Below are 57,671 nucleotides of genomic sequence, written 5' to 3'. Positions count from 1 at the left end.
GCGCGACGTCGTCGGCGGCTGGGCCGCCCTGCTCGCCCGGAACGGGCTCTCGAAAGCGTCACGTCTCGGCTATTCCATCGGCATCGGCTACCCGCCCGACTGGGGAGAGCGCACCGTGAGCATCCGCGACGACGACGACACCGTGCTCGAGGCCGGCATGTGCTTCCACGTCATCGCCGGCATGTGGATGCGCGACTACGGCTGCGAGCTCAGCGAGTCCATCGCGATCACGGGCGACGGCATCGAGATCTTCACGGATGCGCCGCGAAAGCTGATTGTGAAGGCGGCACCCTGATGAACAACGAGACAGGCGGGAACCCGCAGGTCGACGCCGTGATGGCGCTGATCGACGATGCGACGATCGTCGCCGACACCGCCTCGCTCATCGTCGCGGCGAGCGAGAACCCCGGCGGCACCGAGATCCAGGCGGTGCGGATGCTCGAGGGCATCGCTTCACGGCTCGGAATGCGCACGAGACACACCGAGGTCGCGCCCGGCCGCTCGAATCTCTCGATCACCATCGGCCCCGACGAACCGGGAATCCTCTTTCTCGGTCACTCCGATGTCGTGCCGGGCGGCGACGGGTGGAGCGGCTACCCGTTCACTCCGCGAATCGCGGACGGCAGGATCATCGGCCGGGGCGCAGCCGACATGAAGGGCGGCCTCGCCTGCGTGCTGCAGGCGATGGGGGCGGTCGCATCCGTGAGGCCCGACCTCCCCGTCGAGCTGATCGTCACCGTCGACGAAGAGGACCTCGCGACCGGAATCCTCGCCTACCTCGAGAGCGCAGCGCCGCAACCGTACTGGGCCTGCGTCGTCGCCGAGCCGACCGACCTTGCCGTCGTCGTCGCCTGTCGCGGTGCCGCCAACTTCGAGATCGAGATCCGCGGGCGGGCGGCCCACGCCGGGCGGCCCGAAGACGGGGTGAGCGCCATCGCGATCGCAGCCCGCCTGGTCGAACGGATCGGCGACGACCACCGGCGCATGCGCGCATCCGCCGCGGGTCGCCTCGGATCGGGCACCTGGAACGTGGGCCGGATCGAGGGCGGGCACGGCACGTCGATCGTGCCCGACCAGTGCACCCTGCTCGTGGATCGGCGGCTGATGCCCGGTGAGCGGGCGGCCGACGCCCACCTCCTGCTCGAGCAGCTGGCAGCGGAGGCATCCGTCGACGGCTCGACCGTGGTGGTGCGCACTCTTATGGAGATGCCCGGATTCGAGACGGCAGTGGAGCACCCACTCGTCGCCAGTGTCGTGGCGTCTCTGACGAGCGAACGGCGCGATTCAGGCATCGAGGCGTGGACCGCTGCCTGCGAGGGCGGCTTCATGCATGCGCACCATGGCGTGCCGACCGTCATCATGGGCCCCGGGGATGTCGCGGGGCAGGCGCACCAGCCAGATGAATCCGTGGCGATCCACGACCTCGGCACCGCGGCCCGCGCCTATGCGCGCCTGATGCTCTCGCTCGCCGACGACCGCATCTCCCCGGTGTTCCCCACGCACGCATCGACGAGCAAGGAGACCGAATGACCGACCACAGCGCTTCACCCAGCGAGCACGCCGATCCGCCACCCATCACCCGCCAGATCGATCTCACCCCCATCCAGCAGAAGACGGTGAAGAAGGCCGTCCTGGGGGCGATGGCCGGCAACGCCATCGAATGGTTCGACTACGGGATCTACGGCTACCTCACGGGGTACCTGAGCAGCCAGATCTTCGGCGACACCGAGAACGCTCTGCTCTGGACCCTCTTCGGCTTCGCGGTGTCCTTCCTCGTGCGGCCCATCGGCGGTGCGGTGCTCGGCCCGCTGGGCGACCGGATCGGACGGCAGAAGGTGCTCGTATTCACCATCTCGCTCATCTCGATCTCGACCGCGTGCATCGGCCTGCTGCCGACGTTCGACGTGATCGGCTGGTGGGCGCCCGTCCTGCTCTTCACGCTTCGCATCATCCAGGGCTTCTCGGCAGGCGGCGAGTATGCGGGCGCGGCCGTCTACATGGCCGAGCACGCGCCGGACAACCGACGCGGATTCTGGGGGTCGTTCCTCGAGTTCGGCACGCTGCTCGGGTTCTCAGCGGCGGCGATCCTCGTCACGGTGATGCAGTTCACGCTCGGCGAGGAGTTCATGGCGGACTGGGGATGGCGCATCCCGTTCCTCATCTGTCTCCCCCTCGGCGCCATCGCGTTGTACATGCGCTCGTCGCTGCGCGAGTCGGAGACGTTCGAGGAGGCGCACCGGAAGGACACGAGCACGAGCGCGTGGCAGACCCTCGTCAACCTGCTGCGCACCCAGCCGAAGCAACTGCTGAAGATCATGGGCCTCGTCGTGCTCATCAACGTCGCGTTCTACACGGTGCTCACGTACATGCCGACCTACCTGACCAACTCGCTCGATATGGATGCCACGACCTCGGGGCTCATGCTGGTCGCCGTGCAACTCGCGATGATGGCCGTGATCGTGCCGTTCGGGGCGCTCACCGACCGCATCGGCCGGCGACCGTTGCTGCTCGTGGCCTCTGCCGGCTTCATCCTGCTGTCGATCCCGGCCGTGGTGCTGCTCGACACCGGAAACCTCGGGCTGCAGTTCGTCGGCATCTCGATCTTCGGGCTGTTCCTCGTGATGCTGCTCTGCAACATCTCGGCGACACTTCCCGCGTTGTTCCCGACGCCCGTGCGCTTCGCCGGATTCGCGCTCGGTTACAACATCGCGACGTCGATCCTCGGCGGCACAGCCGGCCTCGCCAACCAGGCCCTCATCGATGCGACCGGCTCGAACCTCGTACCGGGCGTCTACCTGACCGTCGCGGGCATCATCGGGTTCCTCGCGGTGCTGACGTTCAACGAGACCGCCGGCCGCTCGCTTCGCGGTGGTGTGGTTCCCGGTGATGACGACCAGGCGCGCATCGCGCGCGGAGAGGTGCTCGTCGGCAAGGTGCACGCCTAGGAATACACGCTCACGGTCACCCGTTCGAATCGGCCGTCTGCCCCGAGCGTTCGTGCGCGCCCACCCTGAGGGCTGAGTCCGGCCTGAGGGCTGAGTCCGGCCTGAGGGCTGAGTCCGCCTGAGGGCTGAGTCCGCCTGAGGGCTGAGTCCGGCTGAACCCGTCGGCTCGACGCTGCGTCGCGCGTGCCCGACGCCGCGCGCGGCGGGGATCAGCTCGGGGCGGCCCAGCTCCAGATGTCGTCGCCGCGGATCGAGGCGTCGGCACCGCCGTCGATATAGATCGTCTGGCCGGTCACGTGCGTGTTCTCCTCACTCGTGAGCCACGCGAGCAATCGGGCGATCACGACAGCGTCGGAGTGCCCGTTGAGCGGCATCGGCACGGCGCCGTCGACCATCGCCCTGCCCTCCTCCGTCGCGAGGAGCGACGCCGTCATCGGTGTCACGACGGTGCCCGGAGCGACGGCGTTCACCGGGATCCCGGCTCGCGCGTAGCGCGGCGCGATCGACTCGCGGCGCACCCAACGACTGAGCGCACGCTTCGACGAGGGGTAGTTGAGGTAGCCGGCCTCGGGCCCCTGCGCGGCGAGTGCTGCGCCGATCTCGAGCGCCTTCGCCTCATCGCCCGCGAGCAACGCGTCGACGAGCTCGGGCGAGTTCGGCTGCAAGCTCGCCATCGAGCTGACCACCGCGATGCGCGGCGCGTCGGCGTTCGCGAGCGTCGGCGCGAGCGCGTCGAGGAACCCGGTGACGCCGAAGAAGTTGACGGCCACGGTCAGCGGAATCGGCGCGGAGATGCCGGCCGCTGCGATGACCGCATCGATCTGCCCGCCGGATGCCTCGACGACCGCCGCCGCGGCATCCGCCCTGCCCTCGGGCTTCGAGAGGTCGGCAGTGATGTCGGCCCCCTTCAGGTCGACGCCGATCACGCGGTGGCCGCGCTCGGTGAGGAGGGCGGCCGCGGCCGCCCCGATGCCGGATCCTGCTCCGGTGATGACGTAGGTTCTTTTGCTCATGTCTTCGACGCTACGCCTGGTCTGACACCGCCCGCTTGAAGAGCAGATCGACCTGATTCCAGGCTGTGAAGTCCGCGCTGCTTCGCGACGTCGCGACTTCGCGCGGTTCCCAGGCCTGCGGTGGGTGTCGCCGCTCGACTGACGACCGCGCCGAGACTCATGCACCTTCGGCCTCCGCAAAGGAGGACGCGTCTCGAGACCCGCTTGCTCGTTCGCGGGGGTTCGAGACGGCCGCAAGCGGCCGCCTCAACCCGCAGGGGTCGACCAGCCGGGATCGCGCTCAAGCGCCGACGTACTCCCGCAGGTGTGTGCCCGTGAGCGTCGCGGCGTCGGTGGCCGCGGCCTCGACGAGCGCCCGGGGCGTGCCCTCGAAGACGATGCGCCCACCATCGCGCCCGGCACCGGGGCCGAGGTCGATGATCCAGTCGGCGTGCGCCATGACGGCCTGGTGGTGCTCGATGACGATGACCGAATTGCCGTCGTCGACGAGGCGATCGAGCAGCGCGAGCAGGCGGTCGACGTCGGCCAGGTGCAAGCCCGTCGTCGGCTCGTCGAGCACGTAGACCGTGCCCGACTTCGCCATGCTGATCGCGAGCTTCAAACGCTGACGTTCGCCGCCCGACAGGGTGTTGAGCGCCTGCCCGAGGCCGAGATAGCCGAGCCCGACGTCGGAGAGTCGCTGCAGGATCGCCCGCGCGGACCTCTCGGTGAGGTACTCGAGCGCCGCGTCGACCGAGAGCGCGAGCACCTCGGCGATGTTCAGGCCGTTGAGGCGATACTCGAGCACCTCGGCGGTGAACCGCTTGCCGCCGCATTCTTCACACACACTCGAGACGGTCGACATCGGGCCGAGTTCGACGAACACGAGCCCGATGCCCTTGCAGTTGGGGCAAGCGCCCTCGGAGTTCGCGCTGAAGAGCGCGGGCTTGACGCCGTTCTCTTTCGCGAAGGCCTTGCGGATCGTGTCGAGCAGCCCCGTGTAGGTGGCCGGGTTCGAGCGGATCGAGCCGCGGATCGGCGACTGGTCGACGACGACGACCTGGTCGCGCCTCGGCACGTTGCCGTGGATGAGCGACGACTTGCCCGACCCTGCCACGCCCGTGACGACCGTGAGCACCCCGAGCGGCACGTCGACGTCGACCCCGGTGAGGTTGTGCTGGCGGGCGCCCCGGATCTCGAGTGCGCCGGATGCCGCCCGCACCTCGTCACGGAGCTTCGCCCGATGGTCGAGGTGCCGGCCGGTGAGCGTGTAGGAGGCGCGCAGCCCCGCGAGGTCGCCCTCGAAGCAGATCTGCCCGCCCATGGATCCGGCGCCCGGGCCGAGGTCGACGATGTGGTCGGCGATCTCGATGACCTCGGGCTTGTGTTCGACGACGAGCACGGTGTTGCCCTTGTCGCGCAGCTGCAGCAGCAGCCGGTTCATGCGCTGGATGTCGTGGGGGTGCAGCCCGACCGTGGGCTCGTCGAACACGTAGGTGACGTCGGTGAGCGCCGACCCGATGTGCCGGATCATCTTGACGCGCTGCGCCTCGCCGCCGGAGAGGGTGCCGGAAGGTCGATCGAGGCTCAGGTAGCCGAGGCCGATCTCGACGAACGAGTCGACGTTCTGCCGCAGGTTCGCGATGAGCGGCGCCACGCTCGGGTCGTCGATGTCGGCGATCCACGCGGCGAGATCCGAGATCTGCATCGACGAGGCATCCGCGATGTTGATGCCCTTGATCTTCGACGAGAGGGCCTCTTGGTTGAGGCGCGCGCCACCGCACTCGGGGCACGCCGTGTAGGTCACCGCACGATCGACGAACGCACGGATGTGCGGCTGCATCGCGTCGCGGTCCTTCGCGAGCAGGCTCTTCTGCAGCTTGAGCACGAGGCCCTCGTAGGTCATGTTGATGCCCTGCACCTTGACCTTGACGGACTCCTTGTAGAGGAAGTCGTGCAGTTCGCCCTCGGAGTAGTCGCGGATCTTCTTCTCGGGGTCGACGAAGCCCGACTCGGAGTAGATGCGCACCATCCACCCGTCGGCCGTGTAGCCCGGAATCGTGATCGCGCCCTCGGCGAGCGACTTGTCGCGGTCGAAGATCTCGTCGAGGTCGAGGTCGTTGACCTCGCCCACGCCCTCGCACCTCGGGCACATGCCGGCGGGCACGTTGAAGCTGAAGTGGAAGCTCGGACCGACGTAGGGCTGCCCGAGCCGGGAGAACAGGATGCGCAGCAGCGCGTAGGCGTCGGTCGCCGTGCCGACCGTCGACCGCGAGTTCGCGCCCATGCGCTCTTGATCGACGATGATCGCGGCAGAGACGTTGCGCAGGCTGTCGACCTCGGGCCGCGGCTGCGTGGTCATGAACCCCTGGATGAACGTGGAGTACGTCTCGTTGATGAGGCGCTGCGACTCGGCCGCGATGGTGCCGAACACGAGGCTCGACTTGCCCGATCCGGAGACGCCCGTGAACACGCTGAGCCGCCGCTTGGGAATGTCGAGCGAGATGCCCTTGAGGTTGTTCTCGTGCGCCCCGCGCACCTGGATGACGTCGTGGGCATCGGCGCTGTGCCGAGTGGCGGTGTGCCCGGTGGTGCCGTGCCCATGGGCGGTGTCCCCAGTGGCGCTCTGGTCGGTCGCGGTCATGCGGCTGCTCCCCTCGGCGCGAGCCGGCGCCCGCAACTCATGATTCTGACACGAGGCGGTGACATCCGGGCGAGCGGATGCCGCGTACAGCCGCCGCGCGTGTGACGCGCGTACGCTGTGCGCATGCCAGAGACGACCGGCCGCGCGCGCGGCTGGTTGCTGCCTGCTGCGGCCGGTGTGGCATCCGTCGCCTTCGGAGCGGGGGTCGGCGAACTCGCCGCCGCTGTGCTCGCGCCGGCCTCGAGTCCGTTCGTCGTGGTCGGGGCGCTCCTCATCGATCTCGCGCCCGGCTGGGCGAAGGATGCCGCGATCGGCCTGTTCGGCACGGGCGACAAGGCAGCGCTGCTCGTCGGCATCGGGCTCGTGCTGCTCGCCGCCGCCGGCGCTTCGGGAGTGCTCGAGGCCCGCCGGCCGCCGTGGGGCCAGGTGCTCGTCGGACTCATCGGCGTGGTCGGCGCGGCCGCAGCCTCAACCCGCGCGAACGCGCCGATGCTCGCGATCGCGCCGTCGGCCCTCGCGGCGATCGCGGCGGTGATCGCACTGCGGCTGCTCGTGCGACGACTCCCGGGAACACAGCTGGTTGAGGAGGCGCGCCAGCGCCGTCTCGATGCCTCGCCCGCCTTGCCCGAAACACCGCGGGTTGAGGAGGCGCGCCAGCGCCGTCTCGAAACCCCCGATACGAGCGAGGAGGTTTCGAGACGCTTCTTCGTCGCTCCTCAACCCTCAGAACTCGACCGCCGCCGCTTCCTCGCCTGGACCGGCGGCGCTGTGGCGCTCGGCGCGCTCGCGGCACTCGGCGGCTACGCACTGCAGGCCGGCACGCGCGCGGTGACCGCGGTGCGCGACGCGATCACCCTGCCGAAGCCCGTGACCACTGCGGCCGTGCCTGCCGGCGCCGAGCTCGGCCTCGACGGCCTGGCCCCCGTGATCACGCCGAACGCCGAGTTCTACCGCATCGACACCGCCCTCGCGGTGCCCGCCGTCGACCCGGCCGGCTGGAGCCTGCGCATCCACGGCATGGTCGAGCACGAGGTCACGATCACGTGGGACGAGCTGCTCGCGCTGCCTCTCGACGAGAGCATCACGACGCTCGCATGCGTCTCAAACGAGGTCGGCGGCGGGCTCATCGGCAACGCGGTGTGGCTCGGCTACCCGATCCGCGAGCTGCTCGCGCGCGCGGCGCCGACCGCGGATGCCGACATGGTGCTCTCGCGCAGCGTCGACGGGTTCACGGCGTCGACGCCGATCGCGGCGCTCACCGACGACCGCAACGCGATCCTCGCCGTCGGCATGAACGGCGAGCCGCTGCCCGCCGAGCACGGCTTCCCGGTGCGCATGGTCGTGCCCGGACTCTACGGCTACGTCTCGGCGACGAAATGGGTCGTCGACCTCGAGGTGACGCGGTTCGACGCGGCATCCGCCTATTGGACCGATCGCGGCTGGAGCGAGCGCGGGCCCATCAAACTGCAGTCCCGCATCGACGTGCCGCGCCCGGGGCAGTCGGTGTCGGCCGGCTCGGCCGTGCTCGCCGGAGTCGCGTGGTACCAGCACGTCGGTGTCGAGGGCGTCGAGGTGCAGATCGACGACGGCGACTGGCGCGCAGCCGATCTCGCCACCGCGATCTCGGACGACACGTGGGTGCAGTGGCGTTTTCAGTGGCCGGATGCCGCGGCGGGCTCGCACACCGTGCGCGTACGAGCCCTCGGCGCCGACGGCGAGGTGCAGACCGCGAAGCGCCAAGGGGTCGTACCCGACGGCGCGACGGGCCTCGACGAGATCACCGTCGAGGTGCGCTGAGCGTCACCGCCCGGACTCGTCGGCATCGCGGGCTCCGGACGTGACCGTTCCCACCGAACTCCGACGACGACGCACGAGCAGCAGTCCGGCGCCGAGCACCATGACGATCGCGGCGACCGCAGCCATCGACACGAGCTCGAAACCGGTTTGCGCCAAAGGCGTCAATGCATCGTCGGCGGAGGTGTTCGGTGCTGCGGGCTCCGGGTCGGCCACGGCGGCGGCGAGCACGGTGATCTCGAAGTCGGCCGACGCATCTTCGCCGACGCCGTTTCCGGCGACCACCGTGAACGCGGTCGTTCCCACTTCCGTCGGCGTACCCGAGATGACGCCCGTGCTGGCGTCGAGGCTCAGCCCTGGCGGCAGCACTTCATCGCCCGCCGCGAGCGGTGCGGTAGGCGGTGCTGCGAGAGTCGCGGCATCCGTGACCGCGACTGCGGCCGTGGCCGTGACCGTGGCCGTGGCCGCCGGCATTGCCATCGCCGAGGCCGTCGATGCCGCCGAGGCCGTCGATGCCGTCGCCACGACTCGGCTCGTCGCCGAGAACGTCGGCGCGGGGTAGCCGGTCGCCGCCACCGTGAACGAGTAGGCCGTGCCGACGGTCGCCGTCCCGGGCGCGGTCGTGGTGATCGCCGGCGCGGCCGGAGCGCCATCGACGGTGATCGTGTATTCGGCCGTCGCATCCGTTCCGACGCCGTTGCCTGCGGTCACGGTGAAGGTCGCGGCCCCTGCCGAGGTAGGGGTTCCCGAGATGACGCCCGTGGTCGCATCGAGGGTCAGCCCCTCGGGCAGTGCCCCTTCGGCGATCGAGAACGCCGGAGCCGGGTTGCCGGTGGCGACGACGGTGAACGAGTACGCCGAACCCACGGTCGCCCCAACCGGCGCGTCCGAGGTGATCAGGGGGCCGGCGTTCCAGGTGACGTCGTCGATCTGGAAGTGCGGCACCCAGATCCTCGACGTGCCGAGCGCACGGAACCCGATCTCGATTCGGCTCACCGCACTGCGCGCAGCCCAGTCGGACACGTCGAGTGAGAGTTCGTTCCAGGTGTCGGTCGACATCGGAACGGTCTCGGTGAGCTCGTCGCCATCCACGCCGGTGAGCGTGACCGTCGCCTCGTAGCTGGTGTTGCCGCCCAGTCCGCCCCACGAATCGATGTGCGCCACCAGTTCGGTCGCCCGACCGAGATCGAGCGGATGCGGCGGCTCGACGAACACCGATCGCATCGCGTCCGCGGGTACGGCGGCCGAAGTGGCATCCATCGCCCGCTTTCCCGAGAACGGCGCCTTCGGTCCGTTCGCGAAGCTGCTGGCCCACTCCACGGCACCGACGCCGGCACCGGCCCGCCAGCCCTGGAATCCGTCTTCGAAGTCGTAGATCGAGAACGTCTTGGTCAGCGGCCTCGGGTCACCCGATGGCAGGGCTGACGAAGCGATGAGCGGCAGCGGGATGCTGTTGGCGATGGCCTGCTGACCCGCGACGTTTGCGTGCGTGCCGTCGCCCGTGTCGTACGGCGGGAAGATGATGTTCGGGCTCGCCGGATCCTTCAGCACCTCATCGAAGTCGAGCACGCCGTCGCACATGCCCGAGCAGTCGCCGGAGTTCCTGACGAAGGCATTGACGGCGCTCCGCTCGACGTTCTGCTGGGTCGTATATGAAGGCCGCGGGGTGATCGGCGTGACGTACACGGTGATTCCGGCGTCCCTGAGCCGCGCGAAGATGTTCTGATAGCTCGCGAGGATCGTCGCGCTGCTGCAGTTCGCCGACAGGTCGTTCGTGCCGTAGTAGAAGATGACCGCGGTCACTCCGTGCAGTGCGAGCACGTCGCGCTCCACCCGGTTGACGCCGTCGTTGCCGCCGCCGGCGCAGCTCGGAGCACTGGTCGTGCCGGCGATGCCCGCGTTGGCGACGGCGAGCTGCGCATCGGCCGGGAGCTCGCTGTTGATGCGCCGCGCCAACTCATCCGACCAGCGACGATCCGTGCCGGTCGCGGTGCATCCGGGCCCGCAGTTCTGGCTGCCCTCGCCGTCGACGACCGAGCTGCCGTACGGCACGACCGTGCCGAGCAGATCGGCGTTGTGCACGTCGACGGCGCTCACGAGGTAGGTCCAGGCCATCTTCTCGGCGAACGGTGCGCCGGATGCATCCGTCACCTGGTTTCCCGACCCTGCGGCTGAGACGTAGTTGTCGCGGTAGGGGTAACTGTGCAGGCTCGGCACCGTGGGCGCAATGACGTACATGCTCACCGCGATGTCATCCTGCGCCGTCGTCTCGAGTTCGACGGTGTCGCTCCAGACCTCGCCGCCGACCGGAATAGTGACGCTGGGCAGGCCGGCGAACGCCAGGGTCCGATTGGTCCCGGGCACGGTCGCCGCACCCGTCGCGCTCAACGCCACCGCGGCAGCATCGATTGTGAGCGGGGCGGCACCGTACTGGTTCTGGAACCGGAATCGAAGCGCGTCACCGCCCTGGCTCAGGTGGGTGATCATGCGGAAGGTCTGGTTGGTGAACGTGATACCGGACCGCCGGTCCTGCGACTGCGCCCACGAGGTGAACCAGTCGTCGTTCGCCGCGGCGGCAACGCCGGTCGCGGCGTCGGCGGCCTGCGCAGCGTCGGCATCGGCGGCCGCAGGCGCGCCGGCCTCCACCGCAGCAGTAGGTTCGTCTGCCTCGGCGGCACCAGTCGCGTCGGCGGGTGCATCGGCCTCCGCAGCGGATGGCGCGTCGCGCTCGACGGCAGACGCCGGTACGACGCTCCCGAGCGCCAGGAGCCCGCCGACGAGTGCCAGCGTGAGGGCGAACGAAGCGATCGGGCGGGCGGGCGAGCCCAGAGTTTCGCGCATTACAGTCCTATCGTCATTGACGGAGTGCAGAGTTGAATCGTTTCAAAGTAGGTTGAGACGATCCTATTGGCATTCCAGCGCGCTGCGCAAGCGTCCGCGGGCTATGCAGGGAGCGGCGGGGTACGCGGCGGCGGCGTGCGGCGGTCACCCGTCGCCTCGAACGCCGCGGCCAGCTCGAGCAGGGCCGAGTCGTCGTAGGCACGTCCGGCGAAGGTCAGGCCTACCGGCATCCGGATGTCCGCCATCGTGCCCATCGGCACCGTGACCGTCGGAATGCCGAGGTGGCGCGGCACGAGGTTGCCGTTCGCGACCCACACCCCGTTGCGCCAGCCGGCGTCGGCGGATGCCTCGTTCACGTCCATGTCGGCGGGGCCGACGTCGGCGACGGCGGGGAACACGACGGCGTCGAGTCCGAGGCCGTCCATCCACTCTTCGAGGTCGACGCGGCGGGTCTGCTCGAGCCCGTGCAGGCCGCGCTCGAGCTCGGACAGGTCGGCGAGCGTCGCGCCCGGATGTGCACGCGCCCATGCCGGGTACTCGGCGATGTCGTCGTCGAAGCCCGCGTAGCGGTCGGGCAGCGCGCCCTCTGGATGCGGGAAGATGCGCGAGCCGTCGACGTCGACGAGCGAGTGCAGGGCGGGGTCGCCGTTCGCCTCGAGGAAGTCGTTCCACGCCCATGCCGACAGGTCGACGATCTCGCGCCGCAGGTAGTCGGGGCTCACGAGCCCCCGCGTCGCAATCGTCGGCGCACCGGGGCGGTCGCCCTCGTAGTTCGACACGACCGGGAAATCCACGAACACGACCTCGGCACCCGCGGCCTCGAGGTCACGTCGAGCCGCCCGCCAGAGCTCCATGATGGATGCCCGGGTCTCGATGCGCTGCCCCGTCGACCCGCCGATGCCGGGCGTGCGGCCGGGTTCGGCGGTGCCCGCGTCGGGATCGGCGTTCACGTACATGCGCGGCACCCCGAACCGCTTGCCCGCGAGCATCCGACTGGCCCGACTCTGTGCAGAGTCGGGCGACTCGGTGCCGGAACCGGGCGGCAGCAGCGAGCGGTAGGAAGCAGGGCGAACGGCGGATGCCGCGGGGAGCTCGACCCACGGCTGCATCCGCCAGAAGTCGCCGCGCGTCTCGATGTCGTCGGCGACGATGACGTCGAGCACCTCGAGCAGGTCGGCCATGATGCGGGTGTGCGGCACGACGACGTCCATGGTGGGCACGAGAGGCCAGTTGCCCCGCACCGAGATGACGCCGCGCGAGGGCGTGTAGGCGCAGAGCGCGTTGTTCGAGGCGGGCGCCCGGCCCGACGACCAGGTCTCCTCGCCGAGGCCGAATGCGGCGAACGAGGCCGCGGTCGCGGTGCCCGAGCCGTTCGATGAGCCCGAACCGAACGCTGCCGTGAGGTACTCGGCGTTGTACGGGCTCTCGGCCCGGCCGTAGAGTCCGCGCTGCATGCCGCCGTTCGCCATGGGCGGCATGTTCGTGAGGCCGATGAGCACGGCGCCGGCAGCGCGCAGCCGTTCGATCGTGAAGGCGTCGCGCTGGGCGACGAGGTGCTCGAATGCGGGTGACCCGGCCGCCGCGGTGAGGCCTCGAGCGAGGTAACTGTCTTTGGCGGTGTACGGGATTCCGTCGAGCCGCCCGAGGGTTTCGCCGCGTGCGCGCCGATCGTCGGAGGCCCGCGCCTCTGCGAGCGCGTCGGGGTTCATCACGACGAGTGCGTTCAGCGCCGTCGCGGTCCCTGAGCTTGTCGAAGGGCCTGGCCGGTCGTACGCCTCGATGCGCGCGAGGAAGGCCTCGACGAGGCCGACGGATGTCGCGGCGCCGGTCTCGAGCGCCTCCCTCAACTGTGCGATCGATGCCTCGACGACGTCGAACCCGTTCGCCGGTCGAGTAGGCAGCGACGGACGGGGGTCGCCGCTCATCGCGGCACCGCCGGTTGCTGCTGCGTGATGCAGTGGATGCCGCCGCCGCGGGCGAAGATCGGCCGCGAGTCGACCGTCACGACCCGGCGCCCGGGATACACGGACTCGAGAATTTCGCGCGCCGCGGCATCCGCTCGCTCTTCACCGAAACCGCACGCGACGACGCCGTCGTTCACGACGAGGTGGTTCACGTAGCTCCAGTCGACGAAGCCCTCTTCATCGCGGAGCGTCTCGGGAGCGGGCAGGTCGACGATGTTCCAGCTGCGGCCCGCGGCGTCCATCGTGTCGGAGAGCCGTGCGCGAAGCATCCGTGTGACCTGGTGGTCGGGGTGCTCCGGGTTGCGCTGCTCGTGCAACAGGAGCGTGCCCGGCGACGGGATGGTCGCGACGATGTCGACGTGCCCGTTGGTGCCGAAGTCGTCGTAGTCGCGAGTGAGTCCGCGCGGCAGCCACACCGTGCACTTCGCGCCGATCGTGCGTGCGAGCTCGGCCTCGACGCGGGCCTTGTCGGCGTAGGGGTTGCGACGCGGGTCGAGCTGCACGGTCTCGGTGACGAGCACCGTGCCCTCGCCGTCGACGTGGATGCCGCCGCCCTCGTTCACGAGCACTGAACTCACGAGCGCTGCGCCGACCTGGCCGGCGACGAAGCGGGCGATCTCGGCCGACTTCTCCCATTCGGCCCACTCGGGCGCGCCCCAGCCGTTGAAGATCCAGTCGACGGCGCCGAGCACACCGGGCAGATCGTCATCGACGACGAAGGTGGGGCCGAAGTCGCGCATCCAGAACTCGTCGAGCGGCGCCTCGAGCAACTCGATCTCCGAGCTCAGCATGCGGCGCGCTCGCGCGAGCTCGCTCGGGTCGACGACCATCGTCACGGGCTCGAACTCGGCGACGGCGTGCGCGACGGCGGTCCAGGTCGCGTACCCCTCCTCGCGCACGGCGGCCCCGTCGCCGAGGGTCAGCCCCTCGCGGGGGAACGCCATCCAGGTGCGCTCGTGCAGGGCGGTCTCGGCGGGCATGCGCCAGCTCATGCGGTACCTCCGTCGTCAGGGCAGCGGATGCCGCGGCATCCGTTGTTCCATCATGCGCGATCGCCCGTGGTTCGTCTGCGATTCATCCGACCGACTTCGCGGAGGACGCGTCGGCGCGCGCGCCGGATGTCGGCGGCCATGGTTACGGTGGGACTCTGGCGGCGGAAGGGGCCCGGATGTATCTGGTCGACGGTTCGGTCGTCACGAGCGCGAGTGATCTCAAGAAGGCGTCCGAGTGCGAGTTCGCGTTCCTGCGCGCACTCGACGCGAAGCTCGGCCGCATCGAGAAGGTGCCCGACCCCGAAGACGCGATGCTCGAACGCTCCGGCCGCCTCGGCGACCAGCACGAACACCGCGTGCTCGAGGCCTACCGTGCCGAGCTCGGCGACGGCGTCGTCGAGATCGAGCGGCCAGACGTGCGCGACCCGGCCGCGGTCGCCGCCGCGGTCGACGCCACGCAGGCCGCGTTCGCCGCTCGGGCGCCCATCGTCTTCCAGGCGACCTTCGCCGACGAGGGGTTCATCGGGTTCGCGGACTTCATCGTTCGTCAGCCCGACGGCCGCTACCTCGTGCAAGATTCCAAGCTCGCGCGCCGGGCCCGCGTCACGGCGCTGCTGCAGCTCGCCGCCTATGCCGAGCAACTCGAGCGCACGGGCGTTCCCTGCGCCGACACCGTCGAACTGCTCCTCGGCGACGGATCGACGAGCGTGCACCGCCTCACCGACATCGCCCCGGTCTACCGGCTGCGCCGCGAGCGACTCGAGCAGATCGTCGCCGAGCGGCTCGCCGAGACCGGCCCGGTCGCATGGGGCGATCCGCGCTACGCGCTCGACGGGCGCTGCCCGACGTGCGACCTCGAGGTGCAGGCGCACCGCGACGTGCTGCTCGTCGCGGGGCTCCGGGTCACCCAGCGTGCCGCCCTGTTCGACGCGGGCATCACGACGATCGATGCGCTCGCGGCATCCTTCGGCCCTGTGCCGGGGGTGCTCGACGCGACGATCGAGAACCTGCGGGTTCAGGCGCGGCTGCAACTCGAGGCCGAGGCGGCCGAAGCGGCGGCAGATGCTTCAGGGCTCCGCTCCCCCGACGACCCGCCGCTGCCCCCGCCTGTCGTCGTGCGCGACGCCGCCTCGCTCGCCGCGATCCCCGAGCCCGACGCCGGCGACCTCTTCTTCGACTTCGAGGGCGACCCGCTCTACACCGAGGGCGCGGCCGCCGACTGGGGCCTCGACTACCTCTTCGGCATGGTCGACACGGCCGAGCAGTTCACGCCGCTCTGGGCGCACTCGTTCGCCGAAGAGCGGGTCGCACTCGTGCAGTTCCTCGAGCTCGTGAAGCTGCGCCGTGCGGCGCACCCGAACATGCACATCTACCACTACGCGAGCTACGAGCGCACGCACCTGCTCACGATGGCCGCACGCCATGGCGTCGGCGAGGCCGCGGTCGACCAGCTGCTCGCCGACGGCGTGTTCGTCGATCTCTACCCGATCGTGAAACGCGCGGTGCGGGTCGGTAGCCGCTCGTACTCGATCAAGAAGCTCGAGCCGCTCTACATGGGCACCGAGCTGCGCGAGGCCGACGTGAAGTCGGGCGGTGACTCGATCCTCGAGTACGTGCGGGCTCGCGAACTGGCCGCCACCGGCGAGATCGATCCCGTCACCGGGCTCGCCGGTGCGGCTGCCGCGCAGCACGTGCTCGACGATCTCGCCGACTACAACCGCTACGACTGCGTGTCGACCCTGCGGCTTCGCGACTGGTTGCTCGGGCTCGCGCGCGCCGCCGGTGTCGAACCGGTGCCCGAGTCGCTCATCGTCGAATCGGCGAAGGCCGCGGGCAAGGTCTACGAGCCTTCTCCGCTCGCCGTGCACCTGCAGGCCGTCGCCGGCCCGCCTGACGACCCCGACCGAGACGCCGACCACACCGCGCTCGCGCTCGCGGCGGCCGCGATCGACTATCACGACCGCGAGGCGAAGAGCTTCTGGTGGTCGCACTACTTCCGCGTCGAGCAGCCGCTCGAGGCCTGGGAAGACCACCGCGACGTGCTCGTCGTCGACCCCGCGGCATCCGCCGTGGTGCAACGCTGGTACCGCGAAGACCACCACCGCGTCGATCGGCGGCACGTACTCCTGCGCGGCCGTATCGCGCCGGGCTCCCGGTTCAGCGTCGGCGGCGAGCCGATCGCGCTCTACGAACCGCCGGCGCCGTTTCCGAGCCAGTCCCTGCGACCCGGCTCTCGTGCATGGCATTCGGTGCGGGTGCTCGACGTGCTCGACGACGGAGTGCTCATCGAAGAGACCGCCGTCGCCGGCGTCGCCTGGCACGAGCTGCCCTTCGCCCTCGCGCCCGGCACGCCCCCGCAGGCCGGGCGACAGCAGGGCGCGATCCTCGAGTGGGCGCAGCAGGTCGACCGCGCGTTCCCCCTCTGGCCGGCGAACCCCGCCGTCGACGTGCTGCGGCGCATCCCGCCGCGCACCCGCAGCGGCCGCGGACTCGTTCCGCTCGCGCCCGACCGCGACTACGTCGCCGCCGTCACCGCGTCGCTCCGCGACCTCGACGACTCGTACCTCGCGGTGCAGGGCCCGCCCGGCACCGGCAAGACCTATCTCGCGTCGCACGTGATCGCCGAGCTCGTGAGCCGGCACGCGTGGAAGATCGGCGTCGTCGCCCAGTCGCACGCGGTCGTCGAGAACGTGCTCGACGCCGTCGTCGCGGCGCGCCTCGATCCCGAGCTCGTCGCGAAGGCGCCGAAAGACCCGAAAGAGTCCGGCGCGCACGAGTACACCTTCATCGCGAAGAACGGCGTGGCCGAGTACACGGCGGCTCACGAGGCATCCGGCTACGTCATCGGCGGCACCGCGTGGGACTTCTCGAACGACAACCGCGTGCCGCGCGGCTCGCTCGACCTGCTCGTCATCGACGAGGCCGGCCAGTTCTCGCTCGCCTCGACCATCGCCTCAGCGGTCGGGGCGCGCAACCTGCTGCTGCTCGGCGACCCGCAACAGTTGCCGCAAGTGAGCCAGGGCAACCACCCCGAGCCGATCGACACCTCGGCGCTCGGCTGGATCACCGACGGCCACGACGTGCTGCCCTCCGAGTTCGGCTACTTCCTCGCCGAGAGTCGGCGCATGCACCCCGCCGTCGCCGACCCCGTCTCGCACCTCTCGTACGAGGGCGAGCTGCACTCGCACCCCGTCGCCTCGCAGCGCATGCTCGACTCGGTCGCGCCCGGCCTCACCGCGCTGCCGATCGAGCACGCCGGCAACACGACCTCCTCGCCCGAAGAGGCGCTCGCGGTCGTCGAGTTGGCGAAGTCGCTGCTCGGGCGGGAGTGGGTCGAGTCGGTCGCGGCAGTCGAGTCGGCCGGCTCCGCCGAGTCGATCGAGTCGGCCGGCTCCGCCGAGTCGATCGAGTCGGGCGGCTCCGCCGGGTCGATCGCGTCAGTCGGGTCGGCCGAGTCGATCGCGCTGACCGATGCCGCGGCATCCGCTCGTTCGCGCCCGCTCACCCAGCGCGACATCATCGTCGTGACCCCGTACAACGCGCAGCTCACCGTCGTGCGCGCGGCGCTCGACGCCGCTGGGCTCACCGAAGTGCCGGTGGGCACCGTCGACAAGTTCCAAGGCCAAGAGGCCGTCGTCGCGATCGTGTCGCTCGCCGCGTCATCGGCAGCGGCAGCGCCCCGCGGCGTCGAGTTCCTGCTGCTGAAGAACCGCCTGAACGTGGCGATCTCACGCGCGAAGTGGGCGGCCTACCTGCTCTACTCGCCGGGTCTGCTCGACGCGCTGCCGTACACACCCGAGGGTGTGGCACAGCTCAGCGCGTTCGTCCGCCTCGTCGGCGTGCGCTGACGCGGGTCACGAGAACAGGCGCCCGCCCGCTCGAGTGACCGCGTGCACCTGTTCTCGGCACACCCGCGGCGCGTCATCCTGTTCTCGGAACGGCCGCGCCAAGCGGCGGCGGCTCAGCCGCCGGTGAGCTTGGCGACGATGCCGTCGACGCGCCGTTGCCGGGTCTCGGCGGCCTTCGCACCCTCGACAGCGGTGACGTGCGCCTTCCTTGCGCTCGGCGAGAGCGCATCGAACGCGGCTCGAGCGCCCGGCGCCGCGTCGAGCGCGGTCGCGAGATCGGCCGGCACCTCGACGGTGCGCGGCGCAGTGTCGACCTCGAGGTCGACGACGATCGCATCGCCGCCGCCGATGCCCGTTGCCGCCCGCTTGTCGGAGCTGAACGAGACCATGAACCTGTCGCCCATGACCGCGACTGTGCTCCGGTACTCGTACCCGTTCACCGTGACGATAACGGGCGGCTTCTTGCCGGCGCCGAGTTCCTCGATCACCTCGGGCGGCACCTCGATGCCGGTGTTGTTGCCGACCTGGGACATCACCGTATCGAATCGCATGAGGTCGAGTCTGCCACCGGCCCCCGATGCTGGGAATACTGCACAGGGTACCCACGTAGGTTATTGATATGACTTCCCCTGCTACCGATCTGAACCCTGCCCGCGTCACGATGTACGGCGCGGAGTGGTGCATCGACTGCCGCCGCTCGAAGGCCCTCCTCGACGGCCGCGGCGTCGACTACGACTACGTCGACCTCGAGACCGTGCTCGACGGTGCCGACCGCGCGAAGGCGATCAGCGGCCGCACGCAGATCCCCGTGGTGGTCTTCCCCGACGGCACGCACTTCACCGAGCCGACCGACGCCGAGCTCGCAGCGAAGCTCGACGAGGCCGTCGCCGCGTAACACCGTGTGCACCGCATGAACACCGCATGAGCACGGCGTGAGCGAACGGGCGTTCGGCGTTCGGATGGCGTAACAAACGGGCGGACAGGTCGCGGCCGGGCGTAGAACTGAGGCATGCCCCAGACCACCGGTGCGATCGCGAGCTGTCGACGAGGCTCATCAGGCTCGACGACGAGGGGCGACCGTTGACGCTCACCCGGTTGCTGCCGACGCTTCGGCGTTCCATCCCCGACCCCATCGACCCCGACCGGTGGCCGGCGGCGACCAGCGCGACGACCACCGATGTGGAGGTCGGCGGAGTGTCGCTGCTCCGGCTCGCCGAGCTGTGCGGAACACCCGCCGTTCACCTCGGACGCGCGGTCGTACCGGGCACCGATGGGCGACCGGCCGCTGTCGGCAGCACGGGCGTCGCGGTGGTGCGCGTGCTCGAGACATCCGCCGGCCTGAACGCTCGCACGGTCACGGTCACGGTCGACGCCGACCTTTCGGCACTCGACCCGGCGTGGTCCGAGGTCCGGCTCCTCGGGCGAGCTTCGGTGGCCCGCGTCACGCCGACCACGATGAGGGCCGCCGCGAACGGATGCCCCGTGTCGGTGCCGACCGATCTGCCAGCCGATCTCGTAGCCGGCGATCTGCTCGCGCTCCCCTACGCCGCGGCCGCCGACGAGGCCGGCGTCGCCCGACCGGCGAGCGGCTGGCGCACGACCGCTGATCGGCAGGAGCCGCAGCGGCCCGCCCCATCCACTGCCACCGGCTGACGCCGCTCATGCGATTGTTCGACGGTCGACCTGCTCCGCTGCTCGCTGTTCAGCTGTTCACCTGTTCACCTGTTCACCCGTTCAGCTGTTCAGCTGCTCAGCTGCTGGCAGGTCGATCCGCTCAGCTTGCCTGGCCGGCCCCTCGACCGGAGCACGCCGACCCCACACCGCGAACAGCACGAACGCGACCGTGAGGAACGCCGTGCCGCCGATGAGCGCCGCGGCGATACCGCGCGCCTCACCTCCGCTGACCGCCACTGCCGCGAAGACCGTCGTGAGGCCCGCGACGCCGATCGAACCGCCGAGCTGCTGCATGCCCTGCAGCAGGCTCGACGCCTGCCCGGTCTCGTCAGAAGGCGCCTGCGCCATGACGATCGACGTGATCGGTGCGAAGGTGAGTCCGGCACCGAGGCCGAGCACGATGGCCGGGCCGAGGATGCCGCTGAGGAAGGTGCTCGCGGTGCCGAGCTGTGCCATCCAGAGCATGCCGCCGGCGAGAGCGGCGAGCCCAGCGAGGGCGACCACCCGCTCACCGAGGCGCGCGACGAACCGGGGCGTCAGCTGGTTCACGACGAGCATGCTGCCGACGAACGGCAGCAGTGCGAGGCCGGTGCCGAGCGGGTCGTAGCCGAGCACGTTCTGCGTGAAGAGCGTCGCGAAGTAGAAGAAGCCGAACATGCCGGCCGGCACGAAGAGCATGACCCAGAACGGCACGGCGGATCGCGGTGTGCGGAAGTACGCGAGTTGCACCACCGGACTCGAGTGGCGTCGCTCGATGAACACGAGCGCGACGAGGGATGCCGCCGCGACGGCGAAAGCCACGAGCGTGCGCGGGTCGAGCCAGCCGGACTCCGCGGCGACGGTGAAGCCGTAGACGAGGGCGACCATGGCGAGTGTCGACGTGAACGCGCCGCCCACGTCGAGACGAGCCCGGGTGCGCGACGTCTCGCGCAGGAAGGCGATCGCGCCGGCGACGATCACGAGGCCGATCGGCACGTTGACGAACATCACCCATTCCCAGCCGAGGGTCGTGGTGAGCACCCCGCCGAGGATGAGACCGATCGCCCCGCCCGAGCCGGCGGCGAGCACAAAGAGCGCCATCGCGCGGTTGCGCTGCCCGCCGCGCACGGTGTTCTCGATGAGCAGCACGAGCGTGCTCGGCGCGGCGAGCGCGGCGCCGACGCCCTGGAGCACGCGGGCGATGACGAGCATCTCGGGATTCACGGCGAAGCCACCGAGCGCGGATGCCGCGATGAAGATCACGGTGCCGATGATGAGCGCACGGCGCGCCCCGATCATCTGGCCGATGCGTCCGCTCAAGAGGATGAGGCCCGCGAACGCGAGCGCGTAGGCCGTGACGACCCACGACAGGTTGGTGGGACTGAAGCCGAGCTCGTCGCGGATCTCCGGCAGCGCGACGTTCACGATGCTCGCGTCGACCACGAGCATGAGTTGGGTGATGAACACGACGATGAGGCCGAGCAGGGTGCGGCCGGTGAGGCGGGTGGCGAGGCCGCCACCGGCTGATTTCATGTCGACGGATGCGCCGACGGTGACGGATGCCCCGTCGCGGGCATCTGCCCCGTCGCGGGCGTGCGCCCCATCACGGGCGGATGCCTCGGAGACGGTCGCGGGTGGCGCTTCGCTCATTGCTGGTGCTCCTGGTCTCGCTGGGTTAGTGTTGTATCCGGAGAGAGTCTCCCCTTGTCGAATCGACAATACGGAGACAGTCTCCGCTTTGTCAAGAGGGTCGTCGTGGGACCCCGCAGGAGGAACCGTGAGCATCGAAGCCGCCGCACCGACGCGGCCCATGCGCGCTGATGCGCGCCGCAACTACGACACCATCGTGAAGGTCGCCGGCGAGGCATTCTCGGAGCACGGCACGCAGGCGTCACTCGACGACATCGCGTGTCGCGCCGGCGTCGGCCCCGGCACGCTCTACCGGCACTTCCCCAATCGCGACTGTCTGCTCGAGGCCGCGCTCGTCGAGAGTCGCCTCGAGATCAACGAGCTCGGTGAGCGCCTGCTCGCTGACGACGACGCGGGCACCGCGCTCGATGCCTGGATGCTGGCCCTCGCCCGCCACGCGAACACGTGGGACGGCCTGCCCGACTCGATCGCCCAGTCGATCAACAACGAGAAGTCTCCCCTCGGCGCCTCGTGCTCCACCCTCGTCGACGCCACCGGCCGACTCCTCGAGCGCGCACGAGAGCAGGGTGCGGTGTCGGCGGACGTCTCGGCCCGCGACCTCTTCGTGATGGCGGGTTCGCTCGCGTGGGCGGCGTCGCGCCCGGGCGGCGGGGCAGAGGCCCGCACCGAGGCATCCGACGACCTGCCGCGACTGCTCGGCCTGCTCATGCGCGGCCTGCGCTGACCCTCCCTGCGGGTTGAGGAGGCGCCAGCGCCGTCTCGAAACCCACTGACCCTCCCTGCGGGTTGAGGAGGCGCCAGCGCCGTCTCGAAACCCGCTGAACCTCCCCGCGGGTTGAAGAGGCGCCAGCGCCGTCTCGAAACCCACTGACCCTCCCCGCGGGTTGAAGAGGCGCCAGCGCCGTCTCGAAACCCACGAACCGGCTACCGCAGAGCGGGGATGACCTCCGCCGCGAACAACTCGAGCCCCGATCGGTCGTAGGCCGCCTCGGGGAAGTAGTGGATCGAGTACTCCAGGCCGAGTTCTCGGCGCTCGTCGAGCTTGGCGACCACTTGGGCAGGCGTGCCGACCGCGGCGTTCGGCGCGTGGAGGTCGGCGAGGTAGTCCGCGGTCTTCTCCGGTCCGAGGAAGGGCGCGACCCGCGCCTCGATGGCAGCGAGGCGCCGAGCGACATCCGCTTCGTCGGTGCCGACGACGGTGTGGAAGTTCGACGACCGGGTGATCGCCTCGAAGTCGGTGCCGAGGTTCTCGCAGTGCGCGCGCAGCACCTCGCTCTTGTGCGCGAACTCCTCGGGAGTGCCGGTGAAGTTCGTGTACGACGCGTACTTCGCGGCGATGCGCAAGGTGACCTTCTCGCCGCCGCCGGCGATCCAGAGCGGGATTCCGCCCGGCTGCAGCGGTTGCGGCTGCACGATCGCCCCGTCGACCTGGTAGTACTTCCCGGCGAGGGTGGCGGAGCCGGTGGTCCAGGCCTGGTGCATGATCTCGACCCCCTCGCGCAGGCGTCCGAGGCGCTCGGGCACGGGCGGGAAGCCGTAGCCGTAGGCACGCCATTCGTGCTCGTACCAGCCGCCACCGATGCCCATCTCGACCCGCCCGCCCGAGACGATGTCGACCGTGGCCGCGACCTTCGCGAGGTACGCGGGGTTGCGGTAGCTCATGCACGTGCACATCTGGCCGAGGCGAACGCGCGAGGTCGACGCGGCGTACGCCGCCATGAGGCTCCACGCCTCGTGCGTCGCCTCGGTCACCGAGGGCACGGGCGTGGTGTGGAGGTGGTCGTAGACCCAGATCGACTCCCAGGCCGAGCCGGGCGCATCGGCGTACTCGGCGAGCGAGCGCATCGTCTGCCAGTGCTGGGCCGGCTCGATGCCGACGAGATCGTGACGCCAACCCTGGGGAACGAACATTCCGAATCTCATGCCAACAGCATAGGGACGATTCGATGGATGCCTCGAGCCGCCGTGAACCGGTGGAACGAGACGGTATCGGCGCGACTCATCTCAGCGTTAGCACTGAGGCAGCCTCACCTCCCGGGGCGTAGCTTCGGCCGAATGAACGAAGAGCAGCACTGCGAGTTCACGGCCGCCGACTTCGACGCGACCGTCATCGAGAGCAGCGGCATCCGCCTCATTCGCGTCACCGGCTACGGACTCTGCGCGAGTGCGGGCTGGAAGCTCGAGCTCATCGCCGCCAACCCCGGCGTCGTGCCTCACCCCGAGAGTCTGTGGCTCGAGATCCGGGAGACGCCGCCGCGCGATGGGACACCACGGGTGCTCACCGAGGCGACGGTCGAGGCGATCATCGAAGACTCGCATGCACAGGAGATCGTCATCCGCTTCCGCTGGCGCGAGGGCTTCGTGCTTCCGCTGCGCGAGCGGGTCGGCGCCCTGCGCTGAGTTCGCGACGGCGACGACGACGAGCGCACGGATGTCGCGGCCTCACCCGAAGAGGCCGCGGCATCCGGGCGTCCGGCGCGACCGAAACGCCCAGGCGCCAGGCGCCGGGCTCGGTGCGCCGCGCTCTACGCCAGCGCGAACCTGAGTTCCGCCATCGCCGGCCCCGACCAGACGGTGCCGTCGAGATCGGAGCTGCGCACCGTGACGACCTTGCCGCCCTTCGACATGACGAGCAGCGCGAGCTGCGGCAGGAGGTCGCCGGCGTGGGTGCCATCGCCCAGCTGCTCACCCGCGCCCTGCCCGCTCGCGAACTCGATGGCGCCGGACTCGCGGTCGAGCGTGCCGTTCACCGAAGTGGTGAAGTCGAACCAGAACACTTCGACCGCACCGTCGGCGGCCTCACGAGCGATCGCGGCGAGGTCTCGTTCGACGCGGCCGGCGGCACCCTCGGTGAGCTCGCGCAGCGCCCCGTCGGCCTCGGCGACGTTGAGCCGGCCGAGCTGCTCGCGCAGCGCTTCATCGATCTCTGAAGCGCCGAGTCGGTCGGGGGCGCCTGCGACACCGACGATGCGGCGCCCGTTGCGGATGCGGTCGGTGAAGAGGCTGAGCAGCGGTTCGGCAGCGAAGACGAAGAGCGGCACGGTCCCCTCGGGGTCGCGCCGCATGAGCTCATGACGCGTCGAATCGGCGACCCGTTTCGCATAGAGCTCGAAGAAGCCCTTTCGGCGCTCGTCGCCCTGAACCCCCCGATCGCCGTGCTTACCGCCGCGCGGCTTGTCGTCGTTCTCGGGGTCGCGGTTGATGGCATCGTCGAGGTTCTTGTCGTGCGATTCATCGACGTCGAGGCGCACCGCACGATCGGTCGGCGTCGCGTGCCAGAGCGACCACTCATTGGCCGACAGGGTGAGGGCGAATGCCTCCTGGTCTTGGCTCGGCGCCCGCAGCAGCTGGCCGAGGGTGAAGTGCGAGCCGACGTGCACGGCGTCGTCGAGGCGGTTCGGCAGCACGAACACCTCGTTGAACCCGGGGGCGACGAAGATCGCGATCGACCGGGCGAGTCCGGCCCACACCTGCTGGTCGCCGATCACGGCATCACGCTCACGGCGGAGCGCCTCGAGCTCGGCGTTCGGGGCGCCCGACGCCTTCACCTGTTCGATCGCCTCGTCGAATGAACTCTTGACGGCCACTTCTGCGCGCTCGCGTTCGCTCACGACGGGCGAGGTCGATGCGTAGATCGTGATCGACGGGTGATGCACTCCCGCCAGCACCACGAAATCCGCTGCCGTGGGCAATGCGTAATGTACGGTCATCGTTTCTCCCCCAAGATCGTGCGACAGCGATGTCGCTCACACCCCAGCCTATGAAGGCCGGGGCGCGAGCGACACCCCCAAGCTCAGCCGACCGGGTGATTCGAACGGATCACCCGCGTCGGGTCGACGGCGTGCTTGACCGCGCGCAACCGTTCGAGCTCCTCTCCGAAGAGGCGCTCGGCCGGGCGCGCGTGCTCGGCGAAGTTCAGGTAGTCGCTCTCGGCACGCCACGGCTCGATACGCGAGAGCAGGCGGCCGAGGGACGCCGCGAGCGCGTCGCCGGCGCCCGGCACCGCGATACCGACGCCGTACACGAGGTAGTCGCCGCCGAGACCGGCGACGACACCGGGCTCCGGCATCGCCTGAGCGGATGCCGCGGCGCGCGCGACCCCCGGCGACAGCATGCCCCCGAGGTGGCGGATCTCGGTCGAGAGCAGCGCCGACGAGGTATCCGGGCCCGCCGCGGCGACGAACGCGCGAATCGCTGCGGGCGGCAACTCGGCGAGCAGCATTCCGTCGCCGTACGCCGGAGTCGGCTCGGGCGGGTCCATGTGCAGTTGCAGCAGTTCGGCCGTGGTCTGCGGGTGCACGGTGTCGACCTCGGGCGCGAGGGCGCGCAGCGGCGCGAGCAGCTCGGCGACTCGCGCCGCACCCTCCTGAATCGCGACCTCGACGACGACGAGCGAACGACCGGAGAGGAAGGGCGGCAGCTCGGGCATCGGCGGCAGGCGCAGCACGCGGGCGACCGAGGTGACCGAGGCCGGCAGCTCGGCGGTCCAAGCCGACCAGGCAGCGAGCACGTCTTCGGTGCGCTCGATCGGCCAGAGCAGCATGCCCGCGCTCAGCTCAGCGACCTCGAAGAGCCGGAATTCGAGCGCGGTGACGACGCCGAAGTCGCCGCCGCCACCGCGCAGCGCCCAGAACAACTCGGGGTCGTGCTCGGTGTCGACGCGGCGCCGCACGCCGTCTGCGGTGACGAGTTCGATCGCGACGACGTGATTCGCGGCGAGGCCGTGCGAGCGGCCGAGCCAGCTGAGCCCGCCGCCGAGGGTGTAGCCGATGACCCCGACGTCGTGCGAGGAGCCGGCGAGCGCGGTGAGCCCGTGCGGTGCGGCCGCGGCGACGACGTCGCCCCAGAGGGCGCCCGCCTCGACGCGCGCGATGCGCGCCTCGACATCGACCTCGACACCGCGAAGCTCGTGCGTGCGCAGCAGGATCGCGTCGGCGAGCCCGTCGCGAGCGGCGAGCGGGCCGGCGTTGTGACCGGTGCCCTGCGGAGCGACGGCGAGGCCGAGGCCCTTCGCGGTGCGCACGGTGTGCACGATGTCCGCGGCGCTCCTCGCGACGACGACCGCGGTCGGACGCTGGTCGATGGCGAGGTTCCACGCAGCGCGGGCATCGTCCCAGCGCGGGTCGCCCGCGATCAGCACGTCGCCGGCGAGGCGGGCGTCGAGGAGCGCGAAGGCCTCACGCAACGAGAGCGTGGTGACGTCGTCGTGGCGCGACGGCGCTTCGGTGATGTCGGTCACTCTGGCCGAGGGCACAGGGGTGTTCACGGATGGTTCCTTTCGGGATGGTCGCGGTCCCATGCGCGCCCCGAGGGCGACGCTCCGACGGCCGCACGGATCCCCGCGGCGCTCGCGACGTTACCCATCCAACATCGAAACCGGCGGCGCTGCTTCAGGGTCGGCCCTCCAATCGGCTCAGTGTCAGCACTTCCCCGTTGAGCCCGTCGAGGGAATCCGCGGGCTCCGCCGCCCCTTCGACGAGCTCAGGGAGCAAAGGCTCGACGAGCTCAGGGGGCAGGCTCGACGAGCTCAGGGAGCGAAGCCCGGAATACCGCGCGCTGAACTCCGGTTGCCCAAGGTGATGACTTCTTCACCCCGCCTCTCAGTACTCGACCTGATTCCGGTACGCAGCGGCCAGACGAGTACGGGCGCGCTCGCGGCATCCGTACGCCTGGCGCAGCTGGCCGACCGGCTCGGCTTCACCCGCTACTGGTTCGCCGAGCATCACAACATGCCCTCGGTCGCCTCGACGACGCCGCCCGTGCTGGTCGCCGCGATCGCGGCGAAGACCGAGCGCATCCGTGTCGGTTCGGGCGGAGTCATGCTCCCCAACCACGCCCCGCTCGTCGTCGCCGAGCAGTTCGCGGCGCTCGAGGCGTTCGCGCCCGGCCGCATCGACCTCGGCATCGGACGCGCGCCCGGCAGCGACCCCGTCATCACGCAACTGCTGCGCATCTCGGGCCCGACGGCCGACGTCGACCGGTTCCCCGACCACATCGCCGACATCATGTCGCTGCTCTCGCCAGATGGCGCCTCTCTGCGACTCACGAGCGGGCGCGAGTACGCGATCACCGCGACTCCGGCGGCGACGGATGTCCCGACGCTCTGGCTGCTCGGATCGAGCGACTATTCGGCGAAGCTCGCCGCCTCACTCGGCCTGCCCTACGTCTTCGCGAACCACTTCTCGGGCGAGGGACTCGAGCGGGCGCTCGAGCTCTACCGCACGGAGTACCAGCCGAGCGAGGCGCACCCTGTGCCCGAGACGTTCCTCACCGTGAACGCGTCGGTGGCACCGACGGTCGAAGAGGCGCGGGCACGGGCGCTGCCGCAGCTGCACTCGATGGCAAGGCTGCGCACCAACCGGCCGATGCGGCCGCTCGAGACCATCGAGGAGGCGCTCGCCGCCCCCGCCGACTCGATCGGCGACGAGATCATCGCCGCGATGGAGCAACGCTGGATCATCGCGGACGCGGCGAGCGCCGCCGCCGAGCTGCGAACCCTCGCCACCCGTCACGGCATCGACGAGGTCATGCTCGCCCCGATCGGCGGCTCCTACGACGCCGAGCCGGCGGATGCGACCCCCGGACGCGAGCAGACGCTCGAGTTGCTCGCCGGCGAACTGCTCACGAAGTGAGCCCTGCCGGCTGAGCCCGCCGAAACCTGCCAACCGAGCTCGCCGAAACCTGCCGGTTGAGCTCGCCGAAACCTGCCGGCCGATCTCGCCAAAGCCTGCCGGTTGAGCTCGCCGAAACCCCCGACTACGCGATGTATTCACGCCCCCTGGCTCGGCGCGCCGACATGCTGCTGCCGCGCGCGATCAGGTAGATGAAGGCGGCGAGGAACGGCAATGCGAGCAGGAACAGCACCCAGAGGGCCTTCGCCCAGCCGCCCAGCGTGTCGTCACGGAACACATCGATGAGCAGCGAGATGAAGATGGCGATGCACGACACAGCGATGTAGAACCAGAAGAACCAGCTCAGAAAGTCCCAGAGAGTCACGGCCGTTCCCTTCCCCCGTGGGTGTGTCGATCACGCCCGCGTGGCTCGAAGCTAATCTGCCGCGAACGGTCGCACATCACCCGGATCGAGTGATGCCCTGGTTCGTGCGCCTCGTTCGGGGGGTCGGAAAGGCATGGCTACGAATTCGCGGGCGGTGCATACTGACCCATGGGACGGCCGCGCGCGTCCTTGGGGGGCACGAGTGGTCGAACACCTCGCTTCGGAGTATCTGGTCCAGCGACCGGCACTGCAGCACCGCCTCGCCGGTGCACTGTCACTGCCGCTGACGCTCGTCGTCGCCCAGGCCGGTGCCGGCAAGACCGTGCTGCTGAGCCAGTGGGCCGCCGAGCACGAGACCGTCGCCTTCGCGTGGATCGACGTGGAAGCGGCCGATGACGACCCGGTGCGGTTCGCCCGACGTCTGCTCGCGGCCCTCGCCGAGGTCCGCCCCGAGGTGATGCACCTCGCACGACAGACCGCGCTGAACGCGGGAGGCCTGGGCGCCTCGCTGATCCGGTCGCTCTCGGCCGAGCTCGAGGCGTTCCCCGAGATCGTCATCGTGCTCGACGACCTGCACCACCTCTCCAACGGCACGCTGCTGGCCGACCTCGGCAGGCTCGCATCGACGATTCCGCCCAACGTGCACTTCGTCATCTCGACACGCGTCGATCCGCCCATCGCCTGGAGTCGGCTGCGACTCAGGAACCGGCTGCTCGAGATCAGGCAGTCCGATCTCGCGATGACGGGCCCGGAATCGGCTGAGCTCCTCGCCAAGGTCACCCGTCGCGACATCCCACCGGTGATGCTCGAGGTGTTGATGACCCGCACCGAAGGGTGGGCCGCCGGTCTGCAACTGGCCGGACTCACCCTTCGCTTCCACGAGCGACCCGAGGACTTCGTCACCGAGTTCGGCGGCACCGATCGGCTGATCGCGGAGTACCTCACCGAGGAGGTGCTCGACGCGCTTCCCGAGGCCGACCGCGAGCTGCTGTTGCGGATGTCCCCGCTCGACACGATGACCGCCGAACTCATCGACCATCTCCTCGAACGCGCTGACGGGCAACGGCTGCTCGAGCGTCTCGAACACGAATCCGTCTTCCTCGTCGCGCTCGACGCCCACCGTGAGCGGTTCCGATTCCATCACCTCTTCCGCGACCTGCTCCGCTCTCGACTTCGCGCCGATGACGCAGAGGAGGAGTCTCGACTGCTGCGTCGCGCCGCAGAGTTCCATGCTCAGCGCGGGGAACTCACGCCGGCGATCGAGTACCTGCTGCGAGCGCGGCAGTGGAACGCCGCCCTCGACGCCATCATGGCGCGCGGAAGCGATGTGTTCGAGCGCGGCGAGATGCGCACGGTCATCCGCTGGATCACCACCGTCCCAGAGGAAGCTCGGGCCGAGCGGCTCGATGTCGCACTCGAACTCGGCATCCTCGTCGGCATGCAGGGCGATGCGGTGCGTGCGGTCGACACCATGAGCGCCGTGGCGAACGACCCGCGCGCCACGGTCGGCCAGCGCATGGTCGCCCACGCGTGGATCTCGGCGACCACCCAGTGGAACCCCCGCCCCGCTGAGTCGCTCCGCGCAGCAGAGCAGGCGATCGCCCTGCTCGATGCCGACGCGGGTACGCCCGTTCCCGATCTGATGCACCTCACGAGTCCCCGGCTCCTGCGCACGCTTGCCGTCGGATCCGGGGGCCGATCGCTCTTCTTCGCAGGCAACCTCGCCGATGCGGAGCGCTGGCTGCTGCGGGCGCTGGAGACCGACGGGAGCTTCTACCCGCCGTTCCGAGTCGGGTTGCTCGGTTCACTCGCGGTCGTCCATGCGTGGTGCGGGCGAACCGTCCACGCCGAGCTCCTGGTGGCCGAGGCACTCGAGATCGCGACCACGGCGGGCCTCCTCACCCATCCGGTGATCGCGGACGTCCCCCTCGCCGAGGCGATGGTCGCGCTCGAGCGAAGTGATCCGGATGCCGCGGCAACACCCCTCCGGGACGGCACCGTCCGCGCGGAGGCGAACCATCGTGCACAACTGATGTGGCTCTCGCGCACCCTGCACGCCCGCCTCGCGGCGGCCGCCGGGCGGTTCACCGAAGCCCTCGAGCGGGCCGAGCATTCGATGCTCGACGCCGGGCCGGGGCCCGCACCCGTCATCCTCGATCAGCTCGTCGCGGTGCAGATGATGGCGTTGCGCCGCACCGGTCAGGCCCGTGAGTGCCTGCGTGTGCACGGAGCGACGTCGCCGGCGACACCCGCGATCGCATTCGAGACCATCGCCGCGCTCCTGACCGTCGGCGAACGCGATGCGGCCGAGCGGATGCTCTCCGACACGGGCCACGTCTTCACCGGAGCACGACCGCTCGGCGACATCCGACATTCCCTGCTGCTCGCCTGGATCACGGAACTCGATGGCGGCCATCGCGGCGCCCTCGACCTCGTGGACACCGCGCTGGATCGTGCCGAACCCGAAGGGCTCATCGAGGTCTTCCTCGAATCGGGCCCCGTCGTACTCGACCTGGTCGCCGAACTCGCGCCGACACACGGCGGCCTGGCCGCCGCGATCGTGCGCCGGCGAGACGAGCTCGAGCCCCCGAACGCGAACGCCGGCCTGACCGAACCGCTGACCGAACGCGAACTCGAGATCCTCGCGTACCTGCCCGGCTACTCGACCACAGCAGAACTGGCGCGCGCGTGCTTCGTGTCGATCAACACCCTCAAGACGCACTTGGCCCACATCTATCGAAAGCTCGGGGTCTCGGGGCGGAGCGCGGCGATCGCAGAAGCCCGCGAACTCGGGTTGCTCGGACCACTCGGGCCACTCGGGCCACTCGGGCCACTCGGGCCACTCACGCCGGCCGAGCCGGTACGTGCATGACCGACTCGATCTCGACGTTGAAGCCACGAAGCAGGTCGAGCACTCCGAGGAGCCGCGCCTGATCGGGCACCTGCCCGCGCAAGCGGGTCGAACCCGAGCCGCTCGCGACGACCTCGAATCCCTCGAGCTCGTCGGTGATCATCGCGCCGACCTCGCCTCGAACGAGGATCTCGAACGTCTCGGCGCTCATGTTCTCCCCCCGATCGTTGTGACGACGACTCACACATTCGGTGTCGCGTCGACGCCGATCCCCCGTCGACGCGACCCCCGCGTCGCGAACCCCAGACGACGCGAGCCTCGACTAGATGCGCCGGCGGCGCCCGGGCGTCAATGCAGCACCGACCACGGCGGCCTTCGCAACCGGGGCCGGCCCAGGGCGGATCGCCGCCCCCACGACGGCGGCCCTGGCGACGGGTGCGCCGACCACACCGACCCGTCCGATTCGTGCAGCTCTCAATGGCATGTCATGCTCCGCTCTTCTCGAGTGCGTCATCGGCATCGAGTGACGCGATGATCGCTTGGATCGGGATACGGCCGTTCGCGATCAGCTGTCCACCGGCACGCCGAGCCGCCGCGGCGAACGGCGCCGCCCAGAGGTTCTCGTACACGAGCACGCCGGCGACGCTGCCGGGCTCCATCGCGTTGGCGAGTTGCTCGACGTCGTCGGCGGCGAGCAACTCGGCGAGTTCGCTTTCGAGGTCGACGAGCGGGCCGAGGTCGCCGAGGTCGGCGAGTTCCGTGGCCTCGATCGACCCGTTCTCGTCTTTGGTGAGCACGATCGCGTCGATGAGGCGGATCGTGCCGGCGTCGACGAGCCGCACGAGCTCCTCCGCGATCTCGCCCGTGAAGTTCGCTTGCCCTGCCGGGAACTCGATCACGAGGAAGTCGACCGGTCCGAGGTCGTCCAGCGCCTGTTCAGTCATTTCATTCCTCCGGTTCGTGGCTGTGCCGCCAGCAGCGCAAGCGCCGCATGCCAGCCTCAGGGTGGTCGCGAACGGGCACCGACGCATCACCCGAACAGGATGATTCGGCGTCGCGCCGGTTTCGGTACGGTGACCGCGTCGTCCCTGCGACGACCGCGGTGCCGAGCGCACGGATGCCGCGCACCAACGACTTGGGGGAACGTCATGAGTCTCGACCGCCACTCACGCAGCATGCTGCCGATCCCGGATCGCCCGGCGCCGGGCCTGACGACGTACGACGCGAAGGATCCCGATACGTCGTATCCGCCCATCGAACCGCTGTTGCCACCCGAGGGTGCGCCCAACGTGCTGATCGTGCTGATCGACGATGTCGGGTTCGGGGCGTCGAGTGCGTTCGGCGGCCCGTGCAACACGCCGAACGCCGAGAAGCTCGCGGCCGGCGGACTCAAGTACAACCGCTTCCACACCACCGCGTTGTGCGCACCCACCCGTGCGGCGATGCTCAGCGGCCGCAACCACCACTCGGTCGGCATGGGCAGCATCACCGAGACTGCGACCTCGGCACCAGGCAACAGCTCACTGAAGCCGAATACGAAAGCCCCGCTCGCGATGACGCTCAAGCTGAACGGGTACTCGACCGCCCAATTCGGCAAGTGCCACGAGGTGCCGGTGTGGCAGTCCTCACCGATGGGCCCGTTCGATGCGTGGCCGTCGGGCGGCGGCGGGTTCGAGACGTTCTACGGGTTCATCGGCGGTGAGAACAACCAGTGGGAACCTGCCCTGTACAACGGCACGACCCCCGTCGAGCCGCCGGCGACGGCCGAAGAGGGCTACCACCTGACCGAAGATCTCGCCGATCACGCGGTCAGCTGGATCCGCACGCAGAAGGCGCTCATGCCCGACAAGCCGTTCTTCGTCTACTTCGCCCCAGGGGCGACGCACGCACCGCACCACGTGCCGCAGGACTGGGCCGACAAGTACAAAGGGAAGTTCGCCGAGGGATGGGATGTGCAGCGTGAGCGCACGTTCGCGCGGCAGAAGGAGCTGGGACTGATTCCGGCCGACACCGAGCTCACCGCGCGGCACGCGGAGATCCCAGCATGGGACGACATGCCCGATGAACTCAAGCCCGTGCTCGAACGCGAGATGGAGGTCTACGCCGGATTCCTCGAGCACACCGACCACCATGTGGGCCGCGTCATCGACGCCATCGACGACCTCGGCGTGCTCGAGAACACGATCATCTACTACATCATCGGCGACAACGGGGCGTCCGCTGAAGGCACCCTGAACGGCGCCTTCAACGAGATGGCGAACTTCAACGGGATGGCCGCACTCGAAACGCCGGAGTTCATGGCCTCGAAGATCGACGAGCTGGGCACCCCGAGCTCGTACAACCACTACGCCGTCGGCTGGGCCTGGGCGATGAACTCGCCGCTGCAGTGGACCAAGCAGGTCGCGTCGCACTGGGGCGGCACCCGAAACGGCACGATCCTGCACTGGCCCAAAGGCATCACGGAGAAGGGCGGACTGCGCTCGCAGTTCACGCACTGCATCGACGTCGCCCCCACCATCCTCGAGGCCGCCGGCCTGCCCGAACCCACCACGGTGAACGGCGTGCTGCAGTCGCCCATGGAGGGCACGAGCATGTTCTACAGCTTCAATGAATCGGATGCCGCGGAGCGACACGACCTGCAGTACTTCGAGATGTTCGGCAATCGCGGCATCTACTACAAGGGCTGGAGCGCCGTCACGAAACACCGCACACCGTGGGTCCTGGTCGGTGGCACGCTTCCGGCGTTCGACGACGATGTCTGGGAACTCTACGACGGCAGTGTCGACTTCAGCCAGGCCCACGACCTCTCGGCGGAGCAGCCCGACCGCCTGCACGAGCTGCAACGGCTCTGGCTGATCGAGGCCGTGAAGTACAACGTGCTGCCGATCGACGACCGCACCGGCGACCGACTCAACGCCGAGATGGCGGGCCGGCCGACGCTCATCCATGGGAAGTCCCAGATGCTCTACGCCGGCATGGGGCGGCTCTCGGAGAACAGCGTGGTGAGCATCAAGAACAAGTCGTTCTCCGTCACCGCCGAAATCGACGTGCCCGAGGGTGGTGCCGACGGGGTGATCATCGCCCAGGGCGGCCGCTTCGGCGGCTGGAGCGTCTTCGTCAGTGGTGGCAAGGCGAAGTTCGTCTACAACGTGCTCGGCATCCAGTCGTTCGCGACAGAGGCGCAGTCGCAGATCCCAGCAGGGAAGCACCAGGTGCGCATGGAGTTCACCTACGACGGTGGGGGGCTCGCCAAGGGCGGCGATGTCGCGCTGTACTACGACGGCGAATCCGTCGGAACCGGCCGAGTGGGCGCCACGCAGCCGATGATCTTCTCCGCCGATGAGACGACCGACGTCGGCTACGAGTCCGGCACGGCTGTCAGCCCCGACTACACACCGCAGTCGAGCCGGTTCACCGGCAAGATCCACTGGGTCGAGATCGACACCGGTGACGACGACCACGACCATCTCGTCGATCCAGAGGAGCGCATGCGCATCGCGATGGCCAGGCAGTAGCCCCGACTGGCCCTGCGGGTTCGACGCGCGCGGTTTCGACAAGCTCAACCCGCAAGGTGCTGCCCGTCGAGCGCGGTTTCGACAAGCTCAACCCGCAAGGTGCTGCCGGTCGGGCCCGGTTTCGACAAGCTCAACCCGCAGGGTGCTGCCGGTCGAGCGCGGTTTCGACAAGCTCAACCCGCAGGGAGCCCGTCGAGACCAAGCTCAACCCGCAGGGTGCTGTCGGTCGAGCCCGTCGAGACCAGGTTCAACTCGCAGGGTGCTGCCGGTCGAGCGCGGTTTCGACAAGCTCAACCCGCAGCGAGCCCGTCGAGACCAAGCCCAACCCGCACGGTCAGGCCGCGAGGCCGAGGCGGCGCAGGTCGTCGCTCGAGGCGCGGTATTCGTCGCCCGCTTCGACGGTGACCTCGCGCGGAACTCGGGCGCCGTTCTGCACCCGCGCGTCGATGCCGATGCTCGCGTACGCGCCGAGCACGGCGTTGCGGCCGACGACGGCGCGGCGCCCGACATGGGCGTTCACACCCACGACGGCGCGTTCGGCGACGATCGCGTCACCCTCGATCCAGCCGCCCGGGCCGATCTGAGCTCCGCGCTGCACTTCGGCGCCCGGGTCGACGTAGGCCGTCGGGTCGACGAACGCAGTCGGATCGACCTTGGCGGTCGTGGCAACGAGGCCCCGGCCGTTCACGTGCTTGCGATAGCGACGCGTGATCCCGGCTTCGTCCTCGAACTCGACATAACTGATGCCCACGTTCTCCTCCTTCCGGGGTGGTGATTCCACACCCGAACACTGGTACAACACTGGAGCTGACCGGGGAATTCCCGCACCGCGCGAGCTGGTGCGCTCGGGGACATCCGCGTAGTATCAAAGTGGTACCAACCGACTGGAAGGCAAGCAGTCATGGCGATGAATCTGCGCATCGACGAGGCCGACAGCGCGCTGCTGCGCGCCCTGGCAGCGAAGGAGCACCGCTCGATGAATGAGGTTGCGATCCTCGCGATCCGCGATCGGGCCGAGCGACTGTCGAAGAGCGAGCGCACGCGCGCCGCCCTCGACCGCATGGAGATCCGCGACGCGGCTCTGCTCGAAGCTCTCTCGAAGTGACCGAATACGTCGATCCCCTCGATATCGAGGAGTGGCTCGCCCGAAGAGGCCTGCATTTCCGGGACCGCTCGCTCTTCCTGTCAGCCTTGGCGGGCCCGCTGCCGGTATTCGGCGAAGAGGTCTACGAGGGCCTGCACCTGAAGGCCGCGGTCTTGATGGTCGGCATCAATCGGAACCATCCGCTGCTCGATGGGAACAAGCGCCTGTCATGGGCGGTGACGCTCGTCTTCTACGACCTCAACGGGTACGACCTGAGCCCATCGGCCGACGCGGACCCGTTCATCCGGCGTGCCGCCGCCGGCAGCGAATCGTTGGTAGCGGTGACGGAATGGCTCGAACGGAACGCACATCCGATCGCAGGTTCCAAAGATTAGGCTGTCCTAAGCACTACGGATGCCGCGTCGCGGGCCGTCCGCCGACCACCACCTCGCCCAGGCCCAGCCATGCCCTCTGCACCGCTTCTCGAGCTCGATCATGTGAGCATCCTGCATGCGGGCGCGGAGTTCCCCACCCCGGTCGACGTGTCGTTCGATGTCGCGCGCGGCGAGGTTGTGCTGATCCTCGGTCCGAGCGGCTGCGGCAAGTCGACGCTCACCCTGGCCCTCGACGGGCTCGTGCCGCATGCGGTGCCCGCAGCTCTCGACGGCACAGTGCTCGTCGCGGGGCTCGACACCCGCGAGCATCCCGTCGGCGTGCTGAGTGCGCACGTCGCCATGGTCTTCCAGGATCCCGACGCGCAGATCGTCACCGCCACCGTGCTCGACGAGGTGTGCTTCGCGCCCGAGAACCAGCTCGTCGAGGCATCCGAAGTGCGCCAGCGTGCCGAGCGCGCACTGAAGCTCGTCGGCCTCTGGGATCGTCGCGCCGAAAACCCCGACGTGCTCTCGGGCGGTGGTCGGCAACGTCTCGCGATCGCCTGCGCGCTGGCGATGGCGGCGCCCGTGCTCGTGCTCGACGAGCCGACGGCGAACCTCGACCCGGCCGGCATCGACGAGGTCTATGCGGTGCTGCGCGAACTCGCGAGCGAGCGCGAGCATGCTGTCGTGCTCGTCGAACACAACCTCGACTCGGCCGTCGACATCGTCGACCGGGTGATCGTGCTCGACGCCGATGGGCGGCTCGTGATCGACGGGCCCGCCCGTGCGACCCTTCGCGAACGGGCGGATGAGCTCGCCGCCCTCGGCGTCTGGCTGCCGGTATCGACGCTCGCGGCGATGCGCCTGCGCGACGCCGGGGTCGTACTCGACCCGCTCCCCCTCACCCCGGCCGAGCTCGCGGCGGCCCTCGACGCGCAACCCGCCCTGCCTGCCCCGCTCGGCGAGTCGACGCCCGGGCCAGAGTTCCGCTCCCTGAGCCTGTCGAGCTCCCTGAGCCCGTCGAAGGGCTCCCTGATCCCGTCGATGGGAGGGGACGGTGAGCGCGGGGGGTCCCTTCGACAGGCTCAGGGAACGAGTGCGGATCAGGGAACCGGCGTCGCGATCCGCGCCCGCGCCCTCTCTGTGCGACGCGGCGGGCGACGAGGTCCGATCGTCGTCGACGACGTCGACCTCGAGGTGGCGACCGGGGACTTCCTCGCGATCGTCGGCACGAACGGCGCCGGTAAGACCACGCTGCTGCAGGCGCTCGCGGGCGTGATCCCCGCACCGCACGGCACGGTCGAGGTGCTGGGCGTCGACCCGGCCCGCTGCGACACCCGCGAACGCGCCCGCCGCATCGGCTTCGTGTTCCAGAACCCCGAGCACCAGTTCATCGCCCCGACGGTCGCCGAAGAGCTCGCACACGGCCTGCACCAACAGGGCGCGAGCACCGCCGACATCGAACGCGGCGTCGACGCGATGCTCAGCCGCTTCGGGCTCGAAGCCCTGCGCGACCGCCACCCCTTCCTCCTCTCCGGGGGGCAGAAACGCCGCCTCTCGGTCGGCACCGCACTGATCGCCGGCGCCCCCGTGCTCGCCCTCGACGAACCCACATTCGGACAGGATCGTGCACGCGCCGTCGAGCTCCTCGACCTGCTGCGCACCCTGAACGACGATGGGGCAACCGTGCTCGTCGTCACTCACGACCTGCAGCTCGTCGCCGACCATGCGAGTCACATCGCGGTCATGGCCGAAGGGCGCCTCCTCGGCGTGGGCCCGGCCGCCGAGGTGCTCGCGGGGCCGCTCATCGAACAGGCCGGACTGCGTCACCCGCCGCTCGCCCGCGCTACTCGCGGTCTCAAGCGGCACCCTGCCTGGCATTCGGTGGTGCGGATGTCGCAGCTGCCGGTCACTTCGAAGGCGAACTCGTGAGCACGTCCGACGCGCGCGGCGCCGAGGCCTCGCTCGGCGCGGCCGGGCACGACCGTGAGCGCCTCGCCGGCACCGGAGCATCCGCGGCGCCCGACCTGGCTGTGCCCGACCCGACGACCCTCGATCCGTTCGCCGAGCATCGCGCCCAACACCCCGCGCACTTCCTCTACGCCCTGAACCCGTTGGCCAAGCTCGCGGCGCCGCTGCCCGTGATGGTGTTCGTCGTGTTCAGTCGCGGCATCACCGTGCCGCTCGCGTTCGTCGCATTCGCGATGGCGATGCTGCTCATCGGGGCCAGGCTGCCGGGGCGCGCGGTCGCCGCGCTCCTCGTCGGCACCCCCGTGGCCGCTGCGGTGCTCGGCGTGACGTTCGGCGTGTGGATCGACCCGTCGAGCGTGGCCGGCGAGCCGGAGGCATCCATCACCCTCGTCTCGATCGGCGACTGGGACTTCACTCTCGCCGCCTACCTCGTCGGGCTTGCGACGGGGCTGCGCATCCTCGCGATCCTGCTGCTGTCGCTCATCGCCGGCGTCACCTCGACCGGGCCCGAGTTCGTTCGCGCGATGGTGGCGAACCTCAGGGTGCCGTACCGCATCGGCTACACGGCGCTGGCCGCACTGCGATTCGTGCCCCGCTTCGGTCACGAGCTCGAGATCATCCGGGCCGCTCATCGCGTTCGAGGCACGGATGTCGGGCGCGGGCCGGGCGCGGCCGTGCGACGTGCACTCGGCTACATCGTGCCGTTGCTCGCCTCCGCGATCCGCCATGCCGAGCGAGTCGCCCTCGCGATGGACGCCCGCGCCTTCGGCGCGCACCCCGCTCGCACCGAGCGGCACCTCTCGCCATGGCGCGTGCGCGACACGGTGTTCGTGGCGTGCTTCCTCGTCGTGAGCGCGGCCATCGCTGCGCTGACGTGGGGCCGCTGAGCGCGCTCATCCCGCACACCCGTACCGGGAACGACGATGGGCCGGACGGCACGCCGTCCGGCCCATCGAGCAGCGTGCTACTGGGCCGCCGCGGTGTCTTCGATCTCGACGAGGAACACGAGGGTCTGGCCGCCGAGCTCGTGCGCTTCGGCATCCGTGCCGTAGGCGTACTCCGGCGGAATCGTCACGATGAGCTTCGTGCCGACCTTCTGGCCCACGAGCGCCGCGCCGAAGCCCTGGATGACGCCGTCGGTCGTGAACGTCGCGGGGTCGCCGCCGTAGCTCTGGTCGAAGATCTCGCCGGTGTCCCAGCTGGTGCCCTGGTACTGCACGGTGACGCTGTCACCGGCCTGCACCTCGGCGCCGTCGCCCTCTTCGAGCACCTTCAGCTCGAGCTCGGTCGACGGCGGGGTGCCGGGCAGGGTCACCGTGGGCGCTTCGCCTTCGGCGCCGAACTTGACCTCCGGCACGTTCTCGGTCCACTCGGCGGGCTTCAGCGGCTCCTGCACCTCGACGACGTCGATGACGATGACGACGGTCTCGCCGGCGGCGACGCCGATGGTCTCGTTGCCGGTGTCGCCGTAGAGCGTCGACGCGGGCGCGACCGTCACGGTGCGCGAGCCGACGGGCACGCAGTCGATGCCGGCGAGGAACGACTCGAACACGCTCTCGTCGCCGACGGTGATCGTGGTGGGCTGCGAGAACAGCGACTCGCCGCTCGTGCCCGAGAAGGCGGTGACGACGACGTTCATCGGGTCACCGGCAGCGGTCTTGTCGCCGTCGCCCTCGATGACAACGGTGCGCTCGAGTTCTTCGGCCTCGAGCGGCGTGGTGAATGTGGCGGTCGGTGACGCGGCGAACTCGCCCTCGACGGTGACACCGTCGCTGAGCGAACCCGACTTGACGTCCATGCACTCGGCGGCGGCGGGCGTTTCGGATGCCTCGGGCTGGGAGCCGCCGGCGCAACCGGCGAGGAGCAGGGCTGCCACGGAGGCGAGCGCGATGGGCGCGGCGCGGCGCAGGGCACGGTTCATGGAGGAAGTCTCGATTCGATCGTCAGCTGTGTGCTCCCAGTCTGCACGGTTCTGCTTTCGATTGCCTGAGTTCGTGCTCCCTGTTGCCTGAGTCGGGAGTCGGGATCCCGCGGCGGACCACCGGAATCCGCTCGTTCTGGGCCGATCAGGGCCAGAATGGGTGAATGGGGGACAAGTTGGGGGAACCTGATCTCGCTGGAGGATTCGCGGCTGCGGCCGCGTCGTTCATCGAGCTCGATGACGCGCTCTGGAATCCGATCTCGACCGCGGCGGTGGCGCGGGCGCGGCCGCGGTTCGACGAACTCGTGCTCGACGCATGCTCGGGCGACGGGGCAGCCGCGTTGCCGACGGCAGAGCTCGTGGGCGTCGGCGGGGTGGTCGATGCGGTCGAGCTCGCCGAACCGCTCGTCGAGGTCGCACGAGAACGAGCAGGCGAGCGGATGCCGCAGCTGCGCTTCCACGTCGCCGACGTCACGAGTTGGGAGCCCGCGGGGTACGACCTCGTGCAGTGCGTGCTGGGCGTCTTCTTCTTCCCCGATCCCGATGCCGGCGCCCGTCACCTGATCGAGCGCGCCCGGCCCGGCGGCCGGGTCGCGATCACGGTCTGGGCCCGGGGCGCATTCGAGCCCGTGCCGGAGCTGCTCGCGGCGGCCCTGCCCGATGGGGGCGCCGATCTCGATGACGACGGCCCGCGCGCGGCCGGGCTCGACTCGATCGACACCGCGGGAAGTCTCGCGCAATGGCTCACCGGGCTCGGGCTCGCGGGGGTGCGCGCCGAGACGGTGCAGCGGCACCTCGACCTCACTCCCGAGCTCTCATGGACGCTCGTGCTCGGCACCCCGCTTCGCTTCATGCTCGACGGACTCGACGAGAAGGCGATCGCGGGTGTGCGGGAGCGCTTCCTGAGCTCGCTCGAAGAGCGCGACGTGGCCTCGATCGACCTGACGACCCTCATCGCCGTCGGTCGGCGTGCGCCCTGACGGGGTCGTACTCCGTACTCGGGGCAGGCGTCCCACCCAGCACGTCTCCGGCCTGAAGTACATGGAATGGTCGAACACGATCATGGCGATCGAGCTCCGGAGCGAACGAAAGAGCGACGCTTGACCTTGACCCAAGGTCATGGTGCACGCTGACGTCATGAGCAAAACGAACTCCACCAATTCGAAGAAATCGGCCAACACGACTTGGACTGGCATGGTGTCGGTCGATGACACGGCTTTGGCCGTCACTGACACGGGCGGTCCCGGTATCCCCGTGCTGTACCTGAACGGCGCGTACGCCTCGAAGCGGCACTGGGGGCGCGTCATCGCCGATCTCGGACCGGGCATGCGGCACATCACGTTCGACGAACGCGCCCGCGGAAAATCGAAGCTCGCGGCCGACTACTCGTTCGAGGCCTGCATGCGAGACATCGACGCCGTCCTCGCGGCGAGGGGCGTGGACCGGGCACTCCTGGTGGGCTGGTCCTACGGAGCCCTGCTGGGAGTGCACTGGGCCAGCCGGAACCCGGACCGCGCCCTGGGCGTGGTGGGGGTCGACGGCCCGTACCCGGTCGGCTGGACCGACGAGGCCGGCCACGACGAGATCCGGAAGGTGTTCCGGCGCATGAAGCCCATGATGCCGCTGGTTCGTCCGATGGGCCTGGCGGCGCGGTTCTCCGCCGAGATGCATGCGGAACTCGCCATCGAGTCCCACCTGCTCCACGCCGCCCTCGAACCGATCCTCGACGGCATGACCGTGCCGGTCCGGTACGTCGTCGCGTCCGGTGAGGCCGTGGGCAGCCGCGACGACCTGCAGGAGCAGATGCGCAAGGCCATCGACCCCGTGCTGGCCCGCAACTCGAACCTGAAGATCAGCGCGAAGGTCGCCGGCAACCACGGGAGCATCCTGCGCAAGGACTCCCCGGCCGTCGCCACGGTCGTGCGCGAGGTCGCCGCCCTCGAGCGGAGCGGTCGTTGAGGGCATGATCGGCGGACTCACGATCGGGCAGGCGGCGGAATTCGCCGGCATCACGGTGAAGACCGTACGGCACTACCACCGGCTCGGTCTGGTCGACGAACCACGACGCGACAACTCCGGGTACCGGCGCTACGGATCGGACGAGCTGCTGCGGCTGGTCCAGGTTCGAACCTTGGCCACCGCCGGCGTCCCGCTGGCCGAGATCGGGACCATGCTCGATGCCGGCACCGAGCAGTTCGCCGCCGCACTCGCCGACGTCGAACGACGGCTGACCGATCGGATCACGGACCTGATCGCGCGTCGCGACACGCTGCACCGGCTCGCCGACGGCGACCGCGCGTTGCTGCCCGACCGCGCGTGCGCGGTGCTCGACCGGATGCGCGCTCTCGACTTCAGCCTCGACTACGTGATCGGCCAACGCGAGGGCCTCGTGCTCGCCCGGGCGCTGTTGCCGGGCGGCTTCGACGGCTTCCTGACCCAGATCGAGCTGCGGCTCGACGACCCCGGGTACGTCGAGCTGACCAAACGCAGTTGGGAGGCCGAGAGCTGGGAACCGGATGACCCGCGCATCGAGGAACTCGCGACCGCCACAGCCGACCATTACCTCGCCAACCCCGCCCTGCTGGGGGATCCCGGCATCATGCGGGCCTGGATCGACGCCTCCGCCAAGTACACGCTGATCAACAACCACGGCGAAGGCCAGGCGCCGATCTCCGCCCGGCTGACCGCGCTCACCGAGGCCAGGCTCCGCGCCGCAGGAGTCCCCGTGCCGCACGAGCGACCCGAGGTCTGACGCTCGATCGCCGGTCGAGTAGCGCCCGACGAAGGAGGACGCGTATCGAGACCCCGCACCCCCAAAATGCCGGTCGAGTAGCGCCCGACGAAGGAGGACGCGTATCGAGACCCCGCACAGGTCTCGCTGCGCTCCCTACTCGACCGACGGAACGGGGTCGGAGCCGACCGCGACCGCGCGTGAGTCGTCGTTCGACCATTGGCTCCACGAGCCCGGGTAGAGCGCCGCCCCGATGCCCGCGATGGCGAGCGCCGCGACCTCGTGCGCAGCGGTCACCCCCGACCCGCAGTAGGCGGCGACGGGGGTGCCGACGGTCGCGCCAACTGCAGCGAAGCGTTCGCGCAGCGCCTCGGGCGACAGGAACCGACCGTCGGCATCGAGGTTGTCGCCGCTCGGCGCGGAGTGGGCGCCCGCGATGTGCCCGGCACGGGGGTCGATCGGTTCGACCTCCCCGCGGTACCGAGGTGCGGCTCGTGCGTCGAGCAGCACGCCTTCGGCCGGGAATGCCGCGGCCGCGTCGATGTCGATCACCGGCATCGAGCCGAAGTGCGCGGTCGCGTCGCCGGGCTCGGGGGTGACGTCGCCGGTCTCGAGCGGATGCCCCGCGGCCCGCCATGCGGCGAGACCACCGTCGAGCATGCGCACATCGTGGACACGGGCGTGCCGCAGCAGCCACCATGCCCGTGCAGAGGACTGGTTGCCGACGTCGTCCATGACCACGACGGTGTCACCGTCGCGCAAGCCCCAGCGACGCATCGCGGCGGTGAACGCCGCTTCGGAGGGCAGCGGATGCCGCCCCTCCCCCGTCACCGCGTGATCAGCGAGCTCGTGATCGAGATCGACGTACACGGCGCCCGGAACGTGCCCCGCGCGGTACGCCTCCGAGCCGTCGGGCTGCGCGAGGGTCCAGCGCACGTCGAGCACGACCGTTCGCGCTCCGTCGGAGAGTCGTCGAGCGAGCGCTTCGGCGTCGATGAGAATCAGCATTCCTCCATCCAACCCTCTTCTGCGGGTTGAGCCTGTCGAAACCTCGACCCAGGAGGGTTTCGACTGGCTCAACCCGCAAACGGACGTTCTGCGCGCAACATCCGTGTCTCCGTTGCATAACGGCGGCTTGCGGATGCCTCGTCACGCACCGTATCTTCGAGGGAGTCGAAATAGTGACCGAATGGTCGGTCATGAATCATCACCCCCACTCAGCGAAGAGAACCCGTCAGGGCTCAAAGGAGAGTTCACCCATGCACCGTGTGCAACGCCGCCTACTCGTACCCGCCGCGGTCGCGGCATCCATCGCCCTCGCTTTCACCGGTTGCTCGAGCTCGAACTTCGGCGGCGGCAGCGACGAGGGCGCCTCGGAAGACGGCCCCATCAAGATCGGCGCCGTGCTCGATATCACGGGTGTCGGCGCGAACCTCGGCGTGCCCGAGCAGAACACGCTCAACATGCTCGCCGAGCAGCTCAACGAAGACGGCGGCATCAACGGCCGCGAGGTCGAGCTGATCATCAAGGACAATCAGTCCACCGAAGACGGCGCGGCCAAGGCCACGTCGCAGCTCATCGAGAACGACGACGTCGACCTCATCATCGGTTCCTCGCGCACCGGCCCGTCCCTCGCAATGCGCCCGCTCGTCGAGGCCGCCCAGGTGCCGACCATCTCGGTCGCTGCGAACGCCTCGATCGTCGACGGTTCCGAGTGGGTCTTCAAGACCGCCCAGAACGACCTCGTCGTACTCGAACGCATCCTCGACGACGCCCAGGAGAAGGGCTACACGAAGGTCGCCCTCGCACGCGACGCCACCGGCTTCGGCGAGGGCATCTCCGAGATCATCACCGAACTCGGCGAGGAGCGCGGCATCACCCTCACCGCGACCGAGTCGTTCGAGCCCAGCGCGACCGACTTCACCGCGCAGATGACGAACATCCGCAGCGCCGACACCGACGCGGTCATCATCTGGGGCATCACGCCGTCGGCCGGCCTCGCCCAGGCCGCCTACGTGCAGCTCGGCGTGAACAAGCCGGTCTACCAGTCGCACGGTGTCGCCAACGACGCGTTCTTCGAGGCCGCCGGGCCCGCAGCCGAGGGCGTCATCGCCCCCATGGGCCGTCTGCTCGTCGCCGACCAGCTCGCCGCCGACGACCCGCAGAAAGAGGTCATCGACCAGTTCATCGCGGACTACACCGAGGCCTTCGGCAGCTCGCCCTCGAGCTTCGCCGGCCACGCATACGACGCCTGGCTCGTCGGCACGGCGGCGATCGAGGCCGCAGGCACCGACCCTGAGGCCCTCCGCGACGCGATCGAGTCGACCACCGACCTCGTGGGCATCTCGGGCGTCTTCACGATGACCCCCGAGAACCACTCCGGCCTCACCGCCGACGCGCTCATCATGGCGCTCGCCGAGGGCGGCCGCTGGACCCTCTACGAAGAGTAGGCAGCACTCGTTTTGATCGATTTCCTCCAGCTGACGGTGGCAGGGCTTTCACAGGGATCTGTGTACGCCCTGCTCGCCGTCGGCCTCATCGCCACCTACACGGTGCGGCACGTCGTGAACATCGCCCAGGGCGACTACGCGACGCTGGCCGGTCTTGGCAGCATCTCGCTCGTCACGGCCGGCCTGCCGCTGCCCGTCGCCATCCTCATCGCGCTCGTCTCGGTGACCCTCGCATCAGTGCTCATCGAACGCCTCGTGATCTCACGGGTGAAGAACCTCACGACGCTCGTCTCGATCATCCTGACCCTCGGCGTCTCGACGTTGCTGCAGGCGATCATGCTCCTCATCTGGGGAGCAGAGGGTCGACGTCTGCCTGCCTTCCCCGGCAGCGACCTCGACCTCGGCGGTGTCAGCATCCGCTCGCAGGAGCTCTGGATGCTCGGTGCACTCATCGTCGTCGGCGGCGGCGTGCTGCTCTTCTACGAGAAGACCCGCTGGGGCAAGGCGCTGCGAGCGAGCGCAGAGCAGCCGGTTGCAGCACGCATCGTCGGTATCTCGCCGGCCGTGGCATCCGTCATCGCCTTCGCGATCGCCGGGTTCGTGGGCGCGACGGCGGGAGTCGTCAGCTCGCCGATCTACCTCTCGATCTGGTCGGGCGGCCTGCTGCTCGGCCTCAAGGGGTTCGTGGCGGCGGTGCTCGGCGGGCTCGTCTCGTTCCGTGCGGCGATCGTCGGCGCGCTGCTGCTCGGCATCATCGAGTCGTACGTCGCCGGCTACGTGGCATCCGGATGGAAGGACGCCGTCGCGTTCTTCATCCTCATCATCGTGCTCATCATCCGACCGGCTGGCCTCGTGCTGCGCCCGAACGCCGTGAGGGTCTGAGATGTCCTACCTGAACAAGGCCGCCCTCCGGTCGAAGACCGGATTCTGGCCCAACAACCGCGGCACGATCATCGGCGTCGCAGCGTTCGCCGTGATCATCGCCATCGTGCCGTTCACGGCGAACTCGTCGATGATGAACATCGCCGTCTTCTCGATGATCTTCGCGCTGCCCGCGATCGGCCTGTCGCTGCTCATGGGCCTCGCCGGCCAGGTGTCGCTCGGCCAGGCCGCGTTCTTCGCGATCGGCGCGTACACGCACGCGATCCTGTTGCAGAAGTTCGAGCTGCCCGGCCTCGTCGCCGCGGTGGGCGGCGTCGTCGCGGCGATGCTCGCGGCGCTCCTCGTCGGCTTGCCGATGCTGCGCCTGCGCGGCCACTACCTCGCCCTCGCGACACTCGGCCTCGGCTTCATCGTCATGATCGCCGTGCGCGAGTGGGACTTCACCGGCCGCACGACGGGCATCTACGGCTACGGGCGACCCGAGATCTTCGGCATCCCGATCGACAACAACGGCCTGTTCTTCTGGTTCGTCGCGCCGTTCGTGCTCATCGGCCTCGTGCTCGCGCTGAACCTCACCCGCTCGCGGGCGGGCCGGGCGCTCTCATCGGTCAACGACTCCGAGCTCGCGGCCGAGTCGCTCGGCGTGAACACCTACGCCCTGCGCGTGAAGGTCTTCACCCTCTCGGCGGGCTTCGCAGGGCTCGGCGGCGTGTTCTACGCCTATCAGGTGCAGATCGTCTCGCCGCAGGTCGCGGAGTTCCACGTCTCGGTCGAGCTGCTGCTGATGGTCGTCATCGGCGGCCTCGGCTCCGTGTGGGGCGCGATCGCCGGTGCGTTCATCGTCGAGTTCCTCTCCGAGGGCTTGCGCGACCTCATCCCCGCGATCATCCCGGGCGCGACGGGCGAGGTGCAGCTCATCGGCTACGGCCTCGTGCTGATCCTCGTGATCATCCTGTTGCCGGGCGGGCTCTACCAGGTCGTGAAGACCGCGTGGGCGGCGATTCGCGGGCGGAATGCGAAGCGAGCGGATGCCGCGGCGCGGCCGGTGCCAGACGGCGCCGCCGACGCGAGCGCGGGCGACGTGCCGACGCGCGCGTTCGGCGGGCTGCCGGGCGAGTCGGCGTCAGGTGCCACTGGTGCCGCTGGTCTCGACGAGGCGAGGGATGCCGCGGCATCCGCCCCTCGCATACCGGCCGTCTCGACGCCGGTGGCGGTCGGCGAGACGATCCTCGAGGTCACGGGGCTCACGAAGCGCTACGGCGGCGTGGTCGCCGTCGACGATGTGAGCTTCACCGTGCCCGCCGGCCGCATCATGGGCCTCATCGGCCCGAACGGCGCCGGCAAGACGACGTGCTTCAACATGATCACGGGCGCGATCACCCCGACGTCGGGCACCGTGCGCTTCCTCGGCCAGGAGGTGCAGGGCAAGAAGCCGCACGTCGGCGCCGAAGCCGGCCTCACCCGCACGTTCCAGAACCTGCAGGTGTTCTCGTCGACCGATGTCGTCGGCAACGTCTACATGGGCCGGTACCGCAAGGGTCGCGCAGGCATCCTCCGCGGCATGCTCGGCCTGCAGGGCCGTGAGCAGTACGCGCACGAGGAGATCGCACGCGACATCCTCGATTCGATGCGGCTCGGCGATGTCGCAGGCCTCGCCGCGGGCGACCTTCCCTTCGGCCGCCAGCGCATGATGGAGGTGTGCCGGGCGCTCGCCGCCGAGCCAGCGTTGCTGCTGCTCGACGAGCCCATGGCCGGACTCTCGGGCAGCGAACGCGAACTGCTCGCGACGCTGCTGCGGGCGCTCCGCGACGCGGGTCTCACGATCGTGCTCGTCGAGCACGATGTGGCGCAGGTCATGGCCCTCGCCGACTCGGTCGCGGTGCTCGACGACGGCGTGCTCATCGCGCACGGCGACCCAGAGTCCGTGCGCAACGACCCCGCGGTCATCGTCGCCTACCTCGGCACCGATGCCGAAGAGGCCGAGGCCGAGCTGAAAGAGCTGGAGGAGCACTCATGACCCTCGAAGTCGCTAGCCTCGATGCTGGCTACGGAAAGCTCGCGATCCTGCACGATGTGAGCCTCGCGGTCGCGCCGGGCGAGATCGTGACGGTCGTCGGCTCGAACGGAGCGGGCAAGACGACCCTGCTGCGCGCGCTCAACGGCCTCATCAAGCCGACCGCCGGAACCGTCACCCTCGACGGGGTGAACCTCACCGGGCGGCCGACGGAGAAGATGGCGGCGCTCGGGCTCACCCATGTGCCCGAGAACCGGTTGTGCTTCCCGTCGCTCTCGGTGCGCGACAACCTCATGCTCGGCGCGTGGAGCCGCGGCGGCAAGGGTGACCTCGCTGCCGTGGTCGAGCTCTTCCCCCGGCTGCAGCCGCGCCTCGGCCAGGCGGCAGGCACGCTCTCGGGCGGCGAGCAGCAAATGGTGGCGATCGGCCGCGGTCTCATGGCTTCGCCCAAGGCGATCCTGCTCGACGAGCCCTCGATCGGGCTCGCCCCGAAGGTCGTCGCCGAGATCATGAAGGTACTCACCGAGCTGCGCGGCCGGGGCATGGCCGTGCTCCTCGTCGAGCAGAACGTGCGCGCCTCATTCGGCATCGCCGACCGTGCGGTCGTCATGCAACGCGGCCGGGTCGTGCTCGAGGGCACGCCTGCCGAGCTCGTCGAGCTGCCCGAGGTGCGCAACGCGTACCTCGGGGGTGCGGCGGCCTGACCACCGGCTCAGGGCAGTGACGGATGCCGCGGGAGAGTCCCGCCCGCGGCGTCCGCTCGATGCAACACTCGCTCGCACGGGCCTACTCGTCGGCGGCCATCGCCAGGGCGAACTCACTGAATCCGGGGATCGTGAATGAGAGATGCCCGTGCTTGTTCGAGTCGACGATGCCCTTGTCGAGAATCCGTTGGCGGGGGACGGAGATCGCTTGCGTGTCGCTCTTCATCTTGTCGGCAAGGTCGGATCGCTTGACGTTCTCGCCCCCGAGCTCGGCGATCGCGATGAGCATCTGGCGCTGCTTCGGAGAGGCGTTGCTCCACCTGGCACGGAAGAGCGCATCCATCTGCTTGTCCACCCTGTCTCGACCATTCAGCACGTCGTCCTTCGTGATGACATGCTCGGGCTCGAGGCCATCACCGCCGACCCGGTCAGATCCAGCCCGCCAAGCTGAGTCGCCGATCAACTGGACTTTGTACGGGTAGCCTTCCGCCTCCTCGACAGCCAAGCGCAGTGCATCCTTCGCCCATGTCACACCCTGACTGCGTGCCGGCTCGATGAGGGCTTCGCTCACGCTGCCGTCGTCGAGGCCTGGGAGTGGCTCGAACTCGAACCGCTCGCTGAAGCTCACGGCCTTGTTGATGTGTGCCGAGGCACCGGGCAGCCCGACGGCGAACAGTGCCGCGCGAGGCTGGACCGTGCTGCTGGCCATCTCCTGCCATGCGTACGAGATGGTGCGAAGGCTCGCCTGGTCGGCTTCTTGGATCTCGTCGATCAGGATCACCAGCCCGGAGTCACCGTCGGACTCCGCAGCTTTCAGCACGAATTCGAGAGCTTCGATCAGCTTCTTCGCGGACGCGACCGCGATCTGAGACTTGCCCGACTTCACGGTGGCGGCGATATGGCCCACGGCTGGCATTCCGACCTCGAGGGAGATCTCCTGGATCCGTTTCCGGGCGGCTTGTTGGATCTTGCCGGTGATTCCCACTTGCTTGGCGAGCTCGCTGAGGAGTGAACGCAAGAGGGACTCGTTGCTGTCTGCAGTGATCCACACGCTTCGGATGTGCTGCGACGAGAAGATTCGCTCGCCCTCGCGGAGCAGGGAGGTCTTGCCGATGCCGCGAGGGCCGTGGTCGACGTGGATGCGGGGGACGAACTGGTCCAGCTGGGACATCCGCTGAGCAGCTTCCCGGAAGCCGCTGAGCTTGGCCGTTCGGCCTGGCACGGTCGGTGAGACGGTGCCCGGCGTGTACGGACTGTATGCCACGGTCACTCCAATCGGTGTTATACCTTGGCGAAAGTATAACGTCGATGGCGGGCCGCCTTCGCAAGCGCATCGTCGACTCTCGCCCCGAGTAGAAACGAGTTGGTGCGCTCGTTACCCGCGCAGCCTGCGCTTCTGCACCTCGGGCACCGTCAGCTCGGGCACCGCGCGCAGCATGAACCGGTCGAAGTCGGGCACCGTGAACGCGGCGTAGCCGTGCTCGGGCGTGTAGAGCAGGCCCATGTCGATGAGCTCTGCGCGAGTCGGGCCGACCTGCGTCGATTCGCGCCCCATGACCCTCGCGACATCCGAGGCCTTCTGCGGCTCTGAACCCAGCTCCGCCATCGCGCGCATGTACGCCGTCTGCAGCGGAGTCGCCCGATCGAGTCGCACCCTGAAGAACGATCCGTCGAGCTTCGCCTCGTAGGCGTCTTTCGCGATCTCGACGTCGTCGCGGTGCACGCGCCCATCGGCGGCGACACCCCAGACCTGATAGCCGAGCTCCTGGATGAAATAGGGATAGCCCTGCGTGATCTCGATGGCGAGGTCGACGGCGTCGGCGTCGTAGACGACGCCCTCGACGAGAGCCGGCTCAACGAGTGCCGTGCGAGCGTCGTCGCCCGTGAGCGACCCGATGCGGGGGAACTTGAACAAGCGCTCGGCGTATGACTTCGCGTCACCGGCGAGCTCGGCGATTTGCGGTAGGCCCGCCCCGACGAACGTGATCGGGAGCTTGCGCTGCACGGTCTTGTGCACGGCCTGGATCAGCGCTTCGAGCTGCGAGCGCCCGAGGAACTGCACTTCGTCGATGAGCAGCGCGACGCCGCGGCCCTGCTCAGCGGCCGCTTCCCCGAGTGCAACGAAGACGTCGGTGAGATCCATCGACAGATCGCCGTGATCGCCCAGGCCCTCAGCGGGCGGGATATCCCACGACACGCTGAACGCGCCCTGCTGGTCGACGGAGACCGCGAAGGCGCTCAGCACCTCGGCGGCGCGTCGGCCCCGCTCGGTCCACCGAGCACGCGGCGAGAGGCGCAGGAGGGCGGCCTTCAGCTGCGAGAACATCGATTGCCGGAAACGAGCGTCGTCGTGCTTCGACGCCTCGATCTCGACGACTTCCCAGTGCGCCGCGCTCGCGATGTCCATGAACTCGCCGAGCAAGACGGTCTTGCCGACGCCGCGCAACCCCGTGATGATCATGGACTGCTCGGTTCGCCCACGTTCCAGCCGGCGCAGGAGCACCCGGAACGCGTCGAGTTGATCGTCTCGGCCGACGACGATCTCGGGGGCAGCACCGGCATTCGGCGTGTAGGGGTTGCAGATGCTGTCCATGACCCAGATCTTAGAACCTTTACCAAACTTTATCGAGGACTCATAAAACCAGCTAAAGAGTCATCAGCCTGTAGATAGAATGGCAGCACGGTGCGAGCGCGAGGAGGGTGAATTGATCGCCAGCCTCGCTGCCTTCGCGGCCGTCGCGCTCGTCACGCCCTTGCTCACGCGCTGGCTCGGCCGGCGCATCTTCGCGATCATCGCCCTGCTGCCCGCGGCGGTCTTCGTGCTGCTCCTCACGTGGCTGCCCGGCGTACTCGCGGGCACGCCCGTCGTCGAGATCGTGCCGTGGATCCCCGCCCTCGACATCGCGCTCAGCTTCCGGCTCGACGCACTCGCACTCCTCCTCGCGCTCATCGTCACGGGCGTCGGCGCCCTCGTGCTGCTCTACTGCATGCACTACTTCACCGACGACGAGCCGGCACTCGGGCGCTTCGCGGCGCTCCTCCTCGCCTTCGCCGGCGTCATGTTCGGTCTCGTCGCGGCCGATGACGTGTTCATCCTGTTCACGTTCTGGGAAGCCACGAGCGTGCTCTCCTACCTCCTCATCGGCCACTACACAGGCCGAAAAGAGAGCCGCGGTGCCGCGCTGCAGGCGCTCACCGTCACGACGTTCGGCGGGCTCGCGATGCTCGTCGGCCTCGTCATCCTCGCCGTCGACGGTGGCACGACCTCGCTCGCCGAGCTCGTCGCCCACCCCGTCACTGGCGCAGCAGGCGAGTGGGCGATCGCCCTCGTACTCCTCGGCGCGATCTCCAAGAGCGCGCTCGTGCCGTTCCACTTCTGGCTGCCCGCCGCGATGGCCGCCCCCACGCCCGTCAGCGCATACCTGCACGCCGCCGCGATGGTGAAGGCCGGCGTCTACCTCGTCGCACGCCTCGCGCCCGGTTATGCAGACCTCGAGGTCTGGCATCCGATCGTCGTCGGACTCGGTGCGCTCACCATGCTCGTCGGCGGTTGGCGAGCCCTCCGCCAGTACGACCTGAAACTGCTGCTCGCCTACGGCACGGTGAGCCAGCTCGGCTTCCTCATCATGGTCACGGGATTCGGCACCCGGGACGCAGCGCTCGCCGGCGTCGCCCTGCTCCTCGCACACGCGCTCTTCAAGGCGACCCTGTTCCTCGTCGTCGGCATCGTCGACCACGCGGCGGGCACGCGCGACTGGCGCAAGCTCTCGGGGCTCGGCCGTCGCATGCCGGTCATCGCGACGATCGCGTTCATCGCGGCCGCGTCGATGGCCGGAGTGCCGCCGCTGCTCGGCTTCGTTGCGAAAGAGGCCGTGTTCACCTCGTTCCTCGATTCCGTCGTCGCAGGCGACCCATGGGCGTGGATCGCGCTCGTCGGCGCCTTCGTCGGGTCGGTGCTGACGGTCGCCTACACGGTGCGTTTCATCTGGGGCGCCTTCTTCACCAAGACGGATGTCGCGGCGACACCACTGCACGCCGAGAGCCGTGCCATCAACGTGGCACCCGGCATCCTCGCGGCGGCGAGCGTCGTAGCGGCATTCGCCATTCCGTTCATCGAGCCGCTGCTCGCGGGCTACGCCGATGAGCTGCCCGGTGGTCAGGAGTACCACCTCGCACTCTGGCACGGCTTCGAACCGGCCCTCGCGATCTCGGCCGTCGTGTTCGCGCTCGGCGCCCTGCTCGTCTGGGGCAGGCAGCGGGTCGCGCGCGTGCAGGCGTCGGTGGCGCCGATGCTCGACTCGGCGCGCGGTTATCTCGGCATCGTGTCGGTCGTCGACCGCGTTGCGGCATCGATCACGACGGCCATCCAGCATCGAGGACTCCCGGGGTACCTCGCGATCATCATCGTGGTCTTCATCGGCGGCCTCGGCACTGTGTCGATCCTGAACACCTCGTGGCCCGATGACATCCGTCTTTGGGACTATCCGGCGCAGCCGTTCCTCGCCCTCGTCATGGGCATCGCCGCTGTCGCCGCCGCCACGGTGCGCCAGCGGGTCACCGCGGTGCTGCTCGTGAGCGTCACCGGCTACGGCCTCGTGCTGCTCTTCGGCATGGCGGGAGCACCCGACCTCGCGCTCACGCAGGCGCTCGTCGAAACCATCGTGCTCGTGGTCTTCGTGCTCGTGCTGAGGCGCCTGCCGAAGCAGATCGCGCAGCGCAACCCTCCGGTGCACAAGCTGGCACGCGGCATCATCGGAGCCCTCGCCGGCACCGTCATGGGCGTGCTCGGACTCGTCGCCCTCGGCGCGCGCATCCGACCGACGATCGCCGATGGCCTGCCCGCCCTGGCGCTCGAAGCCCACGGCACGAACATCGTGAACGTCATGCTCGTCGACATCCGCGCGTGGGACACCCTCGGCGAGATCTCGGTGCTCGTCGCGGTCGCGACGGGTGTCGCGAGCCTGATCTTCGTGTCTGGTCGCACGGGCGGCGCCCCGCGCCTCGACGCCGGCGACGAGGGCGTGAACCGCCGCGACCGGCTGCGCCCGGTGCCCGAGCCCGCATGGTCGATCCGCGCCCCCCGCACGAGCCTCGCCGACACCGAAGGCGAGACGGATGCCGCGAGCGAGGCCGCCGAGACGAGGCAGACGTGGCTCCTGGCGGGTCGCACGATCTCGCCGCGCAACCGCTCGATCCTCATCGAGGTGCTCGTGCGGCTCCTCTTCCACCCGGCGATCATCGTGTCGGTCTTCCTCCTCTTCGTCGGGCACAACGCCCCGGGCGGCGGCTTCGCCGGCGGGCTGCTCGCGGGCCTCGCCCTCGTCGCGCGCTACCTCGCGGGCGGGCGCTACGAGCTCGGCGAAGCGGCCCCCGTCGACGCGGGGCGCCTGCTCGGCACAGGGCTGCTGCTCGCCGCCGGCACCGCCGCGGGATCCCTGCTCTTCGGCGGCCCGGTGTTCGAATCCGCCTGGTTCGAGACCGAGGTGCCGTTGCTCGGCACGATCTCGATCGGCACCTCGACGCTCTTCGACATCGGCGTGTACCTCGTGGTCGTCGGGCTCGTGCTCGACATCCTGCGATCGCTCGGCGGCGAGGTCGACCGTCAAGAGGAGCGTCAGTCAGACGACGACAGCGGATTCACGACGGGCGACGGCGACGACTCAGCTGGGCACAACGAAGGACAGGAGTTCGCCGACGGCGCCGAGTACGACGAGGATTCCGTCGGTCAAGTAGGCGCGCCGGCGCCGAATCGAGACTCAACGGGGGGTCTCGATACGCGGCCTCCTGCGTCGGTCGGTCCTCGACCAACGGAAGCGGGTCTCGATACGCGACCAACTGAAGAGGGGCGCCGCACATGACCGCATCCCTCACGCTCGTCGTGCTCATGGCCGTGCTCTTCGGCGCGGGCGTCTCGATCATGCTCGAACGCAGCCTCACGCGAGTGCTCATCGGGTTCCTGCTCGTCGGCAACGCCGTGAACATCTTGATCTTCCTCATGAGCGGGGCACCGGGGCTCGCGCCCATCCTCAGCGAGGGCGTCGATGCCGACGAGATCTCCGACCCGCTCCCCCAGGCGTTCGTGCTCACGGCGATCGTCATCAACCTCGGCATCACGGCGTTCATGCTCGCGCTGATCTACCGCTCGTGGTGGCTCGCCCAGCTCGGCGCGAAGGGCGACCTCGTCGACGATGACGCCGACGTCGCCGAAGACGCCGAAGAGACGGCCGACCTCATCCGCAGCTCCGCGGCCGACGACCGGGCGATCCAAGACCTCATCGACGCGAGCGACGAAGAGCCCGATGAAGGGCTCGACGAGGAGCTCGAGCTCGAGGCATCCGCTCGCGACGATCTCGATGGTGGCGGTCTCGATACGCCTCCTTCGTCGGCTACTCGATCAACGGACCCGGGGGCCAAACCGTGACCGCCGTACTCGTACCCCTCGTCGTGCTGCTTCCCCTGCTCGGGGCGGCCACAGCGCTGATTCTCGGTCGTCACCGCCGCGCGCAGATGGCCGTGAGCCTCGGTGTGCTCGCCGCGGTCACCGTGATCGCCGCGGTGCTGCTCGTCGCGGTCGACACGACCGGCCCGGCCGTCGTCTACATCGGCGGGTGGGATGCTCCGTGGGGCATCACCCTCGTCGTCGACCGGCTCTCGGCGATCATGCTCGTGATTTCGGCGATCATGCTGCTCGTCGTGCTCGTGTACTCAGTGGGGCAGGGCATCGCCGACCAGCATCGCGAGACGCCGGTGTCGATCTTCCACCCGAGCTACCTGATCCTGTCGGCGGGCGTCTTCAACGCGTTCATCGCGGGCGACCTCTTCAACCTCTACGTCGGCTTCGAGATCTTGCTGTCGGCGAGTTACGTGCTGCTCACCCTCGGCGGCACCGGCGAGCGCATCCGAGCGGGCGTCACGTACATCATCGTGAGCCTCGTCTCGTCACTCTTCTTCCTGAGCGCGATCGCGCTCATCTACGGCGCGACGGGCACCGTGAACATCGCCCAGCTCTCGGTGCGCCTCGCCGAGCTGCCCGGCGACGTGCAGCTCATGCTGCACCTGCTCCTGCTCATCGCCTTCGGCATCAAGGCGGCGGTCTTCCCGCTGTCGTTCTGGCTGCCCGACTCGTATCCGACGGCGCCCGCACCCGTCACTGCGGTGTTCGCGGGCTTGCTGACGAAGGTCGGCGTGTACGCGATCATCCGCACCGAGACGGTGATGTTCGTCGAGACCGACGTGACGGTGCTGCTCATGGTGGTCGGCGGTCTCACCATGCTCATCGGCATCCTCGGCGCGCTCACGCAAGCCGACATCAAGCGATTGCTCTCGTTCACGCTCGTGAGCCATATCGGGTACATGATCTTCGGCATCGCCCTCGCGAGTCAGCTCGGTCTCGCTGCGACGATCTACTACGTCGTGCACCACATCACGGTGCAGACGACCCTGTTCCTCACGACGGGTCTCATCGAGCGCTTCGGCGGTGCGACGTCGATCAACCGGCTCGCCGGGCTGCTCAAGGCCTCGCCGCTCCTCGGCGTGCTGTTCTTCATTCCCGCGCTGAACCTCGGCGGCATTCCGCCGTTCTCCGGGTTCCTCGGCAAGACCGGACTGTTCCTCGCGGGCGCCGAAGGCGCCGCCGTCGACCCGGGCATGGCGTGGCTCATCTGGGTGGTCATCGGGGTCGGCGCCCTCACCTCGCTCATCACGCTCTACGCCCTGACGCGCTTCTGGAACATGGCGTTCTGGCGTCGGCGCTCCGAGCTCGACGGGTACGAGTCGGTGCTGCTCGGCTCGGTGCTCGAGGCGCCCGAGGGAGCAACGGTCACCGCGACCCGCACCACGCCCGTGCTCATGGTGGTCGCAACGAGCGCCCTCGTGACGGTCACGATCTGCCTCACCGTCTTCGCCGGCCCGATGTTCGACCTCGCCGGGCGCGCGGCCGCCGACCTCCTCGACCCCGCCGCGTACATCTCCCTCGTGTTCCCCGGAGGCGTCCGATGACGCATTCAGCAGCGGATGTCTCGCGCTGGCGTTCCGTCTGGCGCCAGCTGCCGCTCCTCGTCGCCCTCGTGCTCGTGTGGGTGTTCCTCTGGGACCAGGTCACCGTGCTCACGGTGGTCACGGGGGTGCTGCTCGCGATCGGGGTGACCCGCGTGCTGTACCTGCCGCCGGTGCTGCTCAGTGGTCGCTTCAACGTGTGGCGCGGCCTGCTGCTCGGTCTGCGCATGATGTACGACGTCTCGAGTGCCTCACTGCAGGTCGCCTGGCTGGCGCTGGATCCGCGGTGGAAGCCGCTGAACTCGATCATCGCCGTGCAGCTGCTCACCCGTTCCGACCTCGTGACCACGCTCACGGCCGAGGCGATCTCGGTCGTGCCGGGCACCGTCGTCGTCGACATCGACCGCGAGCGGGGGCTGCTGTACCTGCACGCCCTCGGCACTCGCACGGTCGCCGACATCGATCGGGTGCGCAGCGCTGTGCTCGGCACGGAGGAGCGCATCGTGCTCGCCATCGGCACACGTGCGCAGGCGGCATCCGTTCACGCTGCCCGTCGTGAGCGTCGCGAGCAGGCCGCACGAACGAAGGGAGCAGGCACATGACCTTCCTCGAGATCGTCAGCATCATCGCCGGAGTCATGTTCGGCATCGGCGCGATCGCCTCGATCTACCGCATCATCAAGGGGCCGTCGATCCTCGACCGTGCGCTCGCGACTGACGTGCTGCTCGCCATCGCGATCTGCGCGCTCGGCGCCGAGATGGCGCTCAACAAGCACACCGACACTCTCGTGGTCATGCTCGTGCTCGCGATGTTCGCGGTCGTCGGTTCGATCTCGATCGCACGGTTCATGGCGAAGC

General features: G+C 69.3%; 47 protein-coding genes (2 of these 47 cut by a window edge). 28 read left to right on the top strand and 19 right to left on the bottom strand.

Annotation, left to right across the window (positions count from 1 at the left end):
- The 3 genes in view from AC1C2U_RS18375 to AC1C2U_RS18365 are tightly spaced (each overlapping or abutting the next) and all read left to right on the top strand, a layout consistent with a single transcriptional unit that may run on beyond the window.
- Positions 1-295, top strand: the end of a protein-coding gene (locus AC1C2U_RS18375; protein ID WP_495363283.1) for a M24 family metallopeptidase. The gene continues 875 nt to the left of window position 1, outside the view; the window shows 295 of its 1,170 coding nt (coding positions 876-1,170); its start codon lies off the left edge, out of view; the stop codon is at positions 293-295.
- Positions 295-1,530: a M20 family metallopeptidase gene (locus AC1C2U_RS18370; RefSeq protein WP_495363213.1), complete on the top strand. Its 1,236-nt coding sequence runs from the start codon at positions 295-297 to the stop codon at positions 1,528-1,530. Before AC1C2U_RS18375 ends, AC1C2U_RS18370 begins: the two co-directional genes overlap by 1 nt.
- Positions 1,527-2,945 carry an MFS transporter gene (locus AC1C2U_RS18365; protein WP_495363212.1) on the top strand — a complete coding sequence of 473 codons (1,419 nt, stop codon included), beginning with the start codon at positions 1,527-1,529 and terminating at the stop codon, positions 2,943-2,945. The genes AC1C2U_RS18370 and AC1C2U_RS18365 overlap by 4 nt, the downstream gene beginning before the upstream one ends.
- 209 nt (positions 2,946-3,154) lie before the next feature.
- Here the strand turns inward: AC1C2U_RS18365 and AC1C2U_RS18360 are convergent, their stop codons facing one another.
- Both AC1C2U_RS18360 and AC1C2U_RS18355 read right to left on the bottom strand, forming a co-directional pair.
- The gene (locus AC1C2U_RS18360; RefSeq protein WP_495363211.1) at positions 3,155-3,958 is read right to left on the bottom strand and encodes an SDR family oxidoreductase; all 804 of its coding nucleotides are present in this window, start codon (positions 3,956-3,958) and stop codon (positions 3,155-3,157) included.
- 280 nt (positions 3,959-4,238) lie between these two features.
- A complete protein-coding gene (locus AC1C2U_RS18355) occupies positions 4,239-6,581 on the bottom strand; it encodes an ATP-binding cassette domain-containing protein (RefSeq protein ID WP_495363210.1) in 2,343 nt (780 codons plus the stop codon).
- A gap of 123 nt (positions 6,582-6,704) precedes the next feature.
- Here AC1C2U_RS18355 and AC1C2U_RS18350 point away from each other — a divergent pair, with 123 nt between their 5' ends.
- Entirely contained in the window at positions 6,705-8,378 is a 1,674-nt protein-coding gene (locus AC1C2U_RS18350; protein ID WP_495363209.1) for a molybdopterin-dependent oxidoreductase, read from the top strand.
- A gap of 3 nt (positions 8,379-8,381) precedes the next feature.
- On the opposite strand, the gene AC1C2U_RS18345 is transcribed toward AC1C2U_RS18350, so the two are convergent.
- From AC1C2U_RS18345 to AC1C2U_RS18335, 3 genes are all read right to left on the bottom strand, one after another.
- The gene (locus AC1C2U_RS18345; protein WP_495363208.1) at positions 8,382-11,216 is read right to left on the bottom strand and encodes a putative Ig domain-containing protein; all 2,835 of its coding nucleotides are present in this window, start codon (positions 11,214-11,216) and stop codon (positions 8,382-8,384) included.
- 101 nt (positions 11,217-11,317) lie between these two features.
- The gene (locus tag AC1C2U_RS18340; RefSeq protein ID WP_495363206.1) at positions 11,318-13,141 is read right to left on the bottom strand and encodes an amidase; all 1,824 of its coding nucleotides are present in this window, start codon (positions 13,139-13,141) and stop codon (positions 11,318-11,320) included.
- Complete coding sequence (locus AC1C2U_RS18335; protein WP_495363205.1) at positions 13,138-14,172, bottom strand: agmatine deiminase family protein; 1,035 nt, start codon at positions 14,170-14,172, stop codon at positions 13,138-13,140. Before AC1C2U_RS18335 ends, AC1C2U_RS18340 begins: the two co-directional genes overlap by 4 nt.
- Before the next feature lie 176 nt (positions 14,173-14,348).
- Here AC1C2U_RS18335 and AC1C2U_RS18330 point away from each other — a divergent pair, with 176 nt between their 5' ends.
- On the top strand, positions 14,349-18,020 hold the full coding sequence (locus AC1C2U_RS18330) for a TM0106 family RecB-like putative nuclease (protein ID WP_495363203.1): 3,672 nt from the start codon (positions 14,349-14,351) through the stop codon (positions 18,018-18,020).
- Between the two features lie 113 nt (positions 18,021-18,133).
- On the opposite strand, the gene AC1C2U_RS18325 is transcribed toward AC1C2U_RS18330, so the two are convergent.
- Complete coding sequence (locus AC1C2U_RS18325; protein WP_495363202.1) at positions 18,134-18,571, bottom strand: YdeI/OmpD-associated family protein; 438 nt, start codon at positions 18,569-18,571, stop codon at positions 18,134-18,136.
- Between the two features lie 68 nt (positions 18,572-18,639).
- Between AC1C2U_RS18325 and AC1C2U_RS18320 the strand changes: the two genes are divergently transcribed.
- Together AC1C2U_RS18320 and AC1C2U_RS18315 are read left to right on the top strand one after the other, a co-directional pair.
- Entirely contained in the window at positions 18,640-18,915 is a 276-nt protein-coding gene (locus AC1C2U_RS18320; protein WP_495363201.1) for a glutaredoxin family protein, read from the top strand.
- Positions 18,916-19,100: 185 nt separating this feature from the next.
- Positions 19,101-19,673 (top strand): hypothetical protein, encoded by a 573-nt coding sequence (locus AC1C2U_RS18315; RefSeq protein WP_495363200.1) that lies wholly within the window; start codon positions 19,101-19,103, stop codon positions 19,671-19,673.
- Between the two features lie 81 nt (positions 19,674-19,754).
- Here the strand turns inward: AC1C2U_RS18315 and AC1C2U_RS18310 are convergent, their stop codons facing one another.
- Positions 19,755-21,323, bottom strand: a complete 1,569-nt coding sequence (locus tag AC1C2U_RS18310) for an MFS transporter (RefSeq protein WP_495363199.1) — start codon at positions 21,321-21,323, stop codon at positions 19,755-19,757.
- A gap of 127 nt (positions 21,324-21,450) precedes the next feature.
- Here AC1C2U_RS18310 and AC1C2U_RS18305 point away from each other — a divergent pair, with 127 nt between their 5' ends.
- Entirely contained in the window at positions 21,451-22,047 is a 597-nt protein-coding gene (locus tag AC1C2U_RS18305; RefSeq protein ID WP_495363198.1) for a TetR/AcrR family transcriptional regulator, read from the top strand.
- A 200-nt stretch (positions 22,048-22,247) separates the two neighbouring features.
- On the opposite strand, the gene AC1C2U_RS18300 is transcribed toward AC1C2U_RS18305, so the two are convergent.
- Positions 22,248-23,246: an LLM class F420-dependent oxidoreductase gene (locus AC1C2U_RS18300; protein ID WP_495363197.1), complete on the bottom strand. Its 999-nt coding sequence runs from the start codon at positions 23,244-23,246 to the stop codon at positions 22,248-22,250.
- A gap of 132 nt (positions 23,247-23,378) precedes the next feature.
- Between AC1C2U_RS18300 and AC1C2U_RS18295 the strand changes: the two genes are divergently transcribed.
- Positions 23,379-23,723, top strand: coding sequence for a hypothetical protein (locus AC1C2U_RS18295; RefSeq protein ID WP_495363196.1), 345 nt, complete (start codon positions 23,379-23,381; stop codon positions 23,721-23,723).
- Positions 23,724-23,848: 125 nt separating this feature from the next.
- On the opposite strand, the gene AC1C2U_RS18290 is transcribed toward AC1C2U_RS18295, so the two are convergent.
- Together AC1C2U_RS18290 and AC1C2U_RS18285 are read right to left on the bottom strand one after the other, a co-directional pair.
- Entirely contained in the window at positions 23,849-25,033 is a 1,185-nt protein-coding gene (locus AC1C2U_RS18290) for a baeRF3 domain-containing protein (RefSeq protein WP_495363195.1), read from the bottom strand.
- Between the two features lie 83 nt (positions 25,034-25,116).
- Positions 25,117-26,589, bottom strand: coding sequence for an FAD-binding oxidoreductase (locus AC1C2U_RS18285; protein ID WP_495363194.1), 1,473 nt, complete (start codon positions 26,587-26,589; stop codon positions 25,117-25,119).
- A 313-nt stretch (positions 26,590-26,902) separates the two neighbouring features.
- On the opposite strand from AC1C2U_RS18285, the gene AC1C2U_RS18280 reads away from it, so the two are divergent.
- Positions 26,903-27,955, top strand: a complete 1,053-nt coding sequence (locus tag AC1C2U_RS18280; RefSeq protein ID WP_495363193.1) for an LLM class flavin-dependent oxidoreductase — start codon at positions 26,903-26,905, stop codon at positions 27,953-27,955.
- 124 nt (positions 27,956-28,079) lie between these two features.
- Here AC1C2U_RS18280 and AC1C2U_RS18275 read toward each other — a convergent pair whose 3' ends face one another.
- A complete protein-coding gene (locus AC1C2U_RS18275) occupies positions 28,080-28,319 on the bottom strand; it encodes a PLDc N-terminal domain-containing protein (protein ID WP_495363192.1) in 240 nt (79 codons plus the stop codon).
- Between the two features lie 202 nt (positions 28,320-28,521).
- Here AC1C2U_RS18275 and AC1C2U_RS18270 point away from each other — a divergent pair, with 202 nt between their 5' ends.
- Entirely contained in the window at positions 28,522-31,191 is a 2,670-nt protein-coding gene (locus tag AC1C2U_RS18270; RefSeq protein ID WP_495363191.1) for a winged helix-turn-helix domain-containing protein, read from the top strand.
- Here AC1C2U_RS18270 and AC1C2U_RS18265 read toward each other — a convergent pair.
- From AC1C2U_RS18265 to AC1C2U_RS18255, 3 genes are all read right to left on the bottom strand, one after another.
- On the bottom strand, positions 31,163-31,381 hold the full coding sequence (locus tag AC1C2U_RS18265; RefSeq protein ID WP_495363190.1) for a DUF8691 family protein: 219 nt from the start codon (positions 31,379-31,381) through the stop codon (positions 31,163-31,165). The genes AC1C2U_RS18270 and AC1C2U_RS18265 overlap by 29 nt on opposite strands.
- Positions 31,382-31,492: 111 nt before the next feature.
- Positions 31,493-31,654, bottom strand: a complete 162-nt coding sequence (locus AC1C2U_RS18260; protein WP_495363189.1) for a hypothetical protein — start codon at positions 31,652-31,654, stop codon at positions 31,493-31,495.
- A gap of 1 nt (position 31,655) precedes the next feature.
- Positions 31,656-32,114, bottom strand: a complete 459-nt coding sequence (locus tag AC1C2U_RS18255) for a DUF6325 family protein (protein WP_495363188.1) — start codon at positions 32,112-32,114, stop codon at positions 31,656-31,658.
- 204 nt (positions 32,115-32,318) lie between these two features.
- Here AC1C2U_RS18255 and AC1C2U_RS18250 point away from each other — a divergent pair, with 204 nt between their 5' ends.
- On the top strand, positions 32,319-34,685 hold the full coding sequence (locus AC1C2U_RS18250) for a sulfatase-like hydrolase/transferase (RefSeq protein ID WP_495363187.1): 2,367 nt from the start codon (positions 32,319-32,321) through the stop codon (positions 34,683-34,685).
- Positions 34,686-35,019: 334 nt separating this feature from the next.
- Here AC1C2U_RS18250 and AC1C2U_RS18245 read toward each other — a convergent pair whose 3' ends face one another.
- The gene (locus tag AC1C2U_RS18245) at positions 35,020-35,436 is read right to left on the bottom strand and encodes a transferase (RefSeq protein WP_495363186.1); all 417 of its coding nucleotides are present in this window, start codon (positions 35,434-35,436) and stop codon (positions 35,020-35,022) included.
- A gap of 150 nt (positions 35,437-35,586) precedes the next feature.
- Here AC1C2U_RS18245 and AC1C2U_RS18240 point away from each other — a divergent pair, with 150 nt between their 5' ends.
- The 4 genes from AC1C2U_RS18240 to AC1C2U_RS18225 all read left to right on the top strand — a co-directional run bounded on the left by AC1C2U_RS18240 (position 35,587) and on the right by AC1C2U_RS18225 (position 39,004).
- A complete protein-coding gene (locus AC1C2U_RS18240) occupies positions 35,587-35,790 on the top strand; it encodes a hypothetical protein (protein WP_495352515.1) in 204 nt (67 codons plus the stop codon).
- Positions 35,787-36,164, top strand: coding sequence for a type II toxin-antitoxin system death-on-curing family toxin (locus AC1C2U_RS18235; protein WP_495363185.1), 378 nt, complete (start codon positions 35,787-35,789; stop codon positions 36,162-36,164). The genes AC1C2U_RS18240 and AC1C2U_RS18235 overlap by 4 nt, the downstream gene beginning before the upstream one ends.
- A gap of 69 nt (positions 36,165-36,233) precedes the next feature.
- Positions 36,234-38,078 carry an ABC transporter ATP-binding protein gene (locus AC1C2U_RS18230; RefSeq protein ID WP_495363184.1) on the top strand — a complete coding sequence of 615 codons (1,845 nt, stop codon included), beginning with the start codon at positions 36,234-36,236 and terminating at the stop codon, positions 38,076-38,078.
- Positions 38,075-39,004, top strand: coding sequence for an energy-coupling factor transporter transmembrane component T (locus tag AC1C2U_RS18225; protein WP_495363183.1), 930 nt, complete (start codon positions 38,075-38,077; stop codon positions 39,002-39,004). The genes AC1C2U_RS18230 and AC1C2U_RS18225 overlap by 4 nt, the downstream gene beginning before the upstream one ends.
- Positions 39,005-39,081: 77 nt before the next feature.
- Here AC1C2U_RS18225 and AC1C2U_RS18220 read toward each other — a convergent pair whose 3' ends face one another.
- A complete protein-coding gene (locus AC1C2U_RS18220) occupies positions 39,082-40,038 on the bottom strand; it encodes an FKBP-type peptidyl-prolyl cis-trans isomerase (RefSeq protein WP_495363182.1) in 957 nt (318 codons plus the stop codon).
- Positions 40,039-40,202: 164 nt separating this feature from the next.
- Here AC1C2U_RS18220 and AC1C2U_RS18215 point away from each other — a divergent pair, with 164 nt between their 5' ends.
- From AC1C2U_RS18215 to AC1C2U_RS18205, 3 genes are all read left to right on the top strand, one after another.
- Complete coding sequence (locus AC1C2U_RS18215; protein ID WP_495363181.1) at positions 40,203-41,018, top strand: class I SAM-dependent methyltransferase; 816 nt, start codon at positions 40,203-40,205, stop codon at positions 41,016-41,018.
- A 157-nt stretch (positions 41,019-41,175) separates the two neighbouring features.
- The gene (locus AC1C2U_RS18210) at positions 41,176-41,997 is read left to right on the top strand and encodes an alpha/beta fold hydrolase (RefSeq protein ID WP_495363180.1); all 822 of its coding nucleotides are present in this window, start codon (positions 41,176-41,178) and stop codon (positions 41,995-41,997) included.
- Between the two features lie 4 nt (positions 41,998-42,001).
- The gene (locus tag AC1C2U_RS18205; RefSeq protein ID WP_495363179.1) at positions 42,002-42,790 is read left to right on the top strand and encodes a MerR family transcriptional regulator; all 789 of its coding nucleotides are present in this window, start codon (positions 42,002-42,004) and stop codon (positions 42,788-42,790) included.
- Positions 42,791-42,925: 135 nt separating this feature from the next.
- Here the strand turns inward: AC1C2U_RS18205 and AC1C2U_RS18200 are convergent, their stop codons facing one another.
- Entirely contained in the window at positions 42,926-43,777 is an 852-nt protein-coding gene (locus AC1C2U_RS18200) for a sulfurtransferase (protein WP_495363178.1), read from the bottom strand.
- 251 nt (positions 43,778-44,028) lie between these two features.
- Here AC1C2U_RS18200 and AC1C2U_RS18195 point away from each other — a divergent pair, with 251 nt between their 5' ends.
- The 4 genes from AC1C2U_RS18195 to AC1C2U_RS18180 are packed head-to-tail and all read left to right on the top strand — an operon-like array spanning position 44,029 to position 48,819.
- The gene (locus AC1C2U_RS18195) at positions 44,029-45,219 is read left to right on the top strand and encodes an ABC transporter substrate-binding protein (RefSeq protein WP_495363177.1); all 1,191 of its coding nucleotides are present in this window, start codon (positions 44,029-44,031) and stop codon (positions 45,217-45,219) included.
- 36 nt (positions 45,220-45,255) lie between these two features.
- Positions 45,256-46,101 (top strand): branched-chain amino acid ABC transporter permease, encoded by an 846-nt coding sequence (locus AC1C2U_RS18190; protein ID WP_495363282.1) that lies wholly within the window; start codon positions 45,256-45,258, stop codon positions 46,099-46,101.
- A 1-nt stretch (position 46,102) separates the two neighbouring features.
- Positions 46,103-48,118 (top strand): branched-chain amino acid ABC transporter ATP-binding protein/permease, encoded by a 2,016-nt coding sequence (locus tag AC1C2U_RS18185; protein WP_495363176.1) that lies wholly within the window; start codon positions 46,103-46,105, stop codon positions 48,116-48,118.
- Positions 48,115-48,819, top strand: a complete 705-nt coding sequence (locus AC1C2U_RS18180; RefSeq protein ID WP_495363175.1) for an ABC transporter ATP-binding protein — start codon at positions 48,115-48,117, stop codon at positions 48,817-48,819. Before AC1C2U_RS18185 ends, AC1C2U_RS18180 begins: the two co-directional genes overlap by 4 nt.
- Positions 48,820-48,901: 82 nt before the next feature.
- Here the strand turns inward: AC1C2U_RS18180 and AC1C2U_RS18175 are convergent, their stop codons facing one another.
- Positions 48,902-50,041, bottom strand: coding sequence for a DUF8462 domain-containing protein (locus tag AC1C2U_RS18175; RefSeq protein ID WP_495363281.1), 1,140 nt, complete (start codon positions 50,039-50,041; stop codon positions 48,902-48,904).
- A 153-nt stretch (positions 50,042-50,194) separates the two neighbouring features.
- Positions 50,195-51,412, bottom strand: coding sequence for an ATP-binding protein (locus AC1C2U_RS18170; protein WP_495363174.1), 1,218 nt, complete (start codon positions 51,410-51,412; stop codon positions 50,195-50,197).
- Between the two features lie 112 nt (positions 51,413-51,524).
- On the opposite strand from AC1C2U_RS18170, the gene AC1C2U_RS18165 reads away from it, so the two are divergent.
- The 5 genes in view from AC1C2U_RS18165 to AC1C2U_RS18145 are tightly spaced (each overlapping or abutting the next) and all read left to right on the top strand, a layout consistent with a single transcriptional unit that may run on beyond the window.
- Positions 51,525-54,677: a Na+/H+ antiporter subunit A gene (locus AC1C2U_RS18165; protein WP_495363173.1), complete on the top strand. Its 3,153-nt coding sequence runs from the start codon at positions 51,525-51,527 to the stop codon at positions 54,675-54,677.
- Positions 54,674-55,240, top strand: a complete 567-nt coding sequence (locus AC1C2U_RS18160) for a Na(+)/H(+) antiporter subunit C (RefSeq protein WP_495363172.1) — start codon at positions 54,674-54,676, stop codon at positions 55,238-55,240. Before AC1C2U_RS18165 ends, AC1C2U_RS18160 begins: the two co-directional genes overlap by 4 nt.
- Complete coding sequence (locus tag AC1C2U_RS18155) at positions 55,237-56,817, top strand: Na+/H+ antiporter subunit D (protein ID WP_495363171.1); 1,581 nt, start codon at positions 55,237-55,239, stop codon at positions 56,815-56,817. Before AC1C2U_RS18160 ends, AC1C2U_RS18155 begins: the two co-directional genes overlap by 4 nt.
- Positions 56,814-57,416 (top strand): Na+/H+ antiporter subunit E, encoded by a 603-nt coding sequence (locus AC1C2U_RS18150; RefSeq protein WP_495363170.1) that lies wholly within the window; start codon positions 56,814-56,816, stop codon positions 57,414-57,416. The genes AC1C2U_RS18155 and AC1C2U_RS18150 overlap by 4 nt, the downstream gene beginning before the upstream one ends.
- Positions 57,413-57,671, top strand: the 5' portion of a protein-coding gene (locus AC1C2U_RS18145) for a monovalent cation/H+ antiporter complex subunit F (protein WP_495363169.1). Its footprint extends 14 nt past the window's final position; the window shows 259 of its 273 coding nt (coding positions 1-259); its start codon is at positions 57,413-57,415; its stop codon lies off the right edge, out of view. The genes AC1C2U_RS18150 and AC1C2U_RS18145 overlap by 4 nt, the downstream gene beginning before the upstream one ends.

The organism is Agromyces sp. Y575 (assembly GCF_059445445.1).
This window is presented reverse-complemented; position numbering and strand designations above follow the sequence as displayed.

What these genes read in the sequence shown, in the direction of transcription:
- AC1C2U_RS18325 (WP_495363202.1), bottom strand. Translation starts at nt 18,571, where the DNA reads ATGCGATTCGATACGGTGATGTCCCAGGTCGGCAACAACACCGGCATC.
- AC1C2U_RS18170 (WP_495363174.1), bottom strand. Translation starts at nt 51,412, where the DNA reads ATGGACAGCATCTGCAACCCCTACACGCCGAATGCCGGTGCTGCCCCC.
- AC1C2U_RS18320 (WP_495363201.1), top strand. Translation starts at nt 18,640, where the DNA reads ATGACTTCCCCTGCTACCGATCTGAACCCTGCCCGCGTCACGATGTAC.
- AC1C2U_RS18160 (WP_495363172.1), top strand. Translation starts at nt 54,674, where the DNA reads ATGACCGCATCCCTCACGCTCGTCGTGCTCATGGCCGTGCTCTTCGGC.
- AC1C2U_RS18250 (WP_495363187.1), top strand. Translation starts at nt 32,319, where the DNA reads ATGAGTCTCGACCGCCACTCACGCAGCATGCTGCCGATCCCGGATCGC.
- AC1C2U_RS18310 (WP_495363199.1), bottom strand. Translation starts at nt 21,323, where the DNA reads ATGAGCGAAGCGCCACCCGCGACCGTCTCCGAGGCATCCGCCCGTGAT.
- AC1C2U_RS18300 (WP_495363197.1), bottom strand. Translation starts at nt 23,246, where the DNA reads ATGAGATTCGGAATGTTCGTTCCCCAGGGTTGGCGTCACGATCTCGTC.
- AC1C2U_RS18295 (WP_495363196.1), top strand. Translation starts at nt 23,379, where the DNA reads ATGAACGAAGAGCAGCACTGCGAGTTCACGGCCGCCGACTTCGACGCG.
- AC1C2U_RS18240 (WP_495352515.1), top strand. Translation starts at nt 35,587, where the DNA reads ATGGCGATGAATCTGCGCATCGACGAGGCCGACAGCGCGCTGCTGCGC.
- AC1C2U_RS18335 (WP_495363205.1), bottom strand. Translation starts at nt 14,172, where the DNA reads ATGAGCTGGCGCATGCCCGCCGAGACCGCCCTGCACGAGCGCACCTGG.
- AC1C2U_RS18290 (WP_495363195.1), bottom strand. Translation starts at nt 25,033, where the DNA reads ATGACCGTACATTACGCATTGCCCACGGCAGCGGATTTCGTGGTGCTG.
- AC1C2U_RS18350 (WP_495363209.1), top strand. Translation starts at nt 6,705, where the DNA reads ATGCCAGAGACGACCGGCCGCGCGCGCGGCTGGTTGCTGCCTGCTGCG.
- AC1C2U_RS18205 (WP_495363179.1), top strand. Translation starts at nt 42,002, where the DNA reads ATGATCGGCGGACTCACGATCGGGCAGGCGGCGGAATTCGCCGGCATC.
- AC1C2U_RS18340 (WP_495363206.1), bottom strand. Translation starts at nt 13,141, where the DNA reads ATGAGCGGCGACCCCCGTCCGTCGCTGCCTACTCGACCGGCGAACGGG.
- AC1C2U_RS18360 (WP_495363211.1), bottom strand. Translation starts at nt 3,958, where the DNA reads ATGAGCAAAAGAACCTACGTCATCACCGGAGCAGGATCCGGCATCGGG.
- AC1C2U_RS18370 (WP_495363213.1), top strand. Translation starts at nt 295, where the DNA reads ATGAACAACGAGACAGGCGGGAACCCGCAGGTCGACGCCGTGATGGCG.
- AC1C2U_RS18365 (WP_495363212.1), top strand. Translation starts at nt 1,527, where the DNA reads ATGACCGACCACAGCGCTTCACCCAGCGAGCACGCCGATCCGCCACCC.
- AC1C2U_RS18200 (WP_495363178.1), bottom strand. Translation starts at nt 43,777, where the DNA reads ATGCTGATTCTCATCGACGCCGAAGCGCTCGCTCGACGACTCTCCGAC.
- AC1C2U_RS18220 (WP_495363182.1), bottom strand. Translation starts at nt 40,038, where the DNA reads ATGAACCGTGCCCTGCGCCGCGCCGCGCCCATCGCGCTCGCCTCCGTG.
- AC1C2U_RS18280 (WP_495363193.1), top strand. Translation starts at nt 26,903, where the DNA reads ATGACTTCTTCACCCCGCCTCTCAGTACTCGACCTGATTCCGGTACGC.
- AC1C2U_RS18180 (WP_495363175.1), top strand. Translation starts at nt 48,115, where the DNA reads ATGACCCTCGAAGTCGCTAGCCTCGATGCTGGCTACGGAAAGCTCGCG.
- AC1C2U_RS18195 (WP_495363177.1), top strand. Translation starts at nt 44,029, where the DNA reads ATGCACCGTGTGCAACGCCGCCTACTCGTACCCGCCGCGGTCGCGGCA.
- AC1C2U_RS18265 (WP_495363190.1), bottom strand. Translation starts at nt 31,381, where the DNA reads ATGAGCGCCGAGACGTTCGAGATCCTCGTTCGAGGCGAGGTCGGCGCG.
- AC1C2U_RS18185 (WP_495363176.1), top strand. Translation starts at nt 46,103, where the DNA reads ATGTCCTACCTGAACAAGGCCGCCCTCCGGTCGAAGACCGGATTCTGG.
- AC1C2U_RS18230 (WP_495363184.1), top strand. Translation starts at nt 36,234, where the DNA reads ATGCCCTCTGCACCGCTTCTCGAGCTCGATCATGTGAGCATCCTGCAT.
- AC1C2U_RS18330 (WP_495363203.1), top strand. Translation starts at nt 14,349, where the DNA reads ATGTATCTGGTCGACGGTTCGGTCGTCACGAGCGCGAGTGATCTCAAG.
- AC1C2U_RS18210 (WP_495363180.1), top strand. Translation starts at nt 41,176, where the DNA reads ATGAGCAAAACGAACTCCACCAATTCGAAGAAATCGGCCAACACGACT.
- AC1C2U_RS18345 (WP_495363208.1), bottom strand. Translation starts at nt 11,216, where the DNA reads ATGCGCGAAACTCTGGGCTCGCCCGCCCGCCCGATCGCTTCGTTCGCC.
- AC1C2U_RS18260 (WP_495363189.1), bottom strand. Translation starts at nt 31,654, where the DNA reads ATGCCATTGAGAGCTGCACGAATCGGACGGGTCGGTGTGGTCGGCGCA.
- AC1C2U_RS18150 (WP_495363170.1), top strand. Translation starts at nt 56,814, where the DNA reads ATGACGCATTCAGCAGCGGATGTCTCGCGCTGGCGTTCCGTCTGGCGC.
- AC1C2U_RS18255 (WP_495363188.1), bottom strand. Translation starts at nt 32,114, where the DNA reads ATGACTGAACAGGCGCTGGACGACCTCGGACCGGTCGACTTCCTCGTG.
- AC1C2U_RS18215 (WP_495363181.1), top strand. Translation starts at nt 40,203, where the DNA reads ATGGGGGACAAGTTGGGGGAACCTGATCTCGCTGGAGGATTCGCGGCT.
- AC1C2U_RS18355 (WP_495363210.1), bottom strand. Translation starts at nt 6,581, where the DNA reads ATGACCGCGACCGACCAGAGCGCCACTGGGGACACCGCCCATGGGCAC.